Origin of the sequence: Demequina litoralis, from assembly GCF_030418455.1 — a bacterium.
In the GTDB taxonomy this organism is placed as follows: domain Bacteria; phylum Actinomycetota; class Actinomycetes; order Actinomycetales; family Demequinaceae; genus Demequina; species Demequina litoralis.
This window is the reverse complement of record NZ_JAUHPW010000001.1, coordinates 227570-284591: the sequence shown is the minus strand read 5'-3', so window position 1 is coordinate 284591 and position 57022 is coordinate 227570. Positions and strand designations below refer to the sequence as shown.

Genomic DNA, 57022 nt, shown 5'->3' with positions numbered 1-57022 from the left:
GCCGGTGTCGAGATCACTAGCAGCGAGATCCAGGACGCGCTGGCCCGCCGCCGCCTCGGCGCGGGACGCGGCGCCCGCATGTCCTTCGAGAAGGACCAGGTCACCATCCTCGGCGGCGTCCGTCACGGCGTCTCCCAGGGCGGACCCGTCGCCGTCATGGTCGGCAACACCGAGTGGCCCAAGTGGGAGACGGTGATGTCCGCGGACCCGGTGGACGCCGAGGAGCTCACCGGCGCCCGCGCCGCCGCCCTCACGCGCCCGCGCCCCGGCCACGCCGACCTCGTCGGCATGACCAAGTACGGCTTCGAGGACGCCCGACCCGTCCTCGAGCGCGCCTCCGCCCGCGAGACCGCAGCCCGCGTCGCGCTCGGCCAGGTCGCCGAGAACTTCCTCGAGCAGGCCGCCGGCATCCGCCTCGTCGCGCACACCGTCCAGGTGGGCCCCGTCGCCACGCCGGACGATGCGCCGCTCCCGCCCGCCGACGCCACGCCCGCGCTCGACGCCGACCCGATCCGCTGCTTCCACGCCGAGACCTCGCGGGCGATGCTCGCCGAGATCGACGACTGCCAGAAGGCCGGCGACACGCTGGGCGGAGTGGTCGAGGTCGTCGCCTACGGCGTGCCCGTCGGCCTCGGCAGCCACGTGCACTGGGACCGTCGGCTCGACGCGCGCCTCGCGGCCGCGCTCATGGGCATCCAGGCGATCAAGGGCGTCGAGGTCGGCGACGGCTTCCGTACCGCCGCCCGCCGCGGGTCGCAGGCCCACGACGAGATCGAGTACGGCGAGGACGGCGTGCAGCGCCGCACCAACCGTGCCGGCGGCGTCGAGGGCGGCATGACCAACGGCGAGCCGCTCCGCGTGCGCGCCGCGATGAAACCCATCAGCACCGTCCCGCGCGCTCTCGACACCATCGACACCTCGACGGGCGAGGCCGCCAAAGCCATCCACCAGCGATCCGACGTGTGCGCGGTCGCACCGGCGGCCGTCGTCGCGCAGGCGATGGTCGCGCTCACGCTCGCGGACTCGCTGCTCGAGAAGTTCGGCGGCGACTCCGTCGCCGAGGTGCGCCGCAACATCGAAGCCTACGTCGCCCAGATCCCGGAGCACCTGCGCTGATGGCGCCCCGTGCGGTCCTCATCGGCCCGCCCGGATCGGGCAAGAGCACGGTGGCGAAGGCCCTCGCGCGCCTGTGGGGCGTGCCGCGACGCGACACCGACACCGACATCGAGAAGCGGGCCGGCAAGCCCATCCCCGACATCTTCGTCGAAGACGGCGAGGCGCGCTTCCGCGAGATCGAGCGCGAGGCGGTGGACGATGCGCTGCGCACCCACGACGGCGTCCTCGCCCTAGGCGGCGGCGCGATCCTCGCGCCCGAGACCCAAGGGCTCCTGGAGCGCTACGTGCTTGACGGGGGAGCGGTGGTCTTCCTCGACGTCTCCCTCGCGGCTGCCGCGCCGCGCGTCGGCCTGAACGCCTCACGACCGCTCCTCGTGGGCAATCCGCGCGCCCAGTGGGTCGCGCTGATGGACGCCCGCCGGCCCATCTACGAACGCCTCGCGACCGTGCAGGTGCTCACCGACAAGACCAGCCCGACCGACGTCGCCGCCCGGATCGACGCCGCCGTCAAGGAGCGTGCATGACCGTCCACCGGACCATCGCCGTCGCCACTGCCGCGCCCTATGACGTGACGGTCGGGGAGAACCTGCTGCCGGAGGTGGTGGGCGCTGTCCCCGAGACCGCGACGCGCGTGCTGGTCGTCACCGCCGCGCCGCTGCGTCGCCACGTCGACAACCTCAAGGCGCTGCTCGACGCGCGCGGCTTCACCGTCGTCATCGCCGAGGTGCCCGATGCCGAGGAGGGCAAGACCGCCGAGGTCCTCGCCTTCTGCTGGCAGGTGCTCGGCAAGTCCGATTTCACCCGTAGCGACGTCGTCATCGGCTTCGGCGGGGGAGCGGTGACCGACCTCGCCGGCTTCGTCGCCGCCACCTGGCTTCGTGGGGTCGGCGTCATCCAGGTCCCCACGACGCTGCTCGCGATGGTCGACGCGGCGGTGGGCGGCAAGACGGGGATCAACACTGCCGAGGGGAAGAACCTCGTCGGCGCTTTCCACGAGCCGCTCGCCGTGTTCTGTGACGTGCGCGCACTCGACACGCTGCCGCACAACGAGCTGGTGCCGGGGCTGGCCGAGGTCGTGAAGTGCGGCTTCATCCGCGACCAGGAGATCCTGACGTTGGTCGAGGCGAACCTCGACGGCCTCCGCGACGCGGAGCTCGACGTGGTGCGCCCAGTGCTCGTCGAGCTCATCTCCCGCGCGATCCAGGTCAAGGCCGACGTCGTCGCGGCCGACCTCAAGGAGTCCTTCCTCCGCGAGATCCTCAACTACGGCCACACCTTCGCCCACGCGATCGAGTACACCGAGCGCTACCAGTGGCGCCACGGCGCCGCGGTGTCGGTGGGCATGGTCTTTGCGGCAGAGCTCGCTCACCTCGCCGGACGTCTCTCGGAGGACGGGGTCGAGCGTCACCGCGCCATCCTGTCCGGTCTTGGCCTGCCGATCAGCTACCCCGGGCACCGCTGGGACGCGCTGCTCACCGCCATGAAGCGGGACAAGAAGACCCGCGGCGACCTGCTGCGGTTCGTCATCCTCGCGGGGATCGGCAACCCGATTCGCCTCGAGGGGCCGGACCCGGCTCTCGTCCAGGGCGCCTACTCGGCAGTGTCGGCCTAGTCTTCCGCGAGCACGAATCGCACACCGTCGAGTTGTGACGGGTCGTAGCATTCTGCGAGCGCCGCAGAGGGCAGGTCGGGAGCGCGTGTGACGATCGTGACCTGACGGTTGCTTGCCTCGCCGAGCCAACAGATCCGGTCCGGTAGGTCGTCCATCCGAATGCGCAGGACCCAGTTCTCCCCGCCGTTCTCGTGGCCGCGGTCATCCGATCGCGTGGCATTGGCCATCATGAAGCGCACGGGCTGGTCCCACGGGATATCCGCGTACCAGGGCACCACGAGATCGTCGTACTGCACGTAGTCGGCAATGCGGTCGTACACGTACTCGTCGGGACCGTAGTAGTCACCTACGACGAGCAGAGCCGGAGCAGGGATCCAGCGCTCGACCCTGGAATCGAGCGGTGCCGTGATCGCGAGTGCACCTACGCCGACAGCAGCGACGGCCGCGGTCGCGACGGCAGCACGACGCCGCGTCAGCAGAGCGCTCAGAACCAAGCCTACGAGGAGCGGCACGAGCGCCACGGTCGACATCTGCACGTAGCGGGAGGGGTAATACTCAAGGTCTCCGCCGAACCCTCCGCGAGCTGCGAAGATCGGCACTGCGCCCACGGCCAGTCCGAGCAGGGTGGCCCCGACGGCGCGGCAGGCGCGAACCTCAGGTCGGACGATTACCGCGATTACGGCGACGGCGAGCACGACCGCGACAGTCATCGAATAGCTGAATGGTGCGGGGAGCGTGGTCGCTACGGTGACGCTCGACTCGAGCGCTGTGGAGTCCTTCTGCGCGAGCGACGTGAACGTCGACGCCGCGTAGAGAAGTGCAGCGGTCGCGAACGCAGCAAGTGAAACAGCGATTTGCCAGCCAGACTCGCGCAGCGTGGCGCGGATCTGTGTGCGCCAGGTCCAGGCGGAGACCGCGGCAAGCAGGCCGGGCACCGCAGCGAACGGCGTCCAGGTCAACATGAGAACCGTCATCGCCAGGATCAGGGTGGCGACTGCGGTGGTGGGCAGGACGCGCGAGCGCAGCGCGACGGCGAAGGAGCCGAGAAGTATCGCTACGGTGATCGTGGCGTTGATCTGACCCCGTAGTAGGAAGAAGCCCGTTGCGGGCCCTGCGAGGACGAGGGTTGAAGCGATGGCTCCTGCAACCGGAGCTCCCCAGCGTGGCGAATGGCGCGGCAGGAGCGAGGCGGCTACCCACCCAGCGAGGAAGGCGCAGACGGCCACGACGATCGCCCAGTGGGCGATGTGCGCGTCGAGTTCCGCCACGAACTCCGCACCGGAGTCGTCGATCGGCTGCGTCGGACTCACGAACGTCAAGGTGAGCGCGTGCTCGAACGGCCGAGGATTGGTGGCCGGGAACGTCTCGACCCCGTTGTTCCACGCGAAGCGGCCGGTGTTGTAGAGGTCCACGGTTGAGTCGTCGAGCACAGCCCACGAGCGCGCGGACCCGCCGGGCACCAGCGCGGCGATGCCGAGGCCGACGAACCACGCGATAGACCCGAGCGCGCTGCCGAGGATGACGCCCGGCCGATTGACGTGGAATCGAGCCGCCGGGGCGTCGGGTCGCGCGCGGAGGACCGCGGCCAGCAGCAGGACCAGGTGCAGCCCGAGCACGAGGTGTTGGAACCGCAGCGGCTGTACAGGTGCAAGCGCCAGCACCACGAAGTCCAGCGACGCGCCGGCGATGTACGCGATCGCGAGCGCGGCGCCGGCTCCAAACCGGGGCGTCAAGCGAGCGGTCCACGCCAGCAGCGTTGTGACGGCGAGCACCCACATCGGCAGGCCGGCGAGCGTTGCAGAGCCCAAGACGAGAACTCCGACAAGCAGGTACAGGCGCGTGCGGCTGCCCCAAGCGCTGGACCCCTGCGACTGATGTGACGAAACGTCCGGGCGCGCGACGCTGGTGCTCGTGGTGGCCATGCCGAGAACCTAGCGGCCCGCGCTCACGCTCGAGCGCGCCCACGCCGCCAAACTCACACCCCGCATCGTCCGACCGCGCGCCCAAACCGATCGAGCGCATCGTCCCCCGATACGCTGGCCACCATGAACGTCCTGGTCGTCAACGGTCCCAACCTGCGCAGGCTCGGCACCCGCGAGCCCGAGAAGTACGGCACCACCACCCACGATGAGCTCGCGGTTCTTGTCACCCAGTGGGGCGCGGACCTGCACCTCGACGTCGAGGTGCGCCAGTCCGACGACGAGGCCGACCTGGTCCACTGGATGCACGAGGCCGTCGACGCGGGCTGGCACGTCGTGCTCAACCCGGCGGCCTTCACGCACTACTCGTACGCCCTCCGGGACGCGTGCGCGCTCGTCTCCGCGGCGAACCTGTCCCTGGTCGAGGTGCACCTCACCAACCCGCACGCGCGCGAGACCTTCCGCCACACCAGCGTCATCAGCGGCGTCGCGACCGGCACGATCGCGGGCTTCGGGGTCGAGGGCTACCGGCTCGCTCTCGAGGCCGTCGCGCGGCGCGTCGGCTAGAATCGTCTGCGGACTATTCCCAGTTATCTCTGTAAGGACACCCCTGTGGCGACTTCGAACGACATCAAGAACGGCTCCGTGCTCAACCTAGACGGCAACCTCTGGTCCGTCATCGAGTTCCAGCACGTGAAGCCCGGCAAGGGCGGCGCCTTCGTCCGTACCAAGCTGAAGAACGTGCTCACGGGCAAGGTCGTCGACAAGACGTTCAACGCGGGCGCCAAGGTCGAGTTCGAGACCGTCGACCGCCGCGACATGCAGTACCTGTACTTCGACGGCACCTCGTACGTGTTCATGGACCCGTCGTCGTTCGACCAGATCCCCGTCTCCGAGGCGGTCATGGGCGACGCGACGGACTACCTGCTCGAGAACGAGTCGGCCGTCATCGGCTCGCACAACGGCAACCCGATCTTCCTCGAGCTCCCGGGCTCCGTGGTCCTCGAGGTCACCTACACCGAGCCGGGCCTCCAGGGCGACCGCTCGTCGGGCGGCACCAAGCCCGCCACGCTCGAGACCGGCAAGGAGATCCAGGTTCCCCTGTTCCTCGAGGCGGGCACCAAGGTCAAGGTCAACACCTCGACCGGCGAGTACCAGTCCCGCGTCAACGACTAGTGGCCGCCCGCACCAAGGCGCGCAAGCGCGCCCTCGACGTCCTCTTCGAGGCGGACCAGCGCGGCGAGAACGTGCTGGCCGCGCTGGACCGTCGCGTCCTCGACTCGGGGCGTGAGACGCCGCTCCCGACGTACTCGATCGAGATCGTGCGCGGGGTCGTCGCGTGGTGGCCCGAGCTGAACTCGATCATCCAGCAGGCGTCGCCCGAGTGGCAGCTCTCGCGGATGCCCGCGGTCGACCGTGCGCTGCTGCGCATCGGCGCGTGGGAGATCTTGTGCAACGACGAGGTCGAGACCGCCGTCGCGATCGACGAGGCCGTGTCGCTTGCGGCCGATCTGTCGACCGATGACTCGCCGGGCTTCGTCAACGGCATCCTCGGGACGATCGCACGCGAGGCGCCGGCGCTGCGGCACGCGGAGTAGTTCGACTCTTGGTTTGGGGAAGGGCCTGTGCCTCCTTCGGGAGGCGCGGGCCCTTCTTCTTTGCCCCCGCGCCACCCCTGTGGACAACTGTCCGGTTTGTCGGGCTCGTTGTCTGACCTGGATGGTGGACTTGTCGCATGGCCGAGTCGACCGTCGCCGATCCCCTCGAGGCGCTGCGTGTGCGTGTCGAGGCGTCGGGCGGGCTGCCTGACTGGGATGCGGTGGCGCTGATGCGTGAGGCGGTGGGTCGTCGGCGTGAGACGGATCTGGTGGTCGCGCAGATGGCCGCGAGGCTCGCGGTGCGGTCCGGGCCGGGGCGTGCGGGGATCGCGAGCCGGCAGGGGTTCCGGGGGGTCGATCAGCTGATCGCGTCGGAGACCGGCGGCACGGTGGCTGAGGCCGAGCGGCTGCGGATCCTGGGCACGGCGCTGTACGGGACGCCGGACGATGCGCCGGGCGGTGCGTCGGTGCTGCCTCACCTTGCGTACGAGGCCAGGGAGGGTCGGCTGAGCGCGGATAAGTTCGTGCTGCTGCGTGAGGTGCTGATGAGGCATCCGGACGCGCGTGACATGGACGGGCTGCCGGTGGACGATGCGGTGCGGGCCACCCCGTTGGGGCGGCTGCCGTTGGCGCGGGTGGAGAGGATGGCCGTCGACAAGGCGGTGATCTCGCCGCTGAGGACGGTGCGGTCGCTGGTGGCGCAGCTCGAGGCGGGGCTGACGCCGCCGCCGACGGGGGAGGAGCAGTACGAGGAGCTGTACCGGGCACGGCTGGCGACGTTGCGTGAGGAGGCCAACGGCATGGTCCGCCTCGTCGCGATGCTGGACCCGCTCACCGCCGCCCCGCTGCTCGCTGCGTTGGACGGGTACATGAAGAAGCAGTTCCGGGAGGCGCGCGAGGACGGCGGCGAGGATTCGCCGACGCCGGGTCAGATGCGTGCGGACGCCCTGGGCTGGCTCGGGCGGCACGCGAACGGCTGCCGGAAGCCCCACGACGCCGTCAAGACCACCGTCAACATCCGCATCTCGCTCGCCGATCTCCAGACCGGCGACGGATATGGCGAGATCGACGGGATCAGGCGTCCACTGCCGGGGGCTCTGCTGGGCTGGTATGCGGCGGATGCGGAGCTCATCCCCACCGTGCTGGGCACGCGCGGCGAGGTCCTCGACCACGGGCACGCGGAACGCCTGTTCACGGCTGCCCAGCGCAGGGCGATCGCGCAACGCGACCGGGGCTGCGCGTGGTGCGGAGCGCCGCCGAGCTTCTGCGACGTCCACCACATCCGCTACTGGGTCGACGGCGGCAGGACGGACCTCGACAACGGCATCATGCTGTGCGTGACCTGTCACCACTGGATCCATCGCGATGGATGGGCGATCCGATTCCGCCAGGGCAGCCCCGAGTTCATCCCGCCCGCCTCGATCGACCCCGACCAGCGGCCCCGCCCCGGCTATCAGGCACGCATCAGGCTCGACCAGGCCGAGATGGTCGAGGCGAGCCGCGCCGGACCACCCTGAGGAGGGAGGCGGGGTGAGAGACGGTGGCGGGGCGATGCATGAGTCGTGAGGCGCGGCTTTCTGCGTCGACGCGCGATGCCGGCCGGCTACGCGCGACCTTCGCGGAACAGGCGGCGTCGCTCGGCCACGTCCTCGTTCGTCATGACGTAGGGCCAAGGTTGGGCCACCGTTCGGCTCGCCCCGCCGATGTACCGGCGTGGCGTGGCGACTGCCTCAGCCCCGTGAGCGTGCGGGCTATCCTCCTTGACCAGCGTGCATGTCGCGCAGAACAACAGGCGGCGCGGTTGGCCGTCGAGCGATGCGGTGCGTTCGCGGCGGTACAGCTCGTAGGCGCGCTCACCGCTGACTTCCTCGGCACCGGCGATCCAGTTGTGCGCGCGGCACCTCGACCCGGTGACGTGGACGATCTTCCATGCCGGGTCGTTGCCGAACACACAGATGGTGCCGCCATTGTCGGCGAGACGCTGGTTCATGGCGTGTGTGGCCACCGCGTACGAGTAGCCGTCGAACAGCTCGGGGTAGTCGGTCTCGGTGGCGATGCCAGGCGTCCTGGGGTTGGTCATGTGCTCATCTCCTCGGTACCACCGACGGTAGGCGGCGGCGCGAGAGGCGTCGTCGTCCAAGCGCAGACTCTCGGGGCTGCTGCCACAGCAGTAGGCACCAGGAGCCGCCGCGGGCGCGGCGGTCAGGTAGTGTGTGACCCGCAACCCAGACATCCTTTAAGGACCGTCCAGTGAGGCGGGGAAGGAGGTCGCCAGGTGACTGGCACCATCATGGGGGCGGCGGATATCTCGCGCGCCCTGACTCGCATCGCGCACGAGATCGTCGAGCGCAACGACGGCGCCGCCGACGTGGTCCTCATGGGCATCCCGACCCGAGGCCTCCCGATCGCGCACCGCCTCGCCGCCCGCATCGCGGACATCGAGCCCGCCTTCGACGCGGACGTCGCGACCGGCGCCCTCGACATCACGATGTACCGCGACGACCTCTTCAAGAACCCGACGCGCACCATCGGCACCACCTCGGTGCCCGACGCCGGCATCGACGATGCGGTCGTCGTCCTGGTCGACGACGTGTTCCACACGGGCCGCACCATCCGCGCCGCCCTCGACGCCATCCGCGACCTCGGACGCCCCCGCGCCGTCCAGCTCGCCGCGCTGGTCGACCGCGGCCACCGCGAGCTGCCCATCCGCGCCGACTTCGTGGGCAAGAACATCCCCACCGCCCGCTCCGAGCGCGTCGACGTGCGCCTCGAGGAGATCGACGGCGAGGACGCCGTGATCCTGCGGAAGGGGGAGTGACGATGCGCCACCTCCTCTCCACCAAGGACCTGAGCCGGGACGACGCGATCCTCATCCTCGACACCGCCGCCCAGATGGCGGCCACCCAGGAGCGCGAAGTCCGCAAGCTGCCGACCCTGCGTGGCAAGACCGTGGTCAACCTCTTCTTCGAGGACTCGACCCGCACCCGCATCTCCTTCGAGGCCGCCGCCAAGCGCCTCAGCGCGGACGTCATCAACTTCTCCGCGAAGGGCTCCAGCGTCTCCAAGGGCGAGTCCCTCAAGGACACCGCCCTCACGCTGCAAGCCATGGGCGCCGACGCGGTCGTGGTCCGTCACTGGGCCTCCGGCGCCGCCTACCAGCTCGCCCACGGCGGCTGGCTCCACGGCTCGGTCCTCAACGCGGGCGACGGCACCCACCAGCACCCGACCCAGTCGCTGCTCGACGCCTTCACTATCCGCAAGCACCTGGTGACCGAACCGACCGGCAACGACCTCGCGGGCCTCACCGTCGCGATCGTCGGCGACGTGCTCCACAGCCGCGTCGCCCGCTCCAACGTGCACCTCCTTCACACGCTCGGCGCGAAGGTGGTCCTCGTCGCCCCGGCCACCCTGGTCCCGGTGGGCGTCGAGCCCTGGCCCTGCGACGTGGTCCACACCCTCGACGAGGCGATCGAGTCCTACGACATCGACGCGCTCATGATGCTCCGCGTCCAGCGCGAGCGCATGACCGGCGGCGGCTTCTTCCCGAGCCCCAACGAGTACACGCGCCTCTTCGGCCTCGACGGCGACCGCCTGCGCCGCCTGCCCGACCACGCCATCGTCATGCACCCCGGCCCCATGAACCGGGGCCTCGAGATCTCGGCCGAGGCCGCCGACTCGTCCCGCTCCGTCATCGTGGAGCAGGTCGCGAACGGCGTCGCCGTCCGCATGGCCGCCCTGTACCTGCTGCTTGCCGGAGAGGAGGGCGCCCAGTGAGCCGCCCCATCGTCATCGAGAACGCGTCCCTGTACGGGGACACCACCGCCACCCTCCTCATCGAGGACGGCGTCATCAGCGCGGTGGGGGAGACCGTCGAGAAGCCGGACGATGCGGTGGTCGTCGACGCGACCGGCCTCGTCGCCCTCCCGGGCCTCGTGGACCTCCACACCCACCTGCGCGAGCCCGGCCGCGAGGACGCCGAGACCATCGAGACCGGCTCCCGCGCCGCCGCCCGCGGCGGCTGGACCGCCGTCTTCGCCATGGCCAACACCAACCCCGTGGCCGACACCGCCGGCGTGGTCGAGCAGGTGTGGAGCCGCGGCCGCGAGATCGGCCTCGTGGACGTGTTCCCGGTCGGCGCGGTGACGGTCGGCCTCAAGGGCGAGCACCTCTCGGAGATGGGCGCCATGGCGAACTCCAAGGCGAAGGTCCGCCTCTTCTCCGACGACGGCGTCTGCGTCTACGACCCGGTGATCATGCGCCGTGCCCTCGAGTACGTGAAGACCTTCGACGGCGCCGTCGTCCAGCACGCGCAGGACCTGCGCCTCACCGAGGGCTCGCAGATGCACGAGGGCGTCGTCAGCGCCGAGCTCGGCCTCGCCGGCTGGCCCGCCGTCGCCGAGGAGTCGATCGTCGCCCGCGACGCGCTGCTCGCTGAGCACGTCGGCTCGCGCGTCCACGTGCAGCACCTCAGCACCGCCGGGTCGGTCGAGATCATCCGCTGGGCCAAGGCCCGCGGCATCAACGTCACCGCCGAGGCGACCCCGCACCACCTCCTCCTCACCGACGAGAGCGCGCGCACCTACGACCCGCTGTTCAAGGTCAACCCGCCGCTGCGCACCCAGGCGGACGTCGACGCCCTGCGCGCGGCCGTCGCCGACGGCACCATCGACATCATCGCCACCGACCACGCGCCGCACGCGGCCGAGGACAAGGACTGCGAGTGGGCCGCCGCGTCGTTCGGCATGCTCGGCCTCGAGACCGCGCTCGGCGTCATCCAGAAGGCGCTCGTCGACACCGGAGCCCTCACCTGGCGCGACGTCGCCCGCCTCATGTCGGAGACCCCGGCCCGCATCGGCAAGGTCGACGCGGAGCACGGCCGCCCGCTCGCCGAGGGTGAGCCCGCCAACATCACCCTCGTGGACCCGAAGGCGGCCTGGACCGTCGACGGCGCCCAGCTCGCCTCGCGCGCCAGCAACACCCCCTACGGCGGCACCGAGCTGCCCGGCCGCGCGGTCGCGACCCTGCTGCGCGGCGTCCCCACCCATCTCGACCCGCAGCTGGAAGGAGCCTTCGCATGAGCGATCGCGCAGTCCTCGTCCTCGAGGACGGTCAGACGTTCGAAGGCCGCGCGTACGGCGCGACCGGCGAGACGCTCGGCGAGATCGTCTTCAACACCGGCATGACCGGCTACCAGGAGACGCTCACCGACCCGAGCTACCACAAGCAGATCGTCGTGATGACGGCGCCGCACATCGGCAACACCGGCGTCAACGACGAGGACGACGAGTCGCGCCGCTACTGGGTCGCCGGCTACGTGGTCCGCGACCCCGCACGCCGTCCCAGCAACTGGCGCGCGCAGCGCAGCCTCGACGAGGACCTCGTGAGCCAGGGCGTCGTCGGGATCTCCGGCATCGACACCCGCCAGCTCACCCGCATCCTCCGCACCGCGGGCGTGATGCGCGCCGGCATCTTCTCCGGCGAAGCCCTCGCGGGGGACGATGCGCTGCTCGAGCGGGTGCGCAACGGCGCCCAGATGAAGGGCGCCCACCTCGCGGACGAGGTGTCGGTCACCGAGCCCTACACGGTGGAGCCGGAGGGGGAGCAGGTCGCGCACGTCGTGGCCGTCGACCTCGGCATCAAGGCGATGACCCCCCAGCAGATGGCCCAGCGCGGCATCAAGGTGACGGTCGTGCCCTCGACCACCCCCGCATCGTCCATCCTGGGGATGAACCCGGACGGCGTGTTCTTCTCGAACGGCCCCGGCGACCCGGGCGCCGCCGATGCGACCGTCGCGACCCTGCGCGAGGTGCTCGATGCGAAGGTGCCGTTCTTCGGCATCTGCTTCGGCAACCAGATCCTGGGCCGCGCGCTCGGGTACGGCACCTACAAGCTGCAGTTCGGCCACCGCGGCATCAACCAGCCGGTGATGGACCGCACCACCGGCAAGGTCGAGGTCACCGCCCACAACCACGGCTTCGCCGTCGACGCGCCGCTCGAGGGGGAGTCCGACTCCCCGGCGGGCTACGGCCGCGTCAAGGTCAGCCACGTGTGCCTCAACGACGACGTGGTCGAGGGCCTCGAGTGCGTCGACATCCCGGCGTTCTCGGTCCAGTACCACCCCGAGGCCGCGGCCGGTCCGCACGACGCCTCGTACCTCTTCGACCGCTTCCTCGACCTCATGAAGGGCCAGCATGCCTAAGCGCGACGACATCAAGTCCGTCCTGGTGATCGGGTCCGGCCCGATCGTCATCGGCCAGGCCTGCGAGTTCGACTACTCGGGCACCCAGGCGTGCCGCGTCCTCAAGGCCGAGGGCATCCGCGTGGTGCTCATCAACTCCAACCCGGCCACGATCATGACCGACCCGGAGTTCGCCGACGCCACCTACGTCGAGCCCATCACCACCGAGGTCATCGAGCGCGTCATCGCCAAGGAGCGCCCCGACGCGCTGCTCCCGACCCTCGGCGGCCAGACCGCCCTCAACGCCGCGATCGACGCGGCGGAGGCGGGCATCCTCGAGAAGTACGACGTCGAGCTCATCGGCGCCAACCTCGAGGCCATCCACCTGGGCGAGAACCGCGAGCTGTTCAAGGGCGTGGTCGAGCGCTGCGGCGCGGACTCCGCCAAGTCCGTCATCTGCCACACCATGGACGAGTGCCTCGCCGCCGCCGAGGAGCTCAACTACCCGGTCGTGGTGCGCCCGTCCTTCACCATGGGTGGCCTCGGCTCCGGCTTCGCGTACGACGAGGAGGACCTGCGCCGCATCGCGGGCGCCGGCCTCCACTACTCGCCGACCACCGAGGTCCTCCTCGAGGAGTCGATCCTCGGCTGGAAGGAGTTCGAGCTCGAGCTCATGCGCGACAAGCACGACAACGTCGTGGTCGTGTGCTCGATCGAGAACGTCGACCCCGTGGGCGTCCACACAGGCGACTCCGTGACGGTGGCGCCGGCCCTCACGCTCACGGACCGCGAGTACCAGCGCATGCGCGACATCGGCATCGCGATCATCCGCGAGGTCGGCGTCGACACCGGCGGCTGCAACGTCCAGTTCGCGATCCACCCGGACACCGGCCGCATCATCGTCATCGAGATGAACCCGCGCGTGTCCCGCTCGTCGGCCCTCGCGTCGAAGGCGACGGGCTTCCCGATCGCCAAGATCGCCGCGCGCCTTGCGATCGGCTACTCGCTCGACGAGATCCCCAACGACATCACCGGCTCGACCCCCGCATCGTTCGAGCCCACGCTCGACTACATCGTGGTCAAGGTGCCCCGCTTCGCCTTCGAGAAGTTCCCGGCGGCCGATGCGGTGCTCACCACCACCATGAAGTCCGTCGGCGAGGCGATGAGCCTGGGCCGCAGCTTCACCGAGGCGCTCGGCAAGGCGCTGCGCTCGATCGACAAGAAGGGCATGAACCTCCACTGGGACGGCCCGGTGCCCAGCGGCGACGAGCTCACCGCGCTGCTCGAGGCCATCGCGGTCCCCACCGAGAAGCGCTTCGTCCAGGTGCAGCAGTGCCTCCGCGCCGTCGAGGCGGGCACGATCACGCTCGAGGACGTCTTCGACGCCTGCAAGATCGACCCGTGGTTCCTCGACCAGATCCTGCTGATGAACGAGGTTGCCACGACGGTCAGGAACGCGGCGACGCTCGACGCGGACCTCCTGCGCGAGGCCAAGGGCCACGGCCTGTCCGACCAGCAGATCGCCGACCTTCGCGGCCTCAAGGTCAACGAGGTCTTCCAGATCCGCAAGGCGATGGGCGTCCTCCCGGTCTTCAAGACCGTCGACACCTGCGCCGCCGAGTTCGAGGCCCGCACGCCGTACCACTACAGCTCGTACGACGCCGAGACCGAGGTGCAGCCCCGCGACCGCGAGGCCGTCATCATCCTCGGCTCGGGCCCCAACCGCATCGGCCAGGGCATCGAGTTCGACTACTCGTGCGTCCACGCGGCCCTCACGCTCAAGGACCGCTACGAGACCATCATGGTCAACTGCAACCCCGAGACCGTGTCGACCGACTACGACACCGCCAACCGCCTCTACTTCGAGCCGCTGACGTTCGAGGACGTCATGGCCGTCTACGAGGCGGAGAAGGCCGTGGGCCCGGTCAAGGGCATGTTCGTCCAGCTGGGCGGCCAGACCCCGCTGTCCCTCGCGCAGCGCCTCGAGGACGCGGGCGTCCCGATCCTCGGCACCACCCCCGAGGCGATCGACAACGCCGAGGACCGCGCCGCCTTCGGCCGCGTCCTCGACCACGCGCAGCTCCCGGCCCCGGCCTACGGCACCGCGCACGGCATCGAGGAGGCCGTCGAGATCGCCGAGCGCATCGGCTACCCGGTGCTCGTCCGCCCGTCCTACGTGCTGGGCGGGCGCGGCATGGAGATCGTCTACGACCGCGAGCAGCTCGAGGACTACGGCACCCGCATGGGCGACGTGGGCGACCACGCCACCGATGCGCCGCTGCTGGTCGACCGCTTCCTCGACGACGCGATCGAGATCGACGTCGACGCGCTGTTCGACGGCGAGGAGATGTTCCTCGGCGGCGTCATGGAGCACATCGAGGAGGCCGGCATCCACTCGGGCGACTCCGCGTGCGTGCTGCCGCCGTTCTCGCTGTCCAAGGCCGAGCTCGAGCGCATCCGCGCCTCGACCGAGGCGCTCGCCCGCGGCATCGGCGTACGCGGCCTCATGAACGTGCAGTACGCGCTCGTGTCGGACGTGCTCTACGTCCTCGAGGCGAACCCGCGCGCGTCCCGCACCGTGCCGTTCGTCGCCAAGGCCACCGGCGTCCCGCTCGCCAAGGCCGCGTCCGAGGTCATGGCCGGCGCCACCATCGCGGAGCTCAAGGCGAGCGGCATGCTGCCCGAGCACGACGCGGCCACCATCGACATGGCCCAGCGCGTCGCCGTCAAGGAGGCCGTCCTGCCCTTCAAGCGCTTCCGCACCCACGAGGGCATCGCGGTGGACTCGGTGCTCGGCCCCGAGATGCGCTCGACCGGCGAGGTCATGGGCTTCGACGAGACCTTCCCGCTCGCCTTCGCCAAGTCGCAGTCCGCGGCCTTCGGCGGCCTGCCCACCGGCGGCAAGGTCTTCGTGTCGACGGCCGACCGCGACAAGCGCTCGATCACGTTCCCGGTGGCGCGCCTGCGCCAGCTGGGCTTCGAGATCCTCGCGACCGAGGGCACCGCGCAGGTGCTCACCCGCATGGGCATCCCGTCGACCGTGGTGCGCAAGCACTCCGAGGGCCGCGGCCCGAACGGCGAGCCGACCATCGTGGACGTCATCCACGAGGGCGGCGTGGACCTCATCATCAACACGCCGTCCGGCCAGGGCGCGCGTGCCGACGGCTACGAGATCCGCGCCGCGGCGACCGCGGCCGACATCGCCATGGTCACCACGACCCAGCAGCTGTCGGCGGCCGTCCTCGCCATCGAGGCGCTCCAGGCCGGACCGTTCGAGGTGCTGAGCCTCCAGGACGCCGCGCGCGCCTAGAAGTGGCACCGCGGGTCGCGCATCGTCCCCCGGAGGACGATGTGCGACCCGCCCGGGCGCGCCCGCGCGCCCTCTCAACATCGCAGGTAGAGTGACAACGGCTGCACATTTCGGGCAGCCCATGAGGGAGGTAGGGATGGCGTTCGGCGCCCGTCTCGCGGCCGCGATGGACCAGCACGGTCCGCTCTGCGTGGGGATCGATCCCCACCCCGGGCTCCTCGCGGCATGGGGCATGAAGGACACGGCGCAGTCGCTGGTCGACTTCGGCGACGCCGTGCTGGAGGCGAGCGCGGGGGAGTGCGCCGCCGTCAAGCCCAACGCGGCATTCTTCGAGCGGCACGGCTCCGCCGGCGTCGCGGCACTCGAGCACGTGCTCGGCCGCGCCCGCGAGCTCGGGCTGCTCTCCGTGCTCGACGCGAAGCGCGGTGACATCGGCTCGACGATGCGGGGCTACGCCGAGTCGTACCTGCGCCCGGGCGCGCCCCTCGAGTGCGACTCGCTCACCGTGTCGCCGTACCTCGGCTTCGGCTCCCTCGCCCCCGCGCTCGACCTTGCGCGCGAGCACGGCAAGGGCATCTTCGTGCTGGCCCTCACCTCGAACCCCGAGGGGCCCGAGGTCCAGCACGCCATCACGCCGGACGGCCGAGCCGTCGCGGCCGTGGTCGCCGACGCGGCGGCCGCGCTCAACAGCGGTGCCAGCCCCATGGGCGACGTCGGCCTCGTCGTCGGCGCCACCGTGGGGGACGCGGTGCAGCGTCTCGGCATCGACCTCGACCGGGTCAATGGTCCCATCCTGTCGCCCGGAGTGGGTGCTCAGGGGGCTGGACCAGCGGAATTGTCCCTGGTCTTCGGGAACGCGCGGGGTCGCGTGCTCGTCAATCAGTCGAGGGGCGTGCTCAAGGCCGGCCCCACTGTCGAGAAGCTGCGCGAGGCCGTCATCGAGGCCTCGTCCGCGGCCAGGAGCATCCTGCGCTAGGCGCAGGGGAAAGGGAGAGGCCATGGCCACCCCGGAACTTACCGATGAGCAGCGCGCGGCCGCGCTGGTGAAGGCCACGGCGGTGCGTTCCGCGCGCCGCGTCTTCAAGGAGCAGCTGACGCGCGGCGAGATGAGCCTCGCCGAGGCGATCCGCAAGGCGAAGGCCGACGAGGCCCTCGCGGGCATCCGCGTCCGCGACCTGCTGCAGTGCCTGCCCGGCATCGGGCCCAAGCGCGCGCAGCTGGTGATGGAGGAGATCGGCATCTCCCTCGCCCGCCGCATCCGCGGGCTCGGCCAGCACCAGGTGGAGGCCCTCATCGAGCGCGAGCGCAGGTGAGCAGACTCGTCGTCCTTGCCGGTCCTACCGCGGTCGGCAAGGGCACGGTCGTGCGCGCGCTGCGCGACATGGCCCCCGAGGTCTACATCTCCGTGTCCGCGACCACGCGGGCCCCGCGGCCCGGCGAGGTCGACGGCGTCCACTACCACTTCATCGAGCGGGACGACTTCGACCGCCGCATCGACGCCGGCGAGTTCCTCGAGTGGGCGACCGTGCACGGCCAGAACAAGTACGGCACGCTTCGCGGCCCCGTCGACGAGCGTCTCGCCGAGGGTGAGCCGGTTCTCCTGGAGATCGACCTCCAGGGCGCCCGCCAGGTCAAGGAGACGATGCCCGACGCGCACTTCGTGTTCCTGTCGCCCCCGTCGTGGGACGAGCTGGTCAACCGGCTCGTGGGCCGTGGCACCGAGGACGAGGAGGAGCGCGAGCGTCGCCTCGCCACCGCCCGCGACGAGATGGCGGCGGTCGCGGAGTTCGACCAGGTGATCGTCAACGACACCGTCGAGCGCGCCGCCGCGGAGCTCCTGTCCGTGGTCCGTGGAACCCGGTAGAATGCTGGAAGTCTTTTTCAAACCTTAAGGAGCAACCGTGGCCGGAACCGTCGCGAACCCCATCGGCATCACCAACCCGCCCATCGACGAGCTGCTCGAGAAGGTCGACTCGAAGTACGCGCTGGTCATCTACGCGTCCAAGCGCGCCCGCCAGATCAACTCGTACTACGAGGCGCTCGGCGAGGGCCACTTCGAGAACGTGGGCCCGCTCGTCGAGGCCGACACCACCGACAAGCCGCTGTCGGTCGCGCTCCGCGAGCTCAACCAGGGCGACCTGCTCGAGCTGGGCGACTCCGCCGAGCAGCAGTAGCCCGTGCGCGTCCTCCTGGGCGTCACCGGCGGGGTGGCGGCGTACAAGGCCGCCATCGTGCTGAGACGCCTCAAGGAGGACGGCCACACCGTCCGCGTCGTCCCCACGCCTGCCGCGCTGCAGTTCGTGGGGCGCGCGACGTGGGAGGCCCTGTCCGGCCTGCCCGCGACGGCGGACACCTTCGACAACGTCCCCGCGGTCGAGCACGTCAGGCTCGGCCAGCAGGCGGACCTCGTGCTGGTCGCCCCCGCGACCGCCGACTTCCTCGCGCAGCTCGCCCACGGCGAGGCCCGCGACCTCCTGGGCAACGCCCTCCTCGCGACCCGCGCCCCCGTCGTAGTGGCGCCCGCGATGCACACCGAGATGTGGGAGAAGGCCTCCACGCAGGCCAACGTCCAGACCCTCCGCTCGCGGGGGATCACCGTGATCGAGCCCGCCGTCGGCCGCCTCACCGGCCCCGACTCCGGCCCCGGTCGCCTGCCCGAGCCCGACGACATCGTCGCCGCCGCGTACGCGGCCGCCCAGGGCGCGCTGCCGCCCGAGACCCTGTCGCCCGGCGGTGAGTGGGGCGACCTCGTCGGCACGCGCATCGTCATCACCGCCGGCGGCACCCGCGAACCGCTCGACGCCGTGCGCTTCCTCGGCAACCGCTCGTCCGGCCACCAGGGCTTCGCCCTCGCCGAGGCCGCCCGCGAGCGCGGCGCCGACGTCACCGTCATCGCCGCCAACGTCACGCTCCCGCTGTCGGAGGGCGTCGCGCGCGTCGACGTCGAGACCAGCGCGCAGCTGGCCGATGCGGTGCGCACCGCATCGTCCACCGCCGACGTCGTCATCATGGCCGCCGCCGTCGCCGACTACCGGCCCGCCGAGGTCGCCGACGTCAAGCTGAAGAAGGACGGCTCGGGCGGCATCACGCTCGAGCTCGTCGAGACCGAGGACATCCTCCGCGGCCTCGTCGAGGAGGCCGTGCCCGGGCGCACCGTCGTGGGCTTCGCCGCCGAGACGGGGGACGATGCGGCGTCCGCCGTGGACCACGCGCGCGCCAAGGCGCGGCGCAAGGGCGCCGACCTGCTGGTCTTCAACCCCGTGGGCGGCGGGAGGGGCTTCGGCGACGTGCCCAACGAGGTGACGATCCTCGACCGTGACGGCGGCGAGGTGGCGCGCGCGGCCGGCACCAAGCTCGCGGTCGCGCATGCGGTGCTCGACGCCGTGGTCGGTGCCCGCCAGTAGGCTTGCGCCCATGAACAGGCTCTTCACGTCCGAGTCCGTCACCGAGGGCCACCCCGACAAGATCTGCGACCAGGTCTCCGACGCGATCCTCGACGAGATGCTCCGCCAGGACCCGCTGTCGCGCGTCGCCGTCGAGACCATGGTGACCACCGGCCTCGTGCACGTCGCCGGCGAGGTGACCACGGAGGCGTACGTCGACATCCCCGGCATCATCCGCGGCGTCGTCAACGACATCGGCTACACGTCCTCGCACGTGGGCTTCGACGGCGACTCGTGCGGCGTCTCGGTGTCGATCGGCGAGCAGTCCCCGGACATCTGGATGGGCGTGGGCCACGCCACCGACTCCGACGTCGACGAGCTGGGCGCGGGCGACCAGGGCCTCATGTTCGGCTACGCGTGCCGCGACACCCCGGAGCTCATGCCGCTGCCCATCCACATGGCGCACGGACTCACCTCGCGCCTGGCCGAGGTGCGTCGCTCCGGCGAGGTCGAGGGGCTGCGCCCCGACGGCAAGGCGCAGGTGACCATCGGCTACGACGGCGACCGCGCGGTGTCCGTCGACACCGTCGTGGTGTCGACCCAGCACGCCGAGTCCATCGAGACCGCGGACCTGCGGGCGGCCGTCGAGGAGCTCGTCATCGCTCCGGTGCTCGCTCGCTACGAGCTCGACGCGGGCGCCCACCGGTCGCTCATCAACCCCACGGGACGCTTCGAGATCGGCGGCCCCAAGGGCGACGCGGGCCTCACCGGCCGCAAGATCATCGTCGACACGTACGGCGGCATGGCCCGCCACGGCGGTGGCGCGTTCTCCGGCAAGGACCCGTCCAAGGTCGACCGGTCCGCCGCCTATGCGATGCGCTGGGTCGCCAAGAACGTGGTGGCCGCGGGGCTCGCGGACCGCTGCGAGGTGCAGGTCGCGTACGCGATCGGCACGGCGCACCCCGTCGGCCTGTACGTCGAGACCTTCGGCACCGCGACGGTGCCCGAGGACCGCATCGTCACCGCGATCCGGGACGTCTTCGACCTGCGCCCCGGCGCGATCATCGCGGCCCTCGACCTGCGCCGCCCCCTCTACCGCCAGACGGCGGCCTACGGCCACTTCGGCCGCGAGCTGCCCGACTTCACGTGGGAGCGGACCGACCGCGCCGACGACCTCGCCGCGGCCGCCGGCTGACCGTGTCCGTCGCGCGCGTCTGCATCGACAGCGAGCTTCCCCACCTCGACCGGCCGTTCGACTACGAGGTCCCCGAGAAGCTCGCGGGAACCGTCGACGTCGGCTCGCGCGTGCGCGTGCGGTTCGCGGGCCGGCTGGTGAACGGCGTCGTCGTGTCGACGGCGGGCGGCAGCGACTTCGAGGGTCGGCTCAGCCCGATCCACTCGTCGTCCGCGGTGCCGTCCTTCACCGCCGAGGCGATCGCCTTCGCCGGCCAGGTCGCGCGCCGTTACGGCGGCGGGCTGTGGGACGTCCTGCGGCTCATGGCGCCCCCGCGCGTCGCCGGCGTCGAGAAGCGCGACTGGTCCACGGTCGAGCACGACGAGCAGGCCTTCCGCGAGGCGTACGCGACACTCGCGCCCGCCGCCGAGGCGGTCTCGCTGCCCGCCGCCGTCGCGAGCGGCGCCCGCATCGTCTGGGAGGCGGTGCCCGACCCGGCCTTGCGTCACGGGCTGCCCGTCGAGGCGCTGCTCGCACCCGCGGCCGAGGTGGCCGCGCGCGGCCTCACGTCGATCGTGATCCTGCCCGACGCGCGCGCCCTCGCCGCGGCCGCCGACGCGCTCACCCGTGCCGGGCTGGCGCGCTGGACGTCGCGGTCGGGTGGCCACTTCACGGTGCTGCACGCCGACGACGGACCCGCCGTGCGCTTCGGCTCGTACCTCGCCGCGATGCACGGCCACGCCCGCATCGTGCTGGGGACGCGGCCCGCCGCGATGCAGCCGGTGCCGAACCTGGGCCTGCTGGTCATGTGGGACGAGGCGTCGACCGTCTACGAGGACCCGCACGCGCCGTACCCGCACGCCCGCACAGTCGCCGCGATGCGCGCCGACGAGGCCGGCGCCGGCGTGCTGCTGGCCGGCTACGCGCCCTCGGTCGAGGCGATGGCGCTCGTCGCGCACGGCTGGGCCGAGCGCGCCGCGGTGCCCCGCGCCGACGTCCGCGTGGCCACGCCGCTCGTGACGATCATCGACGACGAGCGCCGCGAGGCCGAGGGCGCCTCCGGCTGGCATTGGATGCCCGGCCAGGTGTGGCGCCGCGCCCGCGCCGCGCTCGAGGACGGGCCCGTGGGCATCGTCGTGCCCCGCGCGGGGTACGTGCGGGCGACCGCGTGCGCACGATGCGGCGAGTGGGCGTCGTGCACCTCCTGCGGCGGGCCGCTGCGCAAGGAGTCCGCGGTCGCGACCCTCCACTGCGCCGACTGCGGCGCCGACCACCCGCACTGGCACTGCGCCGAATGCGGGTCTCCCGCGACCAAGCAGTTGCGCCAGGGCGTCGAGCGCATCGCCGAGCAGGTCCGCGCGATGGCAGGGTCGGTGCCCGTGACGCTGTCCGCCGGCGCGGTCGGCACCGTCGCGGACGGCGAGGTCACGGAGGGCATCGTGGTCGCGACCCCCGCCGCGCTGCCGGCCGTCACGGGCGGCTACGCGCGCATCGTCATCGTGGGCGCCGAGGTCCCCGCGGGAGGCGCGCTCGGCGCCGAGCTCCAGGCCATGCGCTGGTGGCTGTCCATCGCGGCCCTCGCCCGGCCCCGCGGCGCCGGGGGAGAGGTGATCGCGGTCGGCGAGCTGCCGCCCGTGGTGCGCGAGGCGCTCGTCGGCTGGAACGCGGCCGAGGCCGCGTGGGACGCGTACGGCGAGCGCGCGGACCTCGCGCTGCCGCCGTACCGGCGCGCGATCCGGTTGTGGGGCGAGACGCCCGTGCTCACGCTCGCGCTGTCCGAGACGGTCGAGGGGGAGCGCCTCGAGCGCCACCGCGACGTGGCCGTCGTCGAGGCCAAGGGCGGGGTCATCCTCCTCGTGACCAGGCGCGCGACGCAGTCCGTGGTGGACACCCTGCGCCGCCGTCAGCAGGAGTTCTCGAAGGCGGGCGACGGCGAGCTGCGCATGCGCGTCGACGCGCCCCTCGACCCCGTCTCCTGACCCGTCCGGCGGCCCGGGTGGCGGGGCCCCGCCACTACGATGGTGGGATGCGCCTGATCTTCGCCGGAACGCCCGAGATCGCCGTCCCGACGCTGGCCGCCCTCGAGGGCGCGGGCCACGAGATCGTGGCCGTGCTCACCCAGCCCGACGCCCGCGGCAAGCGCGGCCGGACCCTCCACCCGTCGCCCGTGAAGGCCTACGCGCTCGAGCGCGGGCTCGACGTCTGGACCCCCGAGAAGGCCTCGGCTCCCGAGGTGGTCGCGCGCATCGAGGAGCTCGAGGTCGACGCCGCGGCGGTGGTCGCGTACGGCCAGATCCTGCGCCCCGCGCTGCTCGCGGCCGTCCGCCTCGCGTGGGTCAACCTCCACTTCTCCGTGCTGCCCGCCTGGCGCGGCGCCGCCCCCGTCCAGCGCGCCATCATGGGCGGCGACGACGTCACCGGCGCGAGCACGTTCGTCATCGAGAAGGGCCTCGACACGGGCCCGGTCATCGGCACGCTCACCGAGCGGATCCGCGCCACCGACACGGCCGGGGACCTGCTCGAGCGGCTCGCGACCCTCGGCGCCCCGCTCATGGTGCAGTCGCTCGAGGCGCTCGACTCCGGCATCGCGCGGCCCGCCGCACAGGGCGAGGAGGACGTCAGCTACGCCGCCAAGCTCACCCGCGAGGACGCCTACGTCCGCTGGGACCTCGCCGCCCACGTGGTCGACCGCCGCATCCGCGGCTGCACGCCCGCGCCCGGGGCCTGGACCACGCTCCCCGACGGCTCGGTCGCCAAGCTCGGCCCGGTCTCGCCGCGCCTGCAGCGCTCCGGGACCGCGCCCGGCCAGGTGAGGTTCGAGGAGGGCGAGGTGCTCATCGGCACGGGCACCGACCCGGTCGCGCTCGGCTGGATCGCGCCCGCCGGCAAGAAGCCGATGGACGCCGCCGCCTGGTGGCGCGGCGCACGCCTGGGCGAGAGCGCCCAGCTGGGGGAGGCATGAGCCGCGCACGGGACGTCGCCTACGACTGCGTGATGGCGGTCTCGACCGAGGGCGCCTACGCCAACCTGCTCATGCCGTCGCTGCTCGAGCGGATGCGGCTCGAGGGCCGCGACGCCGGCTTCGCCACCGAGCTCGCGTACGGCACCCTGCGCATGCGCGGCCTGTACGACGCGATCGTGGAGAAGGCCTCCGGCCGGGACCCGCGCGACCTCGACCCCGAGGTGCGCGTCTCGCTGTGGCTCGGCATCCACCAGCACCTCGCGATGCGCGTGCCCCCGCACGCCGCCGTCAACGAGACCGTGTCCCAGGTGCGCCGCGAGCGCGGCCAGGGCGCCTCGAAGCTGGCCAACGCCGTGATGCGCCGCGTGACCGAGCGCGACGCCGACGCCTGGCTCGCCGTCGTCGCATCGGGCGACTCGCGCCAGGCCGTCGCCACCCGCCACTCGCATCCCGAGTGGGTGGTGCGCGAGCTCGAGGACGCGCTCGCCGCCGACGGCCACAGCGGCGAGGTGAGCGCGCTGCTCGAGTCCGACAACTCGCCCGCCCGCGTCACGCTCGTCGCCCGCCCGGGCCTGGTCGACCGCGAGGAGCTCATCCAGCAGGCCGGGGGAGAGGCGGGCGAGTACTCGCCGTACGCGGTCGTGCTCCCGGGCGGACGCCCGGGCGACCTCGAGGCGGTCGCCGAGGGCACCGCGGCCGTCCAGGACGAGGGCAGCCAGGTGGTCGCCGCAGCCCTCGCCGCCGCCCAGCCGGTCGAGCCCGGCGAGCGCTGGCTCGACCTCTGCTCCGGCCCCGGCGGGAAGGCGGCGCTGCTCGGCGCGCTCGCCGCCGACGGCGCCGCGACCCTCGACGCCGTCGAGCTCCACCAGCACCGCGCGGACCTCGTGCGCCGCTCCACCCGCGCGGTCCCCGAGGGCGTCGTCACCATCCACACCGGCGACGGCACCACCTGGGGCGACGACGGCACGTACGACCGCATCGTCCTCGACGCGCCCTGCTCGGGCCTGGGCGCGCTGCGCCGCCGCCCCGAGTCGCGATGGCGTCGCCAGCCCGAGGACCTCGACGAGCTCGTGCCGCTCCAGAAGGCGCTCCTGGCCAACGCGGAGCGGCTGCTGGCCCCCGGCGGCCTGCTCGCCTACATCACGTGCTCGCCCGTGCTCGCCGAGACGCGGGACGTCGTCGCCGGCACCACGCTGCGCCAGCTCGACGCGCGCGACTCGGTCGCGGCCGTCACCGGGACCACGCCGCGCATGTGGGGCGAGGGGCCGCACGTCCAGCTGTGGACGCACATCCACGGCACGGACTCGATGTTCCTCGCGCTCCTCGAGAAGCCCGGCGTCTGACCCTCGCGATACGCTCGCCACAGGCGACGGAGGAGTGCTGATGGCGCAGACGGTCCCCGGGGATCCCGCGTACCTCGCCGCGCAGCGCGCGGACCTGCTGCGCTTCGCGCACGGGGCGGCCACGGACGACGGCTTCGGCTGGCTGTCCGAGACGGGACGGCTCGACCGCGAGCGCCCCGTCGAGCTGTGGATCACCTGCCGCATGACGCACGTGGCCGCGCTCGGGATGCTCGCGGCGGAGCCGCCCGCACCCGGCGGCCCGGACGCGGCGGCGCTCGGCGCGATGGCCGCGCACGGCGTGCGCGCCCTGCGGCGCCGGCTCCGGGACCGCGAGCACGACGGCTGGTACGCCGCGATGCGCGACGGCGTCCCCACGGTGACCACCAAGCAGGCGTACGGCCACGCGTTCGTGGTGCTCGCCGCATCGTCCGCCGTCGCCGCCGACGTCACGGGCGCCCGCCAGCTGCTCGAGGACGCCCTCGAGGTGTCCCTCACCCACTTCTGGGACGAGGAGGAGGGGCTCTCGGTCGAGGAGTGGGACGCGGGCTGGCGCCGCCTCGACCGCTACCGCGGCGTCAACGCCAACATGCACACGGTCGAGGCCTACCTCGCCGCCGGCGACGTCACCGGCGAGCGCGAGTGGCACGAGCGCGCCGGCCGAATCTCCGCGCGGGTGGCCGGCTGGGCGCGCGACAACGACTGGCGCATCCCCGAGCACTTCGACGCCGCGTGGCGCCCCATGCTCGAGCACCACCGCGACGAGCCCGCGCACCCGTTCCGGCCCTACGGCGCGACCGTCGGGCACGGGCTCGAATGGGCACGGCTCCTGCTCAGCGTCGACCTCACGCTGTGGGAGGACTCCCCACCCGACCTGCGCGAGGCGGCCGTGGCGCTCTACGACCGCGCCGTCGCGGACGGCTGGGACGCGGACGGCGCCCCGGGCTTCGTCTACACCACCGGCTGGGACGGCGCGCCCGTGGTCCGCGAGCGCATGCACTGGGTCCTCGCGGAGGCCGTCAACGCCGCCGAGGCCCTCCGCCAGGTCACGGGCGAGGACCGCTACGCGACGGACGCCGCCGCCTGGTGGGCCTACGCGGACCGCCACCTCGTCGACCACGAGCACGGCTCGTGGCACCACGAGCTCGACCCGCAGAACCGTCCGGCCGGCACGGTGTGGCCCGGCAAGCCCGACGTCTACCACGCCTATCAGGCGGCCCTGCTGCCCGCGCTGCCGCTGGTCCCGAGCTTCGCGACCGCGCTCAAGGCGGGGGGCCTGCGCCGCTAGGCTCGGTCCCATGGGCATCCAGATCGCGCCGAGCATCCTGTCCGCCGACTTCGCCAACCTCGAGCGGGACATCCTCGCCGTGAGCGACGCGGACTGGCTCCACGTGGACGTCATGGACGGGCACTTCGTGCCCAACCTCACCCTCGGCCTGCCCGTCGTCGAGCGCCTCGCGCAGGTGTCGCCGCTGCCCCTCGACGTGCACCTCATGATCGACGACCCCGACCGGTGGGCGCCGCGCTACGCGGAGATCGGCGCGACGTCCGTGACGTTCCACCTCGAGGCCGCCGCCGACCCGCGCACCATCGCGGCGGACCTCCGCAGCATGGGCGCGCGCGCCTCGTGCGCCATCAAGCCGGGCACGCCCGTCGAGGACGTGCTGCCGCTGCTCGACACCCTCGACATGGTGCTCGTCATGACCGTCGAGCCCGGCTTCGGCGGCCAGGCCTTCATGGCCGACATGATGCCCAAGCTCCGCACGCTGCGCGCCGCCGCCGAGGCCGCCGGCCGCGACCTGTGGCTGCAGGCCGACGGCGGCGTCGCCCGCGACACCATCCAGACGGTCGTCGAGGCGGGCGGCGACGTCCTGGTCGCCGGCTCCGCGATCTACGGCGCCGCGGACCGCGGCGCGGAGATCGGCGCCCTGCGCGCGCTGGGCGAGGCGGTGCACCATCGCTGACCATCTCGCGCGCGCCGTCGAGCTCGCCCTCCGGGGCCCCGCGCACGGCCCCAACCCGCGCGTCGGCTGCGTCCTCGTCGCGCCCGACGGCACCGTCCTGGGCGAGGGCTGGCACCGCGGCGCCGGCACCCCGCACGCCGAGCCCGCCGCGCTGGACGATGCGCGGGACAGAGGCCACGACGTGACGGGCGCCACCGCGTACGTCACCCTCGAGCCGTGCTCCCACACGGGACGCACCGGTCCGTGCACCGACGCCCTCACGCGCGCCGGCGTCGCCGCGGTCCGCTACGCCGTCGAGGATCCCAACCCGCTGGCCGCGGGCGGGGGAGAGGTGCTGCGCTCGCGCGGTATCGACGCGACCTACGCGCCCTCGCGGGCCGCGTGGGAGGTCAACCGGCGCTGGCTCGGCGCGGTCGCGCACGGCCGCCCCTGGGTGATCGCGAAGTGGGCGCAGACCCTCGACGGCCGCACCGCAGCCGCCGACGGCACCAGCTTCTGGGTCACCGGCGAGGAGGCACGCGCCCACGCGCACGGCGTGCGTGCCGAGGTGGACGCGATCCTCGTGGGCACCGGCACCGTCCGCGCCGACGACCCGGCCCTGTCCGCTCGCCCGCCCCACGTGGCGGAGCCGCACCAGCCCCTGCGCGCCGTCATGGGGATGTCCGACACGTTCGGCGCCAAGGTCTGGCACGACGAGAACGCGATCGCCATCCGCTCCCACGACCCCCACGAGGCGCTGGCGGCGCTCGAGGCGCGCGAGGTGCGTACCGTGGTGGTGGAGGGCGGCGGCACCGTCACCACGGCCTTCCTGCGCGCGGGCCTCGTCGACGAGGTCCACGCCTACATCGCCCCCGCGATCCTCGGCTCCGGCACGAACGCCGTGGGAGACCTGGGAATCGGGACGATGGGCGGCGCGTTGAGGGGCCAGGATGTGACGGCGACCGCCCTGGGCGTCGATACGCTGGTCACCGCCTTCTTCCAGAGAGGACCGCAGTAGATGTTCACCGGCATCGTCGAGTCGCTCGGCACCGTCACCGAGGTGACCGGTACCGAGGCGAGCTCGCGGCTCACCATCGAGGCCCCCGGCCTCACCGACCTCGTCCACGGCGAGTCCATCGCCGTGCACGGCGTGTGTCTCACCGTCGCCGACCACGCGGGCTCCACGTGGACCGCCGACGTCATGCGCGTCACGCTCGAGACCACGGCGCTCGGCGACCTGCGCGCGGGCGACCGCGTCAACCTCGAGCGGGCCACGCCCGCGGGCGGCCGCCTGGGCGGCCACATCATGCAGGGCCACGTCGACGGCGTCGCGGTCCTCGTCGAGCGCGACTCGCAGCCCGAGTGGACCGACCTCACGTTCGAGATCCCCGAGGACCTCACGCGCTACGTGGTGCGCAAGGGCTCGATCGCCCTGGGCGGCGTCTCGCTCACCGTCGCGGAGATCGACGGCACGCGCGTGACCGTCTCGCTCATCCCCACCACCCTCGCGGAGACCACCTTCGGCACCATCGCCGCGGGCGACCGCGTCAACGTCGAGGTCGACGTGGTGGCCAAGTACGTCGAGAAGCTCGTGGCGGCCCACGCATGAGCGTCGACGTCATCGCCCTCGTCGAGCAGGCGCTCGAGGACATGCGCGCCGGCAAGCCGGTGCTCGTGTCGGACTCGCGCGACCGGGAGGACGAGGCCGACTTCATCATGGCCGCGGAGACCGCGACGGTCGACTGGATCGCGTGGGGCATCCGCCACTCGAGCGGCTACCTGTGCGCGCCCATGCCGACCGAGCGCGCGGACGCCCTCAACCTGCCGCTCATGGTGCCCAGCAGCCAGGACCCTCGCCGCACCGCCTACACGGTGTCCGTCGACGCGGCGGCCGGCGTCACCACCGGCATCTCCGCCGCGGACCGCACCACCACCCTCAAGGTGCTGGCCAACCCGGACGCGGCCGCCGACGACCTCATCCGTCCCGGCCACGTGCTGCCCCTGCGCGCCGTGCCCGGCGGCGTCCTGCATCGTCCCGGCCACACCGAGGCATGCGTCGACCTGTGCCGCCTCGCGGGCCTGTCGCCCGTGGGCGTCATCGGCGAGATGGTCAACGACGACGGCACGATGATGCGGCAGGGCGACGCGACCGCGATCGCCGAGCGTGACGGCCTCACGTTCCTCACCATCGCGGATCTCATCGACTACCGCCGTGCCGTGGGCGACCAGCCGCCGCCCATCGCGGCGCGCCCCGAGCGCGTCCTCCACGTGGGGGAGTCGCGCCTGCCGACCGCGCACGGCGAGGTGACGATCCATGCCTACCGGGATGCACGCACCGGCGACGAGCATGTCGCGCTCGTGGTGCCGCCCAAGGCGGGGACCGTGCCGGTGGTGCGCGTGCACTCCGAGTGCCTCACGGGCGACGCCTTCGGCTCGCAGCGCTGCGACTGCGGCCCGCAGCTCGACGCCGCCATCGCGCGCATCGTCGAGGACGGCGGCGCGGTGGTGTACCTGCGCGGCCACGAGGGCCGCGGCATCGGCATCGCCGCGAAGATCCAGGCCTACGCACTCCAGGACGACGGGCTCGACACCGTCGACGCGAACACCCACCTGGGGCTGCCGGTCGACCGCCGCGAGTACGGCGCCGCCGCCTCGATCCTGCACGACCTGGGCCTCACCCGCATCCGGCTGCTGACGAACAACCCGGCGAAGGTCGAGGGCCTGCGCGCGTCGGGCGTCGACTGCATCGAGCGCATCCCGCACCGCGTGGGCGCCCACCCCGAGAACGAGCAGTACCTCCGCACCAAGATCGAGCGGATGGGCCACCTGTTGGGAGACAACGCATGAGCGGTGCCGGAGCACCCGTCGTCGAGGTCGACGCGAACGACCTCACCATCGAGATCGTCGCGAGCCTGTGGCACACCGAGGTGATGGACGGCCTCGTCGCCGGCGCGATCCGCGCCGCCGAGAAGGCCGGCGCCGCGTACCGCGTCACGCGCGTTCCGGGCGCCTTCGAGCTGCCGGTGGTCGCCGAGGCGCTCGCTCGGAAGGGCGCGGACGCGATCGCGTGCCTCGGCGTCGTGATCCGCGGCGGCACCCCGCACTTCGAGTACGTCTGCGACGCCGTCACCCGCGGCCTCACGGACGTGGCGCGCACCCACGCGACCCCGGTGGGCTTCGGCATCCTCACCACCGACGACGATGCGCAGGCCCTCGACCGCGCGGGCCTGCCCGGCTCCAGCGAGGACAAGGGCGCGGAGGCCGTCGAGGCCGCGCTGGCGACCGCGGTGGTGCTCAAGGGCCTGTAGCTCTGTCGACTGCCAATGACAAGGGTGACAGGTGGGGTTGCCGGGCGCGGCGGCGCCGGCCCCGGGCGCCACACCCCTCACTTCTGTCACATGCTCCATTGGGAATCGTCAACCCCGATAGGCTGGCGGGCGTGAAGACGTTCGAGAGCCTGTTCGAAGAGCTGCAGCGCCGCGCCGTGGAGCGCCCCGAGGGATCGAGCACCGTCGCGATGCTTGACAAGGGCGTCCATGCCATCGGCAAGAAGCTGGTCGAGGAGGCCGCCGAGTCCTGGATGGCCTCCGAGTACCAGACGCCCGAGGAGGCCGCCGAGGAGATCTCCCAGCTGCTCTACTGGGCGCAGGTGATGATGGTGGCCAAGGGCCTCACGCTCGACGACGTCTACAAGAACCTCTAGGGGAGAGAAGTGCTCCGCATCGCCGTGCCCAACAAGGGCTCCCTGTCCGACCCCGCCGTGCAGCTCCTCAAGGAGGCCGGCTACAAGCAGCGCCGCGACCCGCGCGAGCTGGTGCTCGTCGACGAGCGCAACGACGTCGAGTTCTTCTTCCTGCGTCCGCGCGACGTCGCCGTCTACGTGGGCGCCGGCACGGTCGACGCCGGCATCACCGGCCGCGACCTGCTCATCGACTCCGGCGCGGACGCCGTCGAGCACCTCGAGCTCGGATTCGGCGGCTCGACCTTCCGCTACGCCGCCGCCCCGGGCGTAGCCTCGTCGATCCTCGACATCGACGGCAAGCGCGTCGCCACCAGCTACCCGCGCCTGGTCGAGCAGCACCTCGCCTCGCACGGCGTCACCGCGCACGTGGTCCGCCTCGACGGCGCCGTCGAGTCGTCGGTGCGCCTCGGCGTCGCCGACGTGGTCGCCGACGTGGTGTCGACCGGCACCACGCTGCGCGCCGCCGGCCTCGAGATCTTCGGCGACCCGATCCTGGGCTCCGAGGCGATCCTCATCCGCGCGCAGGACGCGCCGGTGGAGGACATCGCGATCCTCACGGGTCGCCTCCGCGGCGTCCTCACCGCCCGCCGCTTCGTGCTCGTCGACTACGACGTGCCCTCCGACCGCCTCGACGCGGCCATCGCGGTCAGCCCCGGCTTCGAGGCCCCGACGGTGACGCCGCTGCACGGCTCGGACTGGCACGCCGTCCGCGTCATGGTGCCGCGCGCCGAGATGAACCACATCATGGACGCCCTGTACGCGGTGGGCGCCCGCGCGATCCTCACCACCGAGCTGCTCGCGGTCCGCGTCTGATGGCGGTCCCCAAGCACCAGCGCCTCCTCAACCTCATCATCGGCCTCTCGAGCACCCGGCACCGCCTCACGCGGGACCAGATCCGCGACACCATCGAGGGCTACGAGCCGCTCCCGCACGGCGCCTCCGAGGAGGAGGTCCGCAAGGCGGAGCAGAGCTTCGAGCGCATGTTCGAGCGCGACAAGAAGGAGCTGCGCGAGCTCGGCGTCCCGGTCGAGACGGTCGAGGACCCGGTCCACGGCGACGAGATCGGCTACCGCATCCGCCCGGCGGAGGCGGCGATGCCGGCGCTCGACCTCACCGCCGCGGAACTCGCGGTGCTGGGCGTCGCGACGGACTACTGGCGTGGCGCCGTCCTCGGCTCCGATGCGACCCAGGCCGTCATGAAGCTCGCATCCTCCGCCGAGCACGGCCCGCGCGTCGAGCTGCCCTTCGCGGCGCTGCCCGCCGTGGGGAACGATGCGGTGGCCGCCCTGGTCGAGGCCGTCGCCGACCGCTGCACGGTCCGCTTCGAGTACTCCTCGTCGAGCTCGGGCGCGGGCACCCGCACCATCGAGCCGTGGCGCGTGGTGCTGCGCGCGGGCGTCCCGTACGTCATCGGCTTCGACCGCGACCGCGAGGCCGCACGCACCTTCCGTGTGCAGCGCATCGGCGGCGCCGTCACCCCCGTGGGGGAGCCCGGCGCCTACGACATCCCCGAGGAGATCCCCCTCGGCGCCCTCGGCGAGAGCGAGGACGTGCGCACCGCCCGCGTGGCCGTCCGCCCCGAGTCGGGCCACGCCGTGCGCCGTCGCGGCACCGCCGCCGGCGTCGACGGCGGCTGGGACCTCTACGACGTCGAGTACGCGCACGCCGACGCCCTCGTGGCGGAGGTGCTCGCGCTCGCCGGGGGAGCCCGCATCGTCTCGCCCAAGGAGCTAGCCGATGCGGTGACGAGGGCCGCGACCGCGGCGCTGGAGGTGGCGCGTGGCTGAGCAGGCGACGGACAGGCTGGTGCGGATGCTCGGCATCCTCACGTACGTCGAGAGGCACGGCGACACGCCGTTCGCGGAGCTCGCCGAGCACTTCGGGGTGACGGTCGCGCAGGTGCGCGCCGACCTCAACGCGCTGTGGGTCGCGTCGGAGCCCGGCGACTCGTGGTTCCCCATCGACTTCTCCGCCGACGCGTACGACGCGGACATCGCGGCGCTCGTGCGCAACGACGGCGTCTCCCAGGTGCGGCTCTCGCCCCGCGAGGCCGTGGCGCTCGTGGGCGCGCTGTCGACCATGGGTGCGGCGGGCGCGCTGCCCGAGGCCGGCACCCAGGTCCTCGACAAGCTCCGCGGCGCGCTCCAGGAGCCCGTCACCGTGCTGGGCGACGACCACGTGCCCGACGAGACCCGCGAGCCCCTGCTCGAGGCGATGCGCCGCTACCGCCTCGCGGAGGTCGAGTACGTCGACGCGCAGGACCGCCGCACCACCCGCGTCGTCGACCCGCACCGCCTCGTCGTCATCGACGGCCACGCGTACCTCGAGTGCTTCTGCCGCCGCGCGCAGGACTACCGCGTGCTGCGCCTCGACCGGATCGCCGCGGTCACGGTGCTCGACGCCGCCGTCGAGCACCCGCCCACGGACTCCGCCGGCTTCACCCTCACGCCCGCCTTCCGGGCGACGGTGCGCATCGCCCGCTCGGGCAGGTACGCGCTCGAGGACATGCCAGGCGTCGCGATCGAGGACGCCGAGGAGGACGTGATCGCCACGTTCGACGTCGCGGACGCCGCCTTCGTCGCGGGCCGCCTGCTGTCGGTCGCGCCGCACCTGCGGGAGGTGCAGCCGAACCGCCTGGTCGACGAGCTGCACCGGCAGGCGCGTTCCGTGCTCGACGTCCAGGGCTAGACTGTCCGCCAGCACCCCGCCTTAAGGAGCATCATGGGACCCCGCGAGATCCTCATCATCCTGCTGATCGTGCTGCTGCTGTTCGGCGCGCCGAAGCTGCCGCAGCTCGCGCGCTCGCTCGGCCAGTCGCTGCGCATCCTCAAGGACGAGACCAGCTCCCTCACGGACGACAAGAAGTCCGACGCCGACACCGACAAGCCCGCGACGTCGTCCTCGGACGAGCCGCGTGACGGCCAGAAGTAGCGCGCGCGGGGGCAATCCCGATGCTCGGATGCCGCTGGCCGAGCATCTGAGGGAGGCCCGCAAGCGACTCGTCCTCGCCGTCGCCGGCCTCGCGGTCGGCATGGTGGCGGGCTGGTTCCTCTACACGCCGGTCTTCGAGGCACTCCAGCGTCCCGTCCTCGACGCGGCGCAGCGCGACGACGCTCTCGTCACCGTCAACTTCTCGGGCGTGGCGACCGCGCTCGACATGCAGATCAAGATGTCGCTGGTGATCGGCCTCATCGTGAGCGCGCCGTGGTGGCTGTACCAGCTGTGGGCGTTCATCGCGCCCGGTCTGCACCGCCGCGAGCGCCGCTACACGTTCGGCTTCCTGGGCGCCGCGATCCCGCTGTTCTCCGCCGGCGTGCTGTTCGGCTGGTGGGTGTTCCCGCGCGCCATCACGATCCTCACCGGCTTCACGCCCGAGGGCGCCGCGAACTTCCTCGACGCGCAGACGTTCATGACCTTCGCCATGCGCCTCATCCTGGCCTTCGGCCTCGCGTTCGTGTTCCCGGTCGTGATGATCGCCCTTACCTGGACCGGCCTGGTGCAGGCCCGCACGTGGCTGCGCGGCTGGCGCTGGGCGGTCTTCCTCATCTTCCTCGCGGCCGCGGTGCTCACGCCCACGCCGGACGCGGTCACGATGCTCTTCATGGCCGGCCCCATGGTCGCGCTGTACTTCGCCGCGTGCGGCGTCGGTGTGCTGCGCGAACGCGCGGTCCGGGGGAGGACCCCCGCGGTATGAGGACCGTCGGCATCATCACCAATCCGACATCGGGGTCGGGGCGGGGCGCACGCAGGGGCGCGGAGGCGAAGGCGGCGCTGGCCGCCGGCGGCCACCACCTCGTCGACCTGTCGCGCGGCTCCTGGGCGGCGTCGTACGAGGCCGCGGTCGCGCATCGTGCCTCCCTGGACGCCCTCGTGGTGGTCGGCGGCGACGGCATGGCCCACCTGGGCCTCCAGGTGTGCGCGGAGACCGACCTGCCGCTCGGCATCGTCGCTGCGGGCTCGGGCGACGACATCGCCGCATCCGTCGGCCTGCCGCGGCACGACATCCCGGCCGCGGTCACCCGCATCGAGGCCGGGCTGCGCGGCGACACGATGCGCGTCGACGTGGGCAAGGTCGAGGGCGGGTCCATCGAGGAGCCGGCGAGCCCGCGCTACTTCGGCGCGGTCCTGTCGGCTGGCCTGGACGCCGCCGTCGCGTCCTACGCGCGCGCGATCTCGTTCCCGCGCGGCCCCCTCAAGTACAAGGTCGCCACCGCGCGCGAGGTGCCCCGCTTCCGGCCCTACGGGGTGCGGGTGACGGCCGATGGCCGCGAGAGGACGATGCGCTGCACGCTCGTCGCGATCGCGAACGCCTCGGTCTTCGGCGGGGGGCTGGTGATCTCCCCGGAGTCCTCGGTCACCGACGGCCGGCTCGAGCTGGTGACCGCCGACGGCATGTCGAAGCGGGACATCGTGCGGCTGTTCGCGAAGCTGCGGGACGGCAGCCACGTCACGGACCCGCTCGTGCGCATCGAGCAGGTCGAGTCCGTGACGATCGTGCCGGACGGGTCGCTCGGCGCGGCCCTCCCGCCCGCCTTCGCGGACGGCGAGCTCGTGGGCGCCACGCCGCTCACCGTCACCGTCGCGCCGCGCGCCCTCACCGTCCTGGGAGGCAAGTAGCCTGGCGGCATGACCAGCCCCGCCGAGCGGTACACGGCCTCGCGCGCGCGTGCCCGCCACGCCGACCTCGCCGAGTTCGAGGCCGAGCTGTCCTTCCCGCTCGACCCGTTCCAGCGGGAGGCCTGCGAGGCGGTCGCCGAGGGCCATAGCGTGCTGGTCGCGGCGCCCACCGGCGCGGGCAAGACGCTCGTGGGCGAGTACGCGGTGCGGCACGCCTACCGCAAGGGCGAGAAGGCGTTCTACACGACCCCGATCAAGGCGCTGTCGAACCAGAAGTTCCACGACCTCGCCAAGGTCTACGGGCCCGAGAACGTGGGCCTGCTCACGGGCGACACCACGCTCAACCACGAGGCGGACATCATCGTGATGACCACCGAGGTGCTGCGCAACATGATCTACGCGGGCTCCGACACGCTCGACAGCCTGGGTGTGGTGATCCTCGACGAGGTTCACTACCTCGCGGACCGCTTCCGCGGCTCGGTGTGGGAGGAGGTCATCATCCACCTCTCCGAGCGCACCTCGATCGTGTCGCTGTCCGCCACAGTCTCGAACGCCGAGGAGTTCGGCGCCTGGCTGGGCGAGGTCCGCGGCGACACCCGCGTGGTGGTGTCCGAGCATCGTCCCGTCCCGCTGTGGCCCCACGCCCTGCTCCGCGAGGGCATCTTCGACCTCTACGCGCCCGGCGTCGACCCCCAGGACCCCGGCCCGACCCCGCGCCTCAACCCCGAGCTCGAGGCCATCACCAAGCGCGCCCGCCATGACGACGGCCGCGGCGGCGGACGCCCCACCCGGGGCGGACGGCGCCCCGCCGCCAGGCGCGCCCCGCCGCGCTTCGCGGTGGTCGACGTGCTCGACCAGCAGGGCCTGCTGCCCGCGATCGTGTTCGTGTTCTCGCGCGCGGGCTGCGAGGACGCCGTCGACCAGGTGCGGGCCTCCGGCATGGTGCTCACCACCGAGGCCGAGCGGCACGAGATCGCCCGCATCATCGAGGAACGATGCGAGGGCGTCCCCTCCGCCGACCTGGGCGCGCTCGGCTACCACCGCTGGCGCGACCACCTCGAGGCGGGCATCGCCGCCCACCACGCGGGCATGATCCCGCTGTTCAAGGAGGTGGTCGAGGAGCTGTTCGCGGCCGGCCTCATCAAGGTGGTCTACGCGACCGAGACCCTCGCGCTGGGGATCAACATGCCGGCCCGGTCGGTGGTGCTCGAGAAGCTCGTCAAGTGGGACGGGCAGGCCCACAAGGACCTCACGGCGGGGGAGTACACGCAGCTCACCGGGCGCGCGGGACGGCGCGGCATCGACGTCGAGGGCCACGCGGTCGTGGTCGAGCACCCCGGCTTCGACGCGCCCCAGCTGGGCCGCCTCGCGTCGCGGCGCACGTACCCGCTCATCAGCTCGTTCCAGCCGTCGTACAACATGGCGGTCAACCTCGTGGCACAGCTGGGCGCCGGGCGGGCGCGCGAGGTGCTCGAGATGTCCTTCGCGCAGTACCAGGCCGACCAGTCGGTGGTGGGCAAGGCCCGCCGGGCCCGCGAGCTCGACTCGACGCTCAAGGGCTACGCCGAAGCGGCCGCGTGCGACAAGGGCGACTTCATGGAGTACGCCGCGCTGCGGGAGCGGCTGGGGCGCCTCCAGAAGCAGGCCTCGAAGCAGGCGACGCGCGCGCGCCAGGAGGCCACCGCGTCGACCCTGGCGGCGCTGCGCCGCGGCGACGTCGTCCGCGTGGGCGGGGGCCGCCGGGCCGGCCTGGCCGCCGTCGTCGAGCCCGACGACAACCCCGTCGCGCCCCGCCCCGTGGTCGTGACCGAGCACGCGCGGGTGCACCGCCTCGCGATCTCCGAGCTCCACCACGGCCTCGAGAAGGTGGGGACCGTCAAGCTGCCGCGGCGGTTCGACTCCCGCAACGCCCGCTCGCGTCGAGAGGTGGCCCAGGTCATCGTCGACTCACGTGGTCACTTCGACCTCGCCCGCTCCAAGCGGCGCACGCCCGCCGCCGACGAGGGCGCCGCCCAGGAGCTCGAGGTGCGCCGCCTCATGCGCGAGCACCCGTGCCACCAGTGCCCCGACCGCGAGGCGCACGCCCGCTGGGCCGAGCGCTACCACCGCACGCTGCGCGACAAGGACCGCGTCGTCGGCGAGATCCAGCGCGCCACCGGGTCGATCGCGCGCGTGTTCGACAAGCGGCTCCAGATCCTCGACGCGCTCGGCTACCTCGACATGGTCGACGGCGAGCCCGAGCTCACCCGCGCCGGCCTCATGATGCGGCGCCTGTACGCGGAGAACGACATCGTCATCGCCGAGGCGCTGCGCACCGGCGCGTGGGACAAGCTCCACCCGCCGGCCCTCGCCGCCGCGGTCTCGACGCTGCTCTACCAGGGGCGACGCGACGACGAGTCGCGCCCGCCGCGGGTGCCGGGCGGCCCCGGCGGCGTGCTCGGAGGCGCCCTCAAGGACACGCTGCGGCTGTGGTCGAAGGTCGACGACATGCAGCGCGAGCGCGGCCTCCCCGACCTGCCGGCCCCGCACTGGGGGATCGTCGGCCCCATCCATGGCTGGGCGCAGGGCAAGGGCCTCGACGTGGTCCTCAAGGACGCCGAGATCGCGCCCGGCGACATGGTCCGCTGGTGCAAGCAGGTGATCGACGCGCTCGACCAGATCGCCGAGGTCGCGCCGAGCGCCTCGGTCCGCGCGGCCGCGCTGCACGCGATCACCGGCATGCGCAGGGGAGTGGTGGCCTACTAGCGGGCTCCTGCCCGATTGCCAATGACATGCGTGACGCATGTGACTGGGGTGCGCGGCCAGTCACTTCTGTCACGCGAGAAGTCATGCGTCACAAGTGTCATTGGGAGTCGGCGCGCCGACTTCCAGGCTATTTGACATGTGTCACGACATATCCCATCATGGAAACTCCATCAGGTGATGGAAATTCGGATGCGAGAAGGAGCGGGGCCATGGTCGACGGCGACTCCCGGCAGGCGACGGCTCTCGCCGACGCGCCCTCCACCGGCCGTGCGACCGGCACCCGCGGCCCCTACAAGAAGTCCGCCCGCACCCGGGCCGCGATCCTCGCCGCCGCGACCGAGGTCTTCGTCGAGCAGGGCTCCCGCGCGGGCTCGATGCGCGAGATCGCCCGTCGCTGCGGCATCGACCAGTCGACCGTCCTCCACCACTTCCCGAACAAGCCGGCCCTGCTGCTCGCGCTCATGCACGACCGCGACACGCGCGCCGACGAGATCATCGGGATGGACCCGGGGGAGGACGTCGACGGCGTGCCCGCGGCGCTGCTGCGCCTCGCTCGGCAGAACACGCAGCAGCCGCACATCATCGCGCTGTACTCGGTGCTCGCGGCGGAGTCCGTGACCGAGGACCACCCCCTCGAGGAGTTCTTCGCCGAGCGCACCGTCCGCGTGCGCCGCGCCTTCGAGGACTGGTTCACGGGCGCCGCCGAGGCCGGCATGGTGCGGGAGGGCGTCACCCCCGCCTTCGCCGCCACCGCCTTCTTCGCCCTCTGGGAGGGCGTCCAGCTCCACTGGCTCATCGACCGCGACGGCGTCGACGTCGTCGCGGTCCTCGAAGACTTCCTGCGCCTGATCCTGCGCCAGGACGCGATCTAGTCCCCACCCCCACCTCTCCCACCTCACACCAGAAGGACGACGATGACCTCGCTCGACACCCTGCCCGAGCCCTCGGGCGCAGCGCCCGCCGGCTCCGGCACCAAGCCCGCGATGCCCGAGTTCAAGTGGCGGCTCGCCATCGCGCTGTTCCTGGGCGGCATCCTGTGGATCGCCCCCTACGTCGGCAGCATCGCCGTCCTCATGCCGGCGCTCGTCGAGGACATCGCCCCCGACCAGAAGGTCGCCCTCGTGGGCGTCCTCGGCATCGCGGGCGCCGCGCTGTCGCTCGTGTCGAACATCATCTTCGGCGCCCTGTCCGACGTGACCCGTTCCCGCTACGGCGCGCGCGTGCCGTGGATCGTCGGCGGTGCGGCCGTCGCGGCCGCCTCGCTGTTCATGTTCGGCGGCTCGGGCAGCGTCCCCGAGCTCGTCATCTGGTGGTGCGTCTACATGACCGCCCTCAACGCGATCATCGCGCCGATGGTCGCGGAGATCTCCGACCGCGTGCCCACCGAGCGACGCGGCACCGTGTCCGCCATCTACGGCGTCGGCATGCTCATCGGCGCGACCGCCTCGACCGTCGTCGGCGCGTTCTTCGTCTCCAACCCCGGCACCGGCATCTCGATGTTCGCGTTCCTCACCATCCTGTCGGCCGTCGTGTTCGTCGCGATCGCGCCGCGCACCTCGAACCTCGGCGTGGCGCGGGAGAAGCTCAGCGGCAAGCAGATCGTGCGCTCGTTCCGCCCGCCGACCAAGGGCGCCCGCGACTTCTACCTGGCGCTGTTCGGCAAGTTCTTCCTGGTCGCCGGCACCTACGCGGTGTCGAACTACCAGCTCTACATCCTCACCGACTACATCAAGCTCGAGGAGGACGGCGCCGCCAAGATCATCGCGATCAACGGCATGATCGCGCTCGTCACGGGCCTCGTGTTCGGCTTCATCTCGGGGCCGATCTCCGACAAGTTCGGCCGCCGCAAGCCGTTCGTCATCGTCTCGGCGCTCGTGGTCGCGATCGGCATGGCCTTCCCGCTCGCGATGCCCGCGGCCTGGGCGATGGTCGCCTACGCGGTCTTCCTCGGCGTCGGCCAGGGCACGTTCAACTCCGTCGACCAGGCGCTCAACATCGACGTCCTCCCGGACGCCGACTCGGCCGCCAAGGACCTCGGCATCCTCAACGTCGCGAACTCCGGCGGCCAGATCCTCGGCCCGGTCATCATGTCCATCGTCGTGACCGTCACCGGCGGCTACGCCCTCGGCTTCGGCGCCGCGATCCTGCTGCTCATCGCGGCGGCCGTGACGCTCGGCGCCATCAAGACTGTCAAGTAACCACCCACCCGCATCCCGCGCCCGGAAGGCATCGACCGTGAGCATCATCCCCATCAACGACGAGTGGACGTACCGACGTCCGTCCGGCCCCTTCGCCGCCTTCGACGGCGGACCAGAGGTGCTCGGCACGGCGCGTCTGCCCCACGACGCTCTTCGTGACGAGGAGCGCACGCCCGATGCCCCGGCGCGGGGTGCGGGGGCCTACTACCCGTCGGCCGCCTACACTTACACCCGCACCCTCGACGTGCCCGAGGCGTGGGAGGGCAGGACGGTCCAGCTCGAGGTCCAGGGCGCGTACCGCCGCGCCCAGGTGTTCCTCAACGACGAGCTGGCCGGCGTCCGCGCCGACGGCTACACCCGCTTCTTCGTCGACCTCACGCCGTTCCTCCGGTACGGGACCGCGAACGACCTCCGCATCGAGGTGCGCTCGGGCGAGGACTCGCGCTGGTACTCCGGCGCGGGGCTGCACCGCCCGGTGATCCTCCACGTCGACGAGCCCGTGCGCATCGTCGCCGACGGCGTCCGCATCGTCACCGAGCGGATCGAGGACGACCAGGCGGTCGTCTCGGTCGTCACCTCGGTGGTCAACGAGACCCGCGCCACGCGCACCGTCCGCGTCCACACCGGCGTGGCGGACGCCTCGGGCATCCCCGTCGAGCAGGAGTCGACGCCCCTCACCCTCGCGCCCGGCGAGCAGGCCGACGCACGCCAGGTCCTCTACATCGCCGATCCCGCGCTCTGGGGCCCGGACAGCCCCGCGCTCTACACCGCGGCCGTCGCGTTGGACGACGAGGAGCCGGTCCTCACGTCCTTCGGCATCCGCACCGTGACCGTCGACCCCCGCAAGGGCCTGCGGATCAACGGCGAGGAGGTGCTGATGCGCGGCGCCTGCATCCACCACGACAACGGCCCGCTCGGCGGCGCCGCGATCGGCCGTGCCGAGGAGCGCCGCATCGAGCTGCTCAAGGAGGCCGGCTTCAACGCGATCCGCGCCGCCCACAACCCGCTGTCGCCCGCGATGCTCGACGCATGCGACCGCCTCGGCATGCTCGTCATGGACGAGGCCTTCGACATGTGGACCCGCTTCAAGACGCCCTACGACTACGCGGCGGACTTCCCGACCTGGTGGGAGGCGGACCTCGAGGCCCTCGTCGCCAAGGACCGCAACCACCCGTCGGTCATCATGTACTCCATCGGCAACGAGATCGTCGAGGTCGGCACCCCGCACGGCGCCCGCTGGGCCCGCCGCCTCGCCGACAAGGTCCGTGCCCTCGACCCGACGCGTCCCGTCACCAACGGCGTGAACGCGCTGCTCGCCGTGATCGACGAGATGCCGCGCATCGTCGAGGAGCTCGGCGGCCTCAACGCGCTCATGGCGGACAAGAACGCCATGGCGACCGTCGGCGCCACCGACACCGCGACCGCGCGTATCGAGGAGTCGTCCGCGGCCGTCGACGTGCTCGGACTCAACTACGCCGAGAAGCGCTACGCGCAGGACCGTCAGGCCTTCCCGCACCGCGTGCTCGTCGGCTCGGAGACCTTCGGGCCGGAGATCGGCCGCCTGTGGCCGATGGTCAAGGACAGCCCGAACGTCATCGGCGACTTCACGTGGACCGGCTGGGACTACCTGGGCGAGGTCGGCATCGGCTCGACCATGTACCAGGGCGACGACAAGGCCTCGGGCAAGCTCGAGCGCGAGTTCCCGTACCTCACCGCCTGGTGCGCCGACATCGACCTCACGGGCCACCGCCGCCCGCTCTCGTACTACCGCGAGATCGTCTTCGGCCTGCGCACCGAGCCCTACATCGCCGTGCGCCGCCCCGAGTTCCACGGCGTGGAGATCCTCAACCCGTCCATGTGGGCCTGGAGCGACTCCGTGTCGTCGTGGACCTGGCACGGCTACGAGGGCAGGCCCGCGACGGTCGAGGTCTACGCCGACGCGGACGAGGTCGCGCTCGAGCTCGACGGCACCGAGATCGCCCGTGCGGCGGTCGGCACCGACAAGCCCATGCTCGCGGTCCTCGAGACCACCTACCGCCCCGGCACCCTCGTCGCGATCGCGTACCGCGACGGCGCCGAGACCGGCCGTACGTCCCTCGCCACGGCGGGGGAGGCCCTCCTCACCGCATCGGCCGACGCCACGCGGCTCGTCGACGACGACGACGCGCTGTCGTACGTCGCGATCGAGCTGCGCGACGCCGCCGGCGCGCTGGTGACCGATGCGGACCGCGAGGTCACCGTCGAGGTGACCGGTGCCGCGGTGCTCGCCGGCATGTGCAGCGCGAACCCCAGCACCGTCGAGCACTTCGACGCGTCGACGTGGCGCACCTTCGACGGGCGCGCGCTCGCCGTGGTGCGGCCCGCGGGCACCGGGGCCGCCACGGTGACGGTCACGGCCGAGGGGTTCGCGCCGGTGGTCATCGACCTCACGGTCGTGGACGCGGGGTGCGACGACGTCCCGCTCACTGTCCAGGGGCTCGAGCCCGTCGACCTCGCGCTCGAGGCGGCCTCGCGCGCCTGACCCGTCGCGCCTGCACGGCGCACCCGCCCGGCTCCCATACGCTTGGCGGGTGCTGACCGGACTGAGGAACCTCCTGCTGGCGGTCGCCGCGGGAGCCGGTCTCAACCTCGCCTTCCCGGACACGGGTTGGTGGTACCTCGCGCCCGTGTCGATCGCGGTGCTGTGGTGGGCCCTCGAGCGTGCGAACGCATGGGGAGGGTTCCTCCTCGGCTGGGCGTTCGGCATCGCGTTCATGCTGCCGCATGTGTGGTGGGCGAACGTCGCCGTCGGTCTCGTGCCGTGGATCGCGCTGAGCGTCGCCGAGGGCCTCGCGTGGGGCGTCGTCGGCGCCGCGTGGGCGCACGTGCGCCGCTCGAACATCCTCGAGGCGCACCGGTGGGCCGAGACCGTCACGTTCGCGGCCATCTGGGTCGCCGCCGAGCAGCTGCGCAGCATGATGCCCTTCGGCGGCTTCCCGTGGGGGCGCGTCGGCTACGCCTTCGTCGACGCGCCCGTCGCGCGGATCGCGTGGGCAGGCGGCGTGCCGCTCGTGTCGTTCGCGGTGGTGCTCGCGGGTGCGCTGCTGGGCCTCGCGTGGGAGTCCGCGCGCCTGCGGCGCGGCATCACGGCCGCCCTCGCCCCGGTGCTCGCGATCGCCGTGCTCGGAACCGGCTACCTGGTGCCGCTCGACAACCGTGCGCAGGAGGGGACGATGCGCGTCGGCGCAGTCCAGGGCAACGTCCCCGACCTCGGGCTCGAGGCCTTCTCGCAGGCCCGGCTCGTCACCGAGAACCATCTCGCGGGCACGCTCGAGCTGGCGGAGGAGACCGCCGACAACCCCGTCGACCTGGTCGTGTGGCCCGAGAACGCCGCGGACTTCGACCCGCGCGTCGACGAGCGGACCCTCGCCGCCGTCGAGCAGGCCCAGGAGGCCACGGGCGCGCCGCTGCTGCTCGGCACGGTGGACTACACGCCGGTCGACGGCCGTTACAACACCATGCTCCTGTTCGGCGGCGACGGCGTCATCCTCGACACGTACTCGAAGCAGCGGCCCGCGCCGTTCGCGGAGTACGTGCCGCTGCGCAGCATCGCGCGCCAGGTCACCCCGGAGGTCGACCGCGTCACGGACATGCTCGCCGGCACCGGCGCGGCCGTCATGGAGGTGCCCGTCGCGTCGCTCGACCGCACGGTCGCGATCGCCACGCCCATCTGCTTCGAGGTCGCCTACGACGGGATCGTGCGCGAGGCCGTCGCCAAGGGCGCGGAGCTGCTCATCGTGCCCACCAACAACGCGTCCTTCGGCCACACCGCCGAGAGCACGCAGCAGCTCCAGATGACGCGCATGCGCGCGATCGAGACGGGGCGGTGGGCGATCCAGATCTCGACCGTCGGCGTGAGCGCCGTCGTCGACCCGAGCGGCCGCGTCGTCTCCGACACCGAGCTGTTCACCGCCGACCAGCTCGTCGAGCGGGTGGGCCTGCGCAGCGACCTCACGCCCGCGGTGCGGCTCGGCTGGTTCATCGGCTGGGGCATCGTGATCGTCCCGACCGTGATCGTGCTGCTCGCGGTCCGCCGCCGCGTCGCCGAGAGGTACGACTGGTGACCCGCACCCTCGTCATCATCCCCACGTACGACGAGCGGGAGTCGCTGCCGCGCCAGCTCGAGGCGGTCCACGCCGCTGCGCCCGAGGTCGACGTGCTCGTCGTCGACGACGGCTCGCCCGACGGCACCGGCGACTGGGCGGAGGAGCACGCGCGGGACGATGCGCGGGTCCACGTCCTGCGCCGCACCGCGAAGAACGGCCTGGGCGCGGCCTACCTGGCCGGCTTCGCGTGGGGGCTCGACCGCGGCTACGACCTCCTGTGCGAGATGGATGCCGACGGCTCCCACCGCGGCGTCGACCTGCCCGCGCTGCTGGCCCGCGCATCGTCCGCCGACCTCGTCATCGGCTCCCGCTGGGTGCCGGGGGGAGAGGTGGTCAACTGGCCCCGCCACCGCCTGCTGCTGTCGACCGGCGCGAACACGTACGTGCGCCTCGCGCTGGGCCTCGGGGTGCACGATGCGACGGCCGGGTTCCGCGTCTACCGCGCCTCCATGCTGCGCCGGCTCGAGCTGGACGACGTCGAGTCGCAGGGGTACTGCTTCCAGGTCGACATGGCGTGGCGCGTGGTGCGCGCCGGCGGCTCCGTCGCGGAGGTGCCCATCACGTTCGTCGAGCGCGAGGCCGGCGACTCCAAGATGAGCGGCGCGATCATCCGCGAGGCGCTCGTCAAGGTCACGGCCTGGGGCCTCGCGCACCGCGTGCACCAGCTCGCCGGCCTGCTGCCCGGGCGGTCGCGCACCGCCGGGAGCGATTGACCGCGCCGCATCGTCCCTCCTAGCCTGGCGCTGACCCCTCAGCGACGACGGGAGCCGCCATGGGCAGGCATGAGGACGCCAGGATCGCGCTGGGCGACACCGCGGACGCGGTGCCGCTGCACTTCGGGGACGGGCCCTGCGGCGTCACCGCGCAGCCGGGCGCGACGGTGGTGCCCAGCTCCCTCAACCTCGCGGCGACGTTCGACGCAGACCTCGCGGAGGCCTACGGGACGCTCCTCGGCACCGAGTCCCGCGCGGCGGGCCGCAACGTGCTGCTGGCGCCGGGCCTCGACATCGCGCGGTCCCCGTGGGCGGGGAGGCTCGGGGAGGCGCTCGGCGAGGACCCGCTGCTCGCCGGGACGCTGGGCGGCCGCATCACGCGGGCGGTCCAGGGCTGCGGCGTCGTGTCGGTCCTCAAGCACTACCCCGCCTACCAGGGGGAGCGGCACCGCACGGGGGAGGGGCCCAAGGCGCTCCGCACGGAGGCCCGCGATGCGGTGGTCGACGAGCGGACCCTGCACGAGGTCTACCTCGAGCCGTTCCGGCGCGCGGTGTCGGCCGGGGCGGGCGGGATGCTGTGCAACTACAACCGCGTCAACGGCGAGTACCCGTCCCAGTCGCGCACGCTGCAGGAGATCCCGCGCCGGCTGTGGGGCTTCCAGGGATTCACCGTGCCGGACCTCGTGTTCGCGGTGCGCGACGCGCGCGCCGCGCTCGAGGCGGGCCTCGACCTGCCGCACCTGCTGATCGAGGCGCCCGAGGAGCTCGCCCCGTACGCCCCGCGCACGCCGGCGATGGTCGACGCGGCCCCCGATGCGACCCTGGCCGCCATCGGCGACCACGTGCGTGCGGCGATCGCGGCCGTGGGGCCCGCGGCGCCCGACGCGGCTCTGGATGCGACGCTCATCGGCGCTGCCGCGCACCTCGAGCTCGCCGAGCGGCTCGCCATCGAGAGCACGGTGCTGCTGCGCAACGACGGCACCCTGCCCCTGCCCGCCGGCGCGCGGATCGCGCTCGTGGGCGGCGAGGAGCTGGCATCCCGCATCGTCATGGGCGGCGCCGCGAGCGTCATGCTCAGCCCCGACCGCATGGCGACCCTGGGGCATGCGCTCGAGGCGGTCGGGCTACCCGTCGTCGCAGCGGCCGACGGGCTCCCCTCGCTGCCGGCGCCCCCGCTGCGCGCGGGCGAGGGCGTCACCCTCCGCTGCGAGCTCGTCGATTCCGCGGGTGCGCGTGCCATGAGCCTCGACGAGGCCGTGCTGCCGGCCGACGCGGCCGACGCCGCCGCCCCCTGGGAGGCGACGCTCACCGCGACCCTGCCGCCGTCCGACGCCCGCGCGGTCGTGGCGGTCGAGTTCGCGGGCGAGGTCGAGCTGCTCCTGGACGGCGAGCCGTTCGGACGCGGCTTCCGTGACGCGTCCCCGCTGCTCGGCGGCCCGCACTACGTGCTGTCCGCCGTGCTGCCCGCCGCCGACCGCGCCCGCACGCTCACCGTGCGGTACCGCACAGGCTCGGCCTTCATCACGCCGACCGTCGGCCTGGAGCCCCACCTGTCCCTCGGCCTGGTGCCGCTGGACGATGCGATCGAGAGCGCCGCGGAGGCGGCGGCGACGGCGGATGTCGCGGTCGTCGTGGTCGGGCGACCGACCGGCGGCGGCATGGACGCCGAGGACCTGGCCCTACCCGCCGGTCAGGCCGAGCTCGTCGAGGCGGTCGCCGCGACCGGCACGCCGGTGGCCGTGGTCACGCACGGCTCCGGACCGATCGACATGCCCTGGCGGGCGCGCGTCGCCGCGATCCTGCACACCGGCTACGGCGGCGAGCGCCTGCCCGAGGCGCTCGCCCGGATGCTCACGGGCGCGTCCGAGCCGGGCGGCCGGCTGCCCCTCACCTGGCCCGACGGCACGCCCGCCCTCGCGCCTCAGCCGTGGGAGGAGAAGGAACGCGTCGTCTACGCGGAGGGCGTCGACGTCGGCTACCGCGGCTACGAGCGCACCGGCCTGACGCCCGCGTACTGGTTCGGCCACGGGCTCGGCTACGCGGACACCCGGATCGTCGAGGCTCGTCCTGCCGACGGCGCGGTCGCGGCGGTGCTCGCGTGCGGGCCCGACCGCGGCGGCAAGGCCGTCGTGCAGCTCTACGCCCGGCAGGCGCCGGGGGAGACCCTCAAGCTCGTCGGCTTCGAGGCGGTGCGGCTCGCGGCGGGGGAGCGGCGCACGGTCGAGGTCGCGGTGGACCGCGGGGCGCTCGCCACGTGGGACGGTTCGGCGCTGGTCCCGCCGTCGGGCCAGTACGACGTGCGCGTCGGGCTCTCGCGGGGCGACCTGGGTGCCGCGATCGAGGTCCGTCTCGACCCCGGGGCATGAGGAAGGGACCCCCGCCGAGGCGAGGGTCCCTTCGATTCGAGTCTTAGCGGCGGCTGGCGCGGAGCAGCTCGAGACGCTCCTCCAGCAGCTCCTCCAGCTCAGGGATCGTGCGACGCTCGAGCAGCATGTCCCAGTGGGTACGCTGCGGCTTGACGTCCTTGGGCTCGGGTCGGTCGCCGTCCCGCAGGAGCGCGAGCGCTCCGCAGTGGCATTCCCACGAGAGGGGGACGTCGGCCTCGACCGAGAACGGCATCGCGAGCACGTGACCGTTGGGGCAGTCGTAGTGCACCTCGACGCGCTCGGCGAGCTCGGCGTTGTGGATCGATTCCATCGACTGGGTGCCCAGTCGCATTCCTCGAAGCGCGCGGTCGGCCATGGGCGTCCTCCTTCCGGCAGGCGGGCGCCTGCACGCGGACATAACGAGCGTAGCGCCTGAGTTGTTCCTGGTTCCACGCGGGAACCGTGCGTTCACCGGCACGCTTTCGCGGGCCTCCGGCGCGTCTGCCGGCTGTGGACGATGCGCGGGTCGGCTCCCGTACGCGCCGACACCCGGTCAGGCGGCATTCTCCGCCGCGTGCCGGTCGAGAGCGGATACCCAGAACCGGCGGATGAGCGGGCGCATGGGTGCGTGGCGGTAGACGAACAGCACTGCCTTCTGGCGCGTGGGGTCGTCGAGCGTCCACTCGACGTGCATGCGGTGGGCGCCGTTGATGCCGGGGGAGATGCGGGCGAAACCGGCGCCACCGCCCCCGTGGCTGCATTCGGCCACCAGCCAGCGCACCGTCGTGGACGGTTAAGTCCGTGAGGGCGCTCTGAGCGCCTGCGCGGGTGTCGCGGTGGTCTCCAGGTCGAAACGCGCCTTTCCATGGAAGCACCGTTGGGGATGGGATGTGCAACGGGCGTCGCCGCGTTATTGTAGTGAGGTCACTACATTTCGTGGGAGGACGCCGTGACTGCCATCAGCGCACGCGAGTTCAATCAGAATCCCTCGGCGGCGATGCGCGCCGCCGACACGGACGGACCCGTGGTCATCACCCATCGAGGCCGCGCCGCGTACGTGCTGGTCCCATACGAGTCCTTCGCCGTGCATGGCCGCTCGTTGGCGCGCCAGCTGGCCGCGGACGACGACATCGACTTCGCACCCGAACGGACCGCGCCCGTGGAGCGCGAGGTCGAGCTGTGACGTACCTGGTCGACACCAACGTCATCTCCGAGTTGCGCAAGAAGCACGATGCGGTGGATGCACGTGTGTTCGCGTGGGCGGACTCTGTAGCGCTCGAACTCTTGCACACGTCCGCGATGTGCCTCTTCGAGCTCGAACGCGGCGTGCTGCAGCGCGAAAGGAAGGACCCGCGCCAAGGGGCCGTGCTGCGCGCGTGGCTCGACACGCGTGTGCGTACGGCGTTCGCCGGCCGGATCCTTGCGGTGTCCGACGAGGTCGCCACGTACGCGGCGAGACTTCACGTGCCCAATCCGAGGCCATACGTCGACACGCTCATCGCGGCGACGGCCGCGACGCATGGGCTGACGCTGGTGACACGCAACATCGCCGACTTCGAGGAGTTGGGCGTGGACCTGTTGAACCCGTGGGCCGCGCGCTGAGGCCGTCCAGATGCGGGCCTCGTCCCGCTCCCGCGTAGCGCCGATAATGCGCATTATGTCAAGTCACGCTAGGAGGGTGCCGGAAGGGGTCTCCCCTGAGCGCATCCGGACGATGAGCATCCACGCCGCCAGCCATCCGGACAATTCGGACGCTACTGTGGGGTCATGCGCAGGGGGCTCTGGGCGGCGCTGGCCGCGGGCGCACTAGCAGCAGCCGGCTGTTCGGGAGGGTCCGACGCCGGTCCCACGAGCCTGCCGTCGGTCCCGAACGCGTTCGCGAGCGTCCAGCCCGGAGTCACCGAGGAGATCGGGCCTGCCGAGCTCGTCGATCGGACGGTGAGGTCGCTCGATCAGTACTGGGCGGAGCGCATCCCGGGGTTCTCCTCCCCCGGCGTCCAGGTCTACGACGAGGACGACGACGAACTCCCTGGCTCGTCGTGCGCCGAGTCCGCCGAGGACTACTTCGACACGTCCTTCTACTGCGCCGCGGACGCGCAGGTGCTGCTGAACTTGCGGTGGCTGTTCCTCGTGCGCGACGCGGGGTACGAGGAGGAGGTCCCCACGAGCACGGAGCCCGTCATCGATCCGACCACGCTCGGCGGCGATGAGGCGGTCGCCTGGGTGGTCGCGCACGAGTATGCGCGGCACGTCGCCGCGGTGCGGGGCACGGAGGCCGTAACCGAGCTGGGCGCCTCGCTGCAGGCGGACTGCCGCACCGGGATGTTCTTCTCCGCGCTCGCCTCGGAGGAGTATCCGGTCAAGCTCGATCCCGCCACCGACGGCTGGTTGGGCGCGAAGATGATGTACGTGATCAACGACGAGACGGTGGGAGACTCCGCCTGGTTCGATGCTGCCGCGCGCGGCAGCGCCAGGCAGCGGGCGGCCGCCTGGTCCGCCGGCCTCCTCTCCGAGAACGAGGACCTCTGCGACGCCTACGCAGCGGCGGAACAACCCCCCGTCACCGTCGACCTCGGCACCTACGACGTCGTGCTCCCGCCCACCCTGGAGGTGGACGAGCACGGGCTGCGCGACGACGGCGCCACCTATGCGATCGCGGCGTCGTCGCACTTCGATGATCTGAGCGTCGCGCTCTACGGGATCGGCCTCGAGGACGCGGCGTGGGCCGCCCACCTCGCCTTCGACGACGCCGTGACCGCGGTGTGGGGAGCGGATCCGGCCTTCACGTTGCTCGATGACCCGAGCGAAGGGTCGCCCGTGGTGGGCGCGACGCGCTACCTCACGCTGGCCCTGTCACGGTACAGCGCGGAGGGCGCGGACGGGTTCGGCGTGGTGACGGTGGTGACATCGGGAGGTGGCGACGCATGGGTGATCGACGTGCGGCGTGACGGCATCTCCCCCGAGGCCGCCTCCGAGTCGGACTGGACGCTGGTGGAGGACCTGGCACTCTTCGTGGAGAGCAGCATGAGCCTCTGAGGTTGCAGCGCCCAGCCAGAGCCGGCGCCCTGATTCACCGCTTCTCCCCTGGTCATGCCCCCGGGAATGCCCGGTGCCGCTCCCCCGGGGCTCCCGTGTGTCAGCGGAACCTCGGCGCGTAGAACTCCTTCGGGATGCGCTTGTTGAGGTACGGTCCGACAGTCCGCATGTAGGTCGCCGTCAGATGGCCGCGGTCGCGGTACACGGTGACCGAGCCGATCGCGTAGGGGCAGAACGTGCTCGTGCAGAAGAACCGGTTGAGCTTGACGGGGCTGACTCCCTCGACGCGCCTTGCCGCGAGGCCGATGACCGGCGGGTCGTTCAGCGCGGTCGTCTTCGGCGTGCCACAGTTCCGGGTCTGAGGACTGCTCTTCAGGATGCAGCGCTGAGCCCTGCCCGACATCTGCGGGGTGTCGACGATGGGCAGCACCGTGGAACCCGCGTCCGTCAGCTGCTGCCACGAGGCCGTGTAGCCGTCGACCGCGGCCTGGACCCCGGCGTCGCCCGACTCCCACTGGCGTCCGAACAGCGCCGAGGTGATGATGAGGTCCGGCGGAGCGGCGAGCAGCGTCGCCGTGACGTCCGTGTTCCACTGCGCGCAGCTCTCGCGCGACGTCGAATCGCCCCACGTCTGCGCGGTGGCGTTCCACGGGCACGACGCCTTGAAGTAGACCGTGAGGTCCCAGCCGTGCTTCTCCGCCACGAACTTCACCGCAGGGAACCAGTTCGCGGCGTGCGAGTCGCCGATCAGCGCGACCTTCACCCGGCCGGTCGCCTTCCCGAAGCTGCAGGGCTTGACCTCGGGCTCCTGGGGCGAGCTGCGGCACTCCTCGCTGTAGATCTCCGGAACGTCCTCGCTGGCGACGGACGGTCTCGGAGAGAGCGCCTTGCTCGTGTCGGTGACGCAGGTCGAGTTGTGCGCCATCGCCTTCGCACCGAAGCAGATGCGCGCCGTCGTGGCGGTGGCGAGGGTCGTGATCGCGGTCGCTGCCGTGCTGGTCGTGGAGGCCGCTGGGCCCGCTGCCGCACCTGAGGCCGGCGCGAGCGACGCGGTCATGCCGACGAGCGCGGCAGCGAACGTGATGACGAGCGACGGCCGGCTCGTGAGCTTCGTGAGACGCAAGCGTTCCTCCGTGAGGTGAGGGTCAGGTACGGCGGGGCGGGTGCACCGTCGGGCAGGGCGGGTGGATCGGGTCAGGTGGTGGGGTTCGGGCCGCGAGCCGCTAACGCACCGATGCGCCGAGCGTGTCGGTGATGCGCTCGTCGAGGTACGGGGCGAGAGTGGTCGCGTAGGTCTGGGTGAGATGGCCGCGATCGCGGTACACCGTGATCGATCCGATGGCGGAGGGGCAGAAGTCGGCGGTGCAGAAGTAGTCGTTGAGATCGACCGCCTCGACCCCCGGGACCTCTGCGGCCGCGAGGCTCATGACGTCCGGACGGTCCAGCGCGGTCGCGCGCGGGGTGCCGCAGTCGAGCGCCCCTGGCTGGCCCGCCAGGAGGCACTCCTGGGCCTCCACGGAGGTCTGGGGGGTGTCCACGATGGGCAGCACAGTCGAGCCCGCCTCGGCGAGCGCGCTCCACGAGGTCGCGAAGCCGTCGATGGCGATCTGCGCCGCCACGGCGCCGTCGCCCCACTGATCGTCGAAGAGCGCGGACGTGACGATGAGCTGGGGCGGATCGGCGAGCAGACGGTCCGTGACGTCCTCGTTCCACTGCGCACAGCTGGTGCGCTGAACCGTCTCGTCCCATTCCTGCGACGCGGCGTTCCAGGCGCAGCCCGCCTTGAAGTACACGGTCAGGTCCCAGCCGCGCTTCTCTGCGACGAGTTTGACGGCGGGGAACCACGAGGCGGAGTGGGAGTCGCCGATCAGCACCGCCGTGACGGAGCCGTCGGGGTCGCCGAACCGACACGGCTTGATCGTGACCTCGGGCATGTCGGTGCGGCACTCGTCCGTGTAGAGCTCTGGGATGTCCTCGCTGGCCACCGCAGGCGCAGGGATGAGCTCCCTCTGCTGATCGGTGACGCACGTCGCGTCGCCGTCCAGCGCCTGGGCACCGACGCATGTCTCCGACTCGGCACCCGTCTGCGCGGCGTCCTCGATCGATGCCTCCACGGCGGCCCTCTCGGCCTCGAGCTCGGCGACCTGCGAGTTCATGGTGGAGATCCCGTACGCCGCCGGCGCGATCACCGCGCCCATGCCGACCACCGTGGCGGCGAACGTCACCGCGACCGAGCGGCGGCTCGTCAGCTTGTTGAGGCGCAGGCGGTCCTCCACCAGGTGCTTCGTCAGCGACGCCAGCACGAGCGTGGCCGCGAGCAGCGCGAGCTTGTCGGCCCCGGTCAGCTCGCGGTCCAGCACGAGGGGAAGCAGGACGATGAGCGGCCAGTGCCACAGGTACACCGAGTACGAGATGTCGCCGACGTACTGCACGGGCCGCCACCGGTACAGGTGGGCGGTGCCGAGCGCACCGTCGGCGTGTCCGGCGGCGATCACCAGCACGGTGCCGGCGACCGGGAGCACTGCGGACGCACCCGGGAACGGCGTCGCCGAGGTGTACGTGAAGGCGGTGACGAGGATCATCGCGAATCCCGCCCACGACGCCGCCCGCTGCCAGCCGACGCTGCGCCAGACCGGCGCGGTGAAGAGGCCGAGCAGGCCGCCCGCGGCGAACTCCCACGCCCGCACGAACGTCGAGAAGTACGCCACCGCCGGGTCGCTCGCCACCTGAGCGATGCTCCACACGAGGGAGGCCGCGAGGATGACGCCGAGCACCACCCGCATCGCGAGGCGTGCGCTCACACGGCCCGTACGGTTCGCGAGCCACACCGCCCCGACGATCAGCACCGGCCAGACGAGGTAGAACTGCTCCTCCGTCGACAGCGACCAGAAGTGCTGCACAGGTGACGCGGTGTTCTCCGCCGCGAGGTAGTCGACCGCGCTCGACGCGAGCTCCCAGTTCTGCACGTACAGCGTGGACGCGACGATCTCACGCAGGTACTGCAGCCAGTACGCCTGCGACACGAGCGTCAGCACCGCGATCGCCGACACGAGGAGCACGAGCAGCGAGGCCGGCAGCAGGCGGCGGATGCGTCGCGCCCAGAACTGCCCGATGCGCACGGACCCGGTGGCAGCGACCTCCTTCGCCAGGTGCGCGGTGATGAGGAAGCCCGAGATGACGAAGAAGACGTCCACACCGACGAAGCCGCCCGTGAGGCGGTCCGGCCACACGTGGTACAGCACCACCAGTGCCACGGCGAGGGCGCGTAGTCCCTGGATCTCCGGGCGCATCCCGCCGCGCCTGGTCGTCCGGTTGGCGGTGGAGTCGGGCGCCGCGCTGGTCGCCGAGACGTCAACGGTCATGCGCTGGAGGCCCCCTGCATCCGCGGCAGCGCCGCGCTGCCGCGGCAGGAGCCTACCCCAGCGTTCGGGTGCTCCCGGTGCACCCCGGGCCACGGCACCGTCGCGCGCCGGAACGCCCCGGTCGCACTGCGGTCCGTCGCGAGCACCCCGCCGCGACGCGCCGCGGCAGATCGCTGCATGACCATGCGCCCATCGTGGTGGCCGGTCCCGCCGTGCGCCATGGGGCTCGCCGGTATCGCGCCAGGTAGGCGCGCTGCGGCAAGTCGCCCACCTAGCGAGGCGGATCCAGAGGCTCGCGCCCGAACGCCCTCCGGAGCGCCCATCCCGACCCGGCCACCGTCGCCGCGACGATGACGACCGCCTGGACGAGATCCACGGCCCCGTCGCCTGTACAGGACGCATCGCCCGAGGCGCATGAGCGCACCGACGCCAGCGCGAATGCCACCCAGCCGGCCAGCGCGATCCCCGCGGCCACCAGCAGCCAGCCCCACCTCGCCCGGCTCACGCTCCCCTGCCTGTCACCTCGACCTGCTCCCCCGTCGCCTCGTCCACGAGCGCCCGGTCGCCCAGCGGCGCGGCGAAACCGACCGTGAGCGCGACCTGGCAGTCGGTGCTCCACAGCTCGATGAGCGGGGCCTTCGCGAACGCCCGTACGCGCACCTCGGTGTCGGTCTCCACGACCGTGCGGGACGGGTCGAGCCCGCAGGCGTCGCCGAGCAGGACGGTGAGCTCGCGGTCGGCGTCGCCGACCGTCGCCTCCATCACGGGCAGGTCGCGCGACCACCAGGGACCCAGCACCGCCAGTGCCACGACGGCAAGCGCGGCGAGCACGCCGACGCCCACACGTATCGCGACTCCCCTGGTCATGGCCCAAGGATGCCCCACGACGCGCGGCCCGTCAGCAAGCCCGCGCCGGGATCCGGGCCGTTCGGCAACTCCCCAGGTATCCTCGGGCCACCGGCGCATCCGTGCGGACCACCCTGAGAAGGCTGGAGGATCTGGCGCATGACCCCATTCGACGCGAACCCGAGCGGCGCCCCAGGCGGCGCCGACGTGATCGACATCTCGAGCCGCTGGCGCGAGCTCGACGCCCGCTTCAAGCGGGCCCGCGCCGGAGCGGGCGACGACGACACGGCCCTCCGTGAGGACCGCAGCAGCGCCGTAGTCCTCACGGCGCCCCACGGCACGAAGCACTACCGTGCCGGTGCGATGAAGGCCGCGGACCTTCACACCGGCTCGCTCACGCTGCTCGCCGGCGAGGTCGCCCAGGTATCGACGGTCGTCTCGGCGGGCGCACGCACGGCCTGGGAGACCTGGGACGAGCGGGACGACGAGTTCGCCCGCCACCTCCGCGAGCTCCCCGACCACGCGCGCATGGTGATCGACATCCACGGCATGGGCGACCACCATGGACCCGACTTCTGCCTCGGTACGGGCCCTCGGCCGGGCCCGCTCGAGCGGCTCGCCGTCGAGGTCCTCCGGTCCGAGCTCGCGGGCTTCGAGGTCGCGGTGGACGCGCCGTTCGACGCTCGCCCGCACTACACGGTCACGAGCCTTGCGCAACGCCACCTGGGCCTCGGCGGCCTCCAGATCGAGGTGGCCGCCCGCTGGCGCAGCCCTCACGACGACGCCGCCGCGCCCGGCGCGACCGCCCTGTCGCGCGCGCTCACGGCCGTCGAGGAGAGGCTCCGCGACGCGGCCTGAGCACGGCCCACGCCCTCGGCCGCCGGCCGTCTCCGTTGCGGCACGAAATGCCGCTTCTACGTCGACACTTGTATAGCAACAGGCATCCGGTGCCAAGGTCCCTGGCGGGACGTTCCGGACATTTGTAATGTTCCCTCCATGGACTCCGACCCCGCGCCCCAGCCTCCTGCCGACCCTGCGCTTCGCGCCCTCGCGGCCGGGGAGGTCGGCGCCTCCCCCGCCCTCCTTGCGGTCCTGGCGCGCGACCTGGTCCCGCGGGTGCGGTACGCGGCGGTCCTCCACCCGGCGCTGCCGCCGCGCGCCATGCTCGACACGGCCCGCACCGGCGACGCCTCGACCTGCGAGATCCTCGGCTCCAACCCCGAGGTGCCGGCGGCGGTGATCCGGCTCCTGGCGTCGCACGTCGCGGCCGAGGTCCGCACCGCCGTCGCGCGGCATCCGCGGATGGACCTGACCACCCTCGAGAGGCTCACCGCCGACGCCTCGGCGCTGGTGCGGTCGGTCGCCACCGCAGCGCTCGAGCGCCGGCTCGCCGGCACCGTCACGGCGTGAACTGAGGCCGGGACGCCGCGCTACCCTGCCCGGGTGACCACCGGCCGGCTCCCCAGCACCATCGCGGCGCCCGTCGAGCACACGCTCGAGATCAAGAGGTCCGTGTTCCTCACGCACCTCGCGCCCGTCGCCTCGGTCGAGGAGGCCGACGCCGTGATCGCCGCGGTCCGCAAGCTCCGCTGGGACGCCCGCCACCACTGCACCGCTCTCGTGGTCGGCACCCGCGCGGACCGGCAGCGCAGCAACGACGACGGCGAGCCCGCCGGCACCGCCGGCGTGCCCATGCTCGAGGTGCTGCGGCGCCGCGAGGTCACCGACGTCGTCGCGGTGGTGAGCCGCTGGTTCGGCGGCGTCCTGCTCGGCGCGGGCGGCCTCGTGCGGGCCTACGGCAACGCCGTCGCGTCGGCGCTGGACGATGCCGACGTCGTGGGCCGCGCGCTGCGCACCCAGGTCTCGATGGAGGTCCCCCACGCGGACGCGGGCCGGGTGCTTGCCTTCCTCCACCAGTGGGTGGGCGGGCACGATGCGGTCCTGGACCCGCCCACGTACGGCCAGGCGGCGGTCCTGTCCCTGTGGGTGCCCGCGGATCAGGTCCCGACGCTGGACGCCGACCTGGCGGCGCTCACCGGCGGTGCCGTCGCCACGCATGCCGGCGAGATCCGGGTGGTGGACCTCCCCGCTCGATAGGGTGAGCGGCATGCGACGTGTGCTCATGGTGGTCCCTCTGCTCGCCATCGCGGCGTGCACGCCCAGCACCCCGACGGACATGCCCGACGAGGTGGCCGCGCAGTTCGCCCAGCTCGAGGACGCCGTCGTGGAATGGTCCGAGGCGGGGACGATCGAGGAGGCCCACGCGGCAGCCGAGGCGTCCCGGAACCTCATCATGGGTCCCGACGGTCCGCTCTACGGCGACGCCGACGGCGACGGCGAGATCGCCGGCGCGTCCGAGATGGGCCTGCTGCCGGGCGACGCGGGCGAGCCCGGCCTCGTCCACGACCCCGCCGTCAACCCGTGCGTCGAGAGCGATGTCCTGGGCGGCACCTGGGAGCGCCCGCACAGCCGCTGGGCCGAGGTGATCGACGCGATCGGCGCCTGGACCGAGACCAACAACACCTTCCCGTCGCTCGCGTCGCATCCGCAGCGCGTGGTGGGGTGGGCGACCCTCACGCTGGCCACCGACGACCTCGACACGGCGCTCGAGTACGCGAGCCACGCGCAGCTGCACGTCGACGTGACACGCGCGGCCTACGAGAGCTGCGACGCGTAACCCCTGGTGAGGGCGCTGTCGGGCGCCCTACGCGCGGCGC

The 57022-nt window shown here is 72.3% G+C and carries 55 protein-coding genes (1 of these 55 only partly in view); 48 read left to right on the top strand and 7 right to left on the bottom strand.

Annotated elements, in window-relative coordinates; translation table 11 throughout:
- The 3 genes in view from aroC to aroB are tightly spaced (each overlapping or abutting the next) and all read left to right on the top strand, a layout consistent with a single transcriptional unit that may run on beyond the window.
- Nucleotides 1-1116 carry the 3' portion of a chorismate synthase gene (gene aroC / locus QQX09_RS01310; RefSeq protein ID WP_301130899.1) on the top strand. The gene continues 69 nt to the left of window position 1, outside the view, so the window shows 1116 of its 1185 coding nt (coding positions 70-1185); the start codon falls outside the window, past its left edge; its stop codon occupies nucleotides 1114-1116.
- Nucleotides 1116-1640, top strand: a complete 525-nt coding sequence (locus QQX09_RS01305; RefSeq protein ID WP_301130898.1) for a shikimate kinase — start codon at nucleotides 1116-1118, stop codon at nucleotides 1638-1640. The genes aroC and QQX09_RS01305 overlap by 1 nt, the downstream gene beginning before the upstream one ends.
- Entirely contained in the window at nucleotides 1637-2728 is a 1092-nt protein-coding gene (gene aroB / locus QQX09_RS01300; RefSeq protein WP_301130897.1) for a 3-dehydroquinate synthase, read from the top strand. Before QQX09_RS01305 ends, aroB begins: the two co-directional genes overlap by 4 nt.
- Here aroB and QQX09_RS01295 read toward each other — a convergent pair.
- The gene (locus tag QQX09_RS01295) at nucleotides 2725-4650 is read right to left on the bottom strand and encodes a hypothetical protein (protein WP_301130896.1); all 1926 of its coding nucleotides are present in this window, start codon (nucleotides 4648-4650) and stop codon (nucleotides 2725-2727) included. The genes aroB and QQX09_RS01295 overlap by 4 nt on opposite strands.
- 123 nt (nucleotides 4651-4773) lie before the next feature.
- Here QQX09_RS01295 and aroQ point away from each other — a divergent pair, with 123 nt between their 5' ends.
- The 4 genes from aroQ to QQX09_RS01275 all read left to right on the top strand — a co-directional run bounded on the left by aroQ (nucleotide 4774) and on the right by QQX09_RS01275 (nucleotide 7762).
- Nucleotides 4774-5214 (top strand): type II 3-dehydroquinate dehydratase, encoded by a 441-nt coding sequence (gene aroQ / locus QQX09_RS01290; RefSeq protein ID WP_062311680.1) that lies wholly within the window; start codon nucleotides 4774-4776, stop codon nucleotides 5212-5214.
- A gap of 45 nt (nucleotides 5215-5259) precedes the next feature.
- The gene (gene efp / locus QQX09_RS01285) at nucleotides 5260-5823 is read left to right on the top strand and encodes an elongation factor P (protein WP_062311681.1); all 564 of its coding nucleotides are present in this window, start codon (nucleotides 5260-5262) and stop codon (nucleotides 5821-5823) included.
- Nucleotides 5823-6245 carry a transcription antitermination factor NusB gene (nusB, locus tag QQX09_RS01280; RefSeq protein WP_062316504.1) on the top strand — a complete coding sequence of 141 codons (423 nt, stop codon included), beginning with the start codon at nucleotides 5823-5825 and terminating at the stop codon, nucleotides 6243-6245. The genes efp and nusB overlap by 1 nt, the downstream gene beginning before the upstream one ends.
- A gap of 137 nt (nucleotides 6246-6382) precedes the next feature.
- Nucleotides 6383-7762: an HNH endonuclease gene (locus QQX09_RS01275; protein WP_301130895.1), complete on the top strand. Its 1380-nt coding sequence runs from the start codon at nucleotides 6383-6385 to the stop codon at nucleotides 7760-7762.
- Between the two features lie 86 nt (nucleotides 7763-7848).
- Here QQX09_RS01275 and QQX09_RS01270 read toward each other — a convergent pair whose 3' ends face one another.
- Nucleotides 7849-8325: a hypothetical protein gene (locus tag QQX09_RS01270; RefSeq protein WP_301130894.1), complete on the bottom strand. Its 477-nt coding sequence runs from the start codon at nucleotides 8323-8325 to the stop codon at nucleotides 7849-7851.
- Nucleotides 8326-8535: 210 nt separating this feature from the next.
- On the opposite strand from QQX09_RS01270, the gene pyrR reads away from it, so the two are divergent.
- From pyrR to QQX09_RS01100, 34 genes are all read left to right on the top strand, one after another.
- Nucleotides 8536-9063 carry a bifunctional pyr operon transcriptional regulator/uracil phosphoribosyltransferase PyrR gene (gene pyrR, locus QQX09_RS01265; protein ID WP_301131151.1) on the top strand — a complete coding sequence of 176 codons (528 nt, stop codon included), beginning with the start codon at nucleotides 8536-8538 and terminating at the stop codon, nucleotides 9061-9063.
- Nucleotides 9064-9065: 2 nt separating this feature from the next.
- Nucleotides 9066-10019, top strand: coding sequence for an aspartate carbamoyltransferase catalytic subunit (locus QQX09_RS01260; RefSeq protein ID WP_301130893.1), 954 nt, complete (start codon nucleotides 9066-9068; stop codon nucleotides 10017-10019).
- On the top strand, nucleotides 10016-11323 hold the full coding sequence (locus tag QQX09_RS01255) for a dihydroorotase (protein WP_301130892.1): 1308 nt from the start codon (nucleotides 10016-10018) through the stop codon (nucleotides 11321-11323). Before QQX09_RS01260 ends, QQX09_RS01255 begins: the two co-directional genes overlap by 4 nt.
- The gene (gene carA / locus QQX09_RS01250) at nucleotides 11320-12444 is read left to right on the top strand and encodes a glutamine-hydrolyzing carbamoyl-phosphate synthase small subunit (RefSeq protein ID WP_301130891.1); all 1125 of its coding nucleotides are present in this window, start codon (nucleotides 11320-11322) and stop codon (nucleotides 12442-12444) included. The genes QQX09_RS01255 and carA overlap by 4 nt, the downstream gene beginning before the upstream one ends.
- Nucleotides 12437-15733, top strand: coding sequence for a carbamoyl-phosphate synthase large subunit (gene carB / locus QQX09_RS01245; RefSeq protein ID WP_301130890.1), 3297 nt, complete (start codon nucleotides 12437-12439; stop codon nucleotides 15731-15733). The genes carA and carB overlap by 8 nt, the downstream gene beginning before the upstream one ends.
- Before the next feature lie 136 nt (nucleotides 15734-15869).
- Entirely contained in the window at nucleotides 15870-16709 is an 840-nt protein-coding gene (pyrF, locus tag QQX09_RS01240; RefSeq protein ID WP_301130889.1) for an orotidine-5'-phosphate decarboxylase, read from the top strand.
- A 22-nt stretch (nucleotides 16710-16731) separates the two neighbouring features.
- Nucleotides 16732-17046 (top strand): integration host factor, actinobacterial type, encoded by a 315-nt coding sequence (gene mihF / locus QQX09_RS01235; protein ID WP_062295605.1) that lies wholly within the window; start codon nucleotides 16732-16734, stop codon nucleotides 17044-17046.
- Complete coding sequence (gmk, locus tag QQX09_RS01230; protein WP_301130888.1) at nucleotides 17043-17597, top strand: guanylate kinase; 555 nt, start codon at nucleotides 17043-17045, stop codon at nucleotides 17595-17597. Before mihF ends, gmk begins: the two co-directional genes overlap by 4 nt.
- 37 nt (nucleotides 17598-17634) lie before the next feature.
- The gene (gene rpoZ / locus QQX09_RS01225; RefSeq protein ID WP_062311690.1) at nucleotides 17635-17907 is read left to right on the top strand and encodes a DNA-directed RNA polymerase subunit omega; all 273 of its coding nucleotides are present in this window, start codon (nucleotides 17635-17637) and stop codon (nucleotides 17905-17907) included.
- A 3-nt stretch (nucleotides 17908-17910) separates the two neighbouring features.
- Nucleotides 17911-19137 (top strand): bifunctional phosphopantothenoylcysteine decarboxylase/phosphopantothenate--cysteine ligase CoaBC, encoded by a 1227-nt coding sequence (coaBC, locus tag QQX09_RS01220; RefSeq protein WP_301130887.1) that lies wholly within the window; start codon nucleotides 17911-17913, stop codon nucleotides 19135-19137.
- Between the two features lie 10 nt (nucleotides 19138-19147).
- Nucleotides 19148-20311, top strand: coding sequence for a methionine adenosyltransferase (metK, locus tag QQX09_RS01215; RefSeq protein ID WP_301130886.1), 1164 nt, complete (start codon nucleotides 19148-19150; stop codon nucleotides 20309-20311).
- A 2-nt stretch (nucleotides 20312-20313) separates the two neighbouring features.
- A complete protein-coding gene (locus QQX09_RS01210; RefSeq protein ID WP_301130885.1) occupies nucleotides 20314-22269 on the top strand; it encodes a primosomal protein N' family DNA-binding protein in 1956 nt (651 codons plus the stop codon).
- A 47-nt stretch (nucleotides 22270-22316) separates the two neighbouring features.
- Complete coding sequence (fmt, locus tag QQX09_RS01205; RefSeq protein ID WP_301130884.1) at nucleotides 22317-23252, top strand: methionyl-tRNA formyltransferase; 936 nt, start codon at nucleotides 22317-22319, stop codon at nucleotides 23250-23252.
- Nucleotides 23249-24595: an RsmB/NOP family class I SAM-dependent RNA methyltransferase gene (locus QQX09_RS01200; protein ID WP_301130883.1), complete on the top strand. Its 1347-nt coding sequence runs from the start codon at nucleotides 23249-23251 to the stop codon at nucleotides 24593-24595. Before fmt ends, QQX09_RS01200 begins: the two co-directional genes overlap by 4 nt.
- Nucleotides 24596-24635: 40 nt before the next feature.
- A complete protein-coding gene (locus tag QQX09_RS01195; RefSeq protein WP_301130882.1) occupies nucleotides 24636-25880 on the top strand; it encodes an AGE family epimerase/isomerase in 1245 nt (414 codons plus the stop codon).
- 10 nt (nucleotides 25881-25890) lie between these two features.
- Entirely contained in the window at nucleotides 25891-26556 is a 666-nt protein-coding gene (gene rpe / locus QQX09_RS01190; RefSeq protein ID WP_301130881.1) for a ribulose-phosphate 3-epimerase, read from the top strand.
- On the top strand, nucleotides 26549-27553 hold the full coding sequence (gene ribD, locus QQX09_RS01185) for a bifunctional diaminohydroxyphosphoribosylaminopyrimidine deaminase/5-amino-6-(5-phosphoribosylamino)uracil reductase RibD (protein WP_301131150.1): 1005 nt from the start codon (nucleotides 26549-26551) through the stop codon (nucleotides 27551-27553). The genes rpe and ribD overlap by 8 nt, the downstream gene beginning before the upstream one ends.
- Nucleotides 27554-28144, top strand: coding sequence for a riboflavin synthase (locus tag QQX09_RS01180; RefSeq protein WP_301130880.1), 591 nt, complete (start codon nucleotides 27554-27556; stop codon nucleotides 28142-28144).
- Entirely contained in the window at nucleotides 28141-29382 is a 1242-nt protein-coding gene (gene ribA / locus QQX09_RS01175) for a GTP cyclohydrolase II (protein WP_301130879.1), read from the top strand. The genes QQX09_RS01180 and ribA overlap by 4 nt, the downstream gene beginning before the upstream one ends.
- The gene (ribH, locus tag QQX09_RS01170; RefSeq protein WP_301130878.1) at nucleotides 29379-29843 is read left to right on the top strand and encodes a 6,7-dimethyl-8-ribityllumazine synthase; all 465 of its coding nucleotides are present in this window, start codon (nucleotides 29379-29381) and stop codon (nucleotides 29841-29843) included. The genes ribA and ribH overlap by 4 nt, the downstream gene beginning before the upstream one ends.
- 131 nt (nucleotides 29844-29974) lie before the next feature.
- Nucleotides 29975-30238 carry a phosphoribosyl-ATP diphosphatase gene (locus QQX09_RS01165; RefSeq protein WP_301130877.1) on the top strand — a complete coding sequence of 88 codons (264 nt, stop codon included), beginning with the start codon at nucleotides 29975-29977 and terminating at the stop codon, nucleotides 30236-30238.
- Between the two features lie 9 nt (nucleotides 30239-30247).
- On the top strand, nucleotides 30248-31090 hold the full coding sequence (gene hisG, locus QQX09_RS01160; protein WP_301130876.1) for an ATP phosphoribosyltransferase: 843 nt from the start codon (nucleotides 30248-30250) through the stop codon (nucleotides 31088-31090).
- Nucleotides 31090-32064, top strand: coding sequence for a helix-turn-helix transcriptional regulator (locus QQX09_RS01155; protein WP_301130875.1), 975 nt, complete (start codon nucleotides 31090-31092; stop codon nucleotides 32062-32064). The genes hisG and QQX09_RS01155 overlap by 1 nt, the downstream gene beginning before the upstream one ends.
- A complete protein-coding gene (locus QQX09_RS01150) occupies nucleotides 32057-32965 on the top strand; it encodes a helix-turn-helix transcriptional regulator (protein WP_301130874.1) in 909 nt (302 codons plus the stop codon). Before QQX09_RS01155 ends, QQX09_RS01150 begins: the two co-directional genes overlap by 8 nt.
- 33 nt (nucleotides 32966-32998) lie before the next feature.
- Nucleotides 32999-33208, top strand: coding sequence for a twin-arginine translocase TatA/TatE family subunit (gene tatA / locus QQX09_RS01145; protein ID WP_301130873.1), 210 nt, complete (start codon nucleotides 32999-33001; stop codon nucleotides 33206-33208).
- A gap of 28 nt (nucleotides 33209-33236) precedes the next feature.
- Nucleotides 33237-33971, top strand: a complete 735-nt coding sequence (tatC, locus tag QQX09_RS01140) for a twin-arginine translocase subunit TatC (RefSeq protein WP_301130872.1) — start codon at nucleotides 33237-33239, stop codon at nucleotides 33969-33971.
- Nucleotides 33968-34894, top strand: coding sequence for a diacylglycerol/lipid kinase family protein (locus QQX09_RS01135; protein WP_301130871.1), 927 nt, complete (start codon nucleotides 33968-33970; stop codon nucleotides 34892-34894). Before tatC ends, QQX09_RS01135 begins: the two co-directional genes overlap by 4 nt.
- 9 nt (nucleotides 34895-34903) lie before the next feature.
- The gene (locus tag QQX09_RS01130; RefSeq protein WP_301130870.1) at nucleotides 34904-37639 is read left to right on the top strand and encodes a DEAD/DEAH box helicase; all 2736 of its coding nucleotides are present in this window, start codon (nucleotides 34904-34906) and stop codon (nucleotides 37637-37639) included.
- 209 nt (nucleotides 37640-37848) lie between these two features.
- Nucleotides 37849-38511 (top strand): TetR/AcrR family transcriptional regulator, encoded by a 663-nt coding sequence (locus QQX09_RS01125; RefSeq protein WP_301130869.1) that lies wholly within the window; start codon nucleotides 37849-37851, stop codon nucleotides 38509-38511.
- 42 nt (nucleotides 38512-38553) lie between these two features.
- Complete coding sequence (locus tag QQX09_RS01120) at nucleotides 38554-39837, top strand: MFS transporter (protein ID WP_301130868.1); 1284 nt, start codon at nucleotides 38554-38556, stop codon at nucleotides 39835-39837.
- Nucleotides 39838-39874: 37 nt separating this feature from the next.
- Complete coding sequence (locus tag QQX09_RS01115; protein ID WP_301130867.1) at nucleotides 39875-42358, top strand: glycoside hydrolase family 2 TIM barrel-domain containing protein; 2484 nt, start codon at nucleotides 39875-39877, stop codon at nucleotides 42356-42358.
- 49 nt (nucleotides 42359-42407) lie between these two features.
- A complete protein-coding gene (lnt, locus tag QQX09_RS01110) occupies nucleotides 42408-43940 on the top strand; it encodes an apolipoprotein N-acyltransferase (RefSeq protein ID WP_301130866.1) in 1533 nt (510 codons plus the stop codon).
- Entirely contained in the window at nucleotides 43934-44695 is a 762-nt protein-coding gene (locus QQX09_RS01105; protein WP_301131149.1) for a polyprenol monophosphomannose synthase, read from the top strand. Before lnt ends, QQX09_RS01105 begins: the two co-directional genes overlap by 7 nt.
- Before the next feature lie 59 nt (nucleotides 44696-44754).
- Complete coding sequence (locus QQX09_RS01100; RefSeq protein WP_301130865.1) at nucleotides 44755-47061, top strand: beta-glucosidase family protein; 2307 nt, start codon at nucleotides 44755-44757, stop codon at nucleotides 47059-47061.
- A gap of 43 nt (nucleotides 47062-47104) precedes the next feature.
- On the opposite strand, the gene QQX09_RS01095 is transcribed toward QQX09_RS01100, so the two are convergent.
- Together QQX09_RS01095 and QQX09_RS01090 are read right to left on the bottom strand one after the other, a co-directional pair.
- The gene (locus tag QQX09_RS01095; RefSeq protein WP_062293240.1) at nucleotides 47105-47437 is read right to left on the bottom strand and encodes an RNA polymerase-binding protein RbpA; all 333 of its coding nucleotides are present in this window, start codon (nucleotides 47435-47437) and stop codon (nucleotides 47105-47107) included.
- A gap of 177 nt (nucleotides 47438-47614) precedes the next feature.
- Nucleotides 47615-47842 (bottom strand): hypothetical protein, encoded by a 228-nt coding sequence (locus QQX09_RS01090; RefSeq protein ID WP_301130864.1) that lies wholly within the window; start codon nucleotides 47840-47842, stop codon nucleotides 47615-47617.
- A 168-nt stretch (nucleotides 47843-48010) separates the two neighbouring features.
- On the opposite strand from QQX09_RS01090, the gene QQX09_RS01085 reads away from it, so the two are divergent.
- The 3 genes from QQX09_RS01085 to QQX09_RS01075 all read left to right on the top strand — a co-directional run bounded on the left by QQX09_RS01085 (nucleotide 48011) and on the right by QQX09_RS01075 (nucleotide 50097).
- Nucleotides 48011-48244 (top strand): type II toxin-antitoxin system Phd/YefM family antitoxin, encoded by a 234-nt coding sequence (locus QQX09_RS01085; protein ID WP_301130863.1) that lies wholly within the window; start codon nucleotides 48011-48013, stop codon nucleotides 48242-48244.
- Nucleotides 48241-48663 carry a type II toxin-antitoxin system VapC family toxin gene (locus tag QQX09_RS01080; RefSeq protein WP_301130862.1) on the top strand — a complete coding sequence of 141 codons (423 nt, stop codon included), beginning with the start codon at nucleotides 48241-48243 and terminating at the stop codon, nucleotides 48661-48663. Before QQX09_RS01085 ends, QQX09_RS01080 begins: the two co-directional genes overlap by 4 nt.
- A 165-nt stretch (nucleotides 48664-48828) precedes the next feature.
- A complete protein-coding gene (locus QQX09_RS01075; RefSeq protein ID WP_301130861.1) occupies nucleotides 48829-50097 on the top strand; it encodes a hypothetical protein in 1269 nt (422 codons plus the stop codon).
- 100 nt (nucleotides 50098-50197) lie between these two features.
- Here QQX09_RS01075 and QQX09_RS01070 read toward each other — a convergent pair whose 3' ends face one another.
- The 3 genes from QQX09_RS01070 to QQX09_RS01060 all read right to left on the bottom strand — a co-directional run bounded on the left by QQX09_RS01070 (nucleotide 50198) and on the right by QQX09_RS01060 (nucleotide 54326).
- Nucleotides 50198-51220 (bottom strand): SGNH hydrolase domain-containing protein, encoded by a 1023-nt coding sequence (locus tag QQX09_RS01070; protein ID WP_301130860.1) that lies wholly within the window; start codon nucleotides 51218-51220, stop codon nucleotides 50198-50200.
- Between the two features lie 100 nt (nucleotides 51221-51320).
- Entirely contained in the window at nucleotides 51321-53459 is a 2139-nt protein-coding gene (locus QQX09_RS01065; RefSeq protein WP_301130859.1) for an acyltransferase family protein, read from the bottom strand.
- 501 nt (nucleotides 53460-53960) lie between these two features.
- Nucleotides 53961-54326, bottom strand: a complete 366-nt coding sequence (locus tag QQX09_RS01060; RefSeq protein WP_301130858.1) for a hypothetical protein — start codon at nucleotides 54324-54326, stop codon at nucleotides 53961-53963.
- 138 nt (nucleotides 54327-54464) lie between these two features.
- Here QQX09_RS01060 and QQX09_RS01055 point away from each other — a divergent pair, with 138 nt between their 5' ends.
- From QQX09_RS01055 to QQX09_RS01040, 4 genes are all read left to right on the top strand, one after another.
- Nucleotides 54465-55163, top strand: coding sequence for an N-formylglutamate amidohydrolase (locus QQX09_RS01055; RefSeq protein WP_301130857.1), 699 nt, complete (start codon nucleotides 54465-54467; stop codon nucleotides 55161-55163).
- Between the two features lie 138 nt (nucleotides 55164-55301).
- Nucleotides 55302-55715, top strand: a complete 414-nt coding sequence (locus QQX09_RS01050) for a hypothetical protein (RefSeq protein ID WP_301130856.1) — start codon at nucleotides 55302-55304, stop codon at nucleotides 55713-55715.
- Nucleotides 55716-55748: 33 nt separating this feature from the next.
- Complete coding sequence (locus QQX09_RS01045) at nucleotides 55749-56402, top strand: IMPACT family protein (RefSeq protein WP_301130855.1); 654 nt, start codon at nucleotides 55749-55751, stop codon at nucleotides 56400-56402.
- Nucleotides 56403-56412: 10 nt separating this feature from the next.
- The gene (locus QQX09_RS01040) at nucleotides 56413-56982 is read left to right on the top strand and encodes a hypothetical protein (protein WP_301130854.1); all 570 of its coding nucleotides are present in this window, start codon (nucleotides 56413-56415) and stop codon (nucleotides 56980-56982) included.
- Nucleotides 56983-57022 lie beyond the last annotated feature (40 nt).

Coding starts and splice junctions, on each gene's coding strand:
- rpe (WP_301130881.1), top strand. CDS start 25,891: ATGGGCATCCAGATCGCGCCGAGCATCCTGTCCGCCGACTTCGCCAAC.
- QQX09_RS01195 (WP_301130882.1), top strand. CDS start 24,636: ATGGCGCAGACGGTCCCCGGGGATCCCGCGTACCTCGCCGCGCAGCGC.
- ribH (WP_301130878.1), top strand. CDS start 29,379: ATGAGCGGTGCCGGAGCACCCGTCGTCGAGGTCGACGCGAACGACCTC.
- carA (WP_301130891.1), top strand. CDS start 11,320: ATGAGCGATCGCGCAGTCCTCGTCCTCGAGGACGGTCAGACGTTCGAA.
- QQX09_RS01095 (WP_062293240.1), bottom strand. CDS start 47,437: ATGGCCGACCGCGCGCTTCGAGGAATGCGACTGGGCACCCAGTCGATG.
- QQX09_RS01065 (WP_301130859.1), bottom strand. CDS start 53,459: ATGACCGTTGACGTCTCGGCGACCAGCGCGGCGCCCGACTCCACCGCC.
- QQX09_RS01305 (WP_301130898.1), top strand. CDS start 1,116: ATGGCGCCCCGTGCGGTCCTCATCGGCCCGCCCGGATCGGGCAAGAGC.
- fmt (WP_301130884.1), top strand. CDS start 22,317: ATGCGCCTGATCTTCGCCGGAACGCCCGAGATCGCCGTCCCGACGCTG.
- QQX09_RS01130 (WP_301130870.1), top strand. CDS start 34,904: ATGACCAGCCCCGCCGAGCGGTACACGGCCTCGCGCGCGCGTGCCCGC.
- QQX09_RS01100 (WP_301130865.1), top strand. CDS start 44,755: ATGGGCAGGCATGAGGACGCCAGGATCGCGCTGGGCGACACCGCGGAC.
- QQX09_RS01295 (WP_301130896.1), bottom strand. CDS start 4,650: ATGGCCACCACGAGCACCAGCGTCGCGCGCCCGGACGTTTCGTCACAT.
- QQX09_RS01155 (WP_301130875.1), top strand. CDS start 31,090: ATGGCGGTCCCCAAGCACCAGCGCCTCCTCAACCTCATCATCGGCCTC.
- aroB (WP_301130897.1), top strand. CDS start 1,637: ATGACCGTCCACCGGACCATCGCCGTCGCCACTGCCGCGCCCTATGAC.
- QQX09_RS01055 (WP_301130857.1), top strand. CDS start 54,465: ATGACCCCATTCGACGCGAACCCGAGCGGCGCCCCAGGCGGCGCCGAC.
- tatC (WP_301130872.1), top strand. CDS start 33,237: ATGCCGCTGGCCGAGCATCTGAGGGAGGCCCGCAAGCGACTCGTCCTC.
- QQX09_RS01260 (WP_301130893.1), top strand. CDS start 9,066: ATGCGCCACCTCCTCTCCACCAAGGACCTGAGCCGGGACGACGCGATC.
- pyrR (WP_301131151.1), top strand. CDS start 8,536: ATGGGGGCGGCGGATATCTCGCGCGCCCTGACTCGCATCGCGCACGAG.
- QQX09_RS01125 (WP_301130869.1), top strand. CDS start 37,849: ATGGTCGACGGCGACTCCCGGCAGGCGACGGCTCTCGCCGACGCGCCC.
- QQX09_RS01120 (WP_301130868.1), top strand. CDS start 38,554: ATGACCTCGCTCGACACCCTGCCCGAGCCCTCGGGCGCAGCGCCCGCC.
- QQX09_RS01040 (WP_301130854.1), top strand. CDS start 56,413: ATGCGACGTGTGCTCATGGTGGTCCCTCTGCTCGCCATCGCGGCGTGC.
- carB (WP_301130890.1), top strand. CDS start 12,437: ATGCCTAAGCGCGACGACATCAAGTCCGTCCTGGTGATCGGGTCCGGC.
- QQX09_RS01275 (WP_301130895.1), top strand. CDS start 6,383: ATGGCCGAGTCGACCGTCGCCGATCCCCTCGAGGCGCTGCGTGTGCGT.
- QQX09_RS01075 (WP_301130861.1), top strand. CDS start 48,829: ATGCGCAGGGGGCTCTGGGCGGCGCTGGCCGCGGGCGCACTAGCAGCA.
- metK (WP_301130886.1), top strand. CDS start 19,148: ATGAACAGGCTCTTCACGTCCGAGTCCGTCACCGAGGGCCACCCCGAC.
- QQX09_RS01050 (WP_301130856.1), top strand. CDS start 55,302: ATGGACTCCGACCCCGCGCCCCAGCCTCCTGCCGACCCTGCGCTTCGC.
- QQX09_RS01200 (WP_301130883.1), top strand. CDS start 23,249: ATGAGCCGCGCACGGGACGTCGCCTACGACTGCGTGATGGCGGTCTCG.
- aroQ (WP_062311680.1), top strand. CDS start 4,774: ATGAACGTCCTGGTCGTCAACGGTCCCAACCTGCGCAGGCTCGGCACC.
- QQX09_RS01180 (WP_301130880.1), top strand. CDS start 27,554: ATGTTCACCGGCATCGTCGAGTCGCTCGGCACCGTCACCGAGGTGACC.
- tatA (WP_301130873.1), top strand. CDS start 32,999: ATGGGACCCCGCGAGATCCTCATCATCCTGCTGATCGTGCTGCTGCTG.
- QQX09_RS01060 (WP_301130858.1), bottom strand. CDS start 54,326: ATGACCAGGGGAGTCGCGATACGTGTGGGCGTCGGCGTGCTCGCCGCG.
- QQX09_RS01270 (WP_301130894.1), bottom strand. CDS start 8,325: ATGACCAACCCCAGGACGCCTGGCATCGCCACCGAGACCGACTACCCC.
- ribA (WP_301130879.1), top strand. CDS start 28,141: ATGAGCGTCGACGTCATCGCCCTCGTCGAGCAGGCGCTCGAGGACATG.
- QQX09_RS01135 (WP_301130871.1), top strand. CDS start 33,968: ATGAGGACCGTCGGCATCATCACCAATCCGACATCGGGGTCGGGGCGG.
- mihF (WP_062295605.1), top strand. CDS start 16,732: ATGGCCACCCCGGAACTTACCGATGAGCAGCGCGCGGCCGCGCTGGTG.
- pyrF (WP_301130889.1), top strand. CDS start 15,870: ATGGCGTTCGGCGCCCGTCTCGCGGCCGCGATGGACCAGCACGGTCCG.